55 protein-coding genes and 4 tRNA genes (2 of these 59 cut by a window edge) are annotated in these 55,589 nt (G+C 64.0%); 27 read left to right on the forward strand and 32 right to left on the reverse strand.

Translation table 11 applies throughout. From position 1 onward, the window contains the following. Positions 1-666, forward strand: partial view of an MFS transporter gene (locus tag ACA027_RS14160; protein WP_370678856.1) — the 3' portion only. It extends 573 nt beyond the left edge of the window; 666 of the gene's 1,239 nt are visible here — the last part of the coding sequence; the start codon falls outside the window, past its left edge; its stop codon occupies positions 664-666. Between the two features lie 293 nt (positions 667-959). On the opposite strand, the gene ACA027_RS14165 is transcribed toward ACA027_RS14160, so the two are convergent. Then, a complete protein-coding gene (locus tag ACA027_RS14165) occupies positions 960-1,496 on the reverse strand; it encodes a TetR/AcrR family transcriptional regulator (protein WP_370678857.1) in 537 nt (178 codons plus the stop codon). A gap of 128 nt (positions 1,497-1,624) precedes the next feature. Further along, the gene (locus ACA027_RS14170; protein WP_370678858.1) at positions 1,625-2,125 is read right to left on the reverse strand and encodes a flavodoxin family protein; all 501 of its coding nucleotides are present in this window, start codon (positions 2,123-2,125) and stop codon (positions 1,625-1,627) included. Positions 2,126-2,255: 130 nt separating this feature from the next. Here ACA027_RS14170 and ACA027_RS14175 point away from each other — a divergent pair, with 130 nt between their 5' ends. From ACA027_RS14175 to ACA027_RS14190, 4 genes are all read left to right on the forward strand, one after another. After that, entirely contained in the window at positions 2,256-2,420 is a 165-nt protein-coding gene (locus ACA027_RS14175) for a hypothetical protein (RefSeq protein ID WP_370678859.1), read from the forward strand. A 52-nt stretch (positions 2,421-2,472) separates the two neighbouring features. After that, positions 2,473-3,975, forward strand: a complete 1,503-nt coding sequence (cls, locus tag ACA027_RS14180; protein WP_370678860.1) for a cardiolipin synthase — start codon at positions 2,473-2,475, stop codon at positions 3,973-3,975. Between the two features lie 147 nt (positions 3,976-4,122). After that, positions 4,123-4,566, forward strand: coding sequence for a cyanase (cynS, locus tag ACA027_RS14185; protein ID WP_370678861.1), 444 nt, complete (start codon positions 4,123-4,125; stop codon positions 4,564-4,566). 65 nt (positions 4,567-4,631) lie between these two features. Further along, positions 4,632-5,045, forward strand: a complete 414-nt coding sequence (locus ACA027_RS14190) for an SRPBCC domain-containing protein (protein WP_370678862.1) — start codon at positions 4,632-4,634, stop codon at positions 5,043-5,045. Between the two features lie 53 nt (positions 5,046-5,098). Here the strand turns inward: ACA027_RS14190 and ACA027_RS14195 are convergent, their stop codons facing one another. Next, a complete protein-coding gene (locus tag ACA027_RS14195) occupies positions 5,099-6,811 on the reverse strand; it encodes a tannase/feruloyl esterase family alpha/beta hydrolase (protein ID WP_370678863.1) in 1,713 nt (570 codons plus the stop codon). A gap of 180 nt (positions 6,812-6,991) precedes the next feature. Here ACA027_RS14195 and ACA027_RS14200 point away from each other — a divergent pair, with 180 nt between their 5' ends. The 7 genes from ACA027_RS14200 (at position 6,992) to ACA027_RS14230 (ending at position 11,983) form a co-directional block, all read left to right on the forward strand. Next, positions 6,992-7,384 carry a VOC family protein gene (locus ACA027_RS14200; RefSeq protein ID WP_370678864.1) on the forward strand — a complete coding sequence of 131 codons (393 nt, stop codon included), beginning with the start codon at positions 6,992-6,994 and terminating at the stop codon, positions 7,382-7,384. A gap of 8 nt (positions 7,385-7,392) precedes the next feature. Then, positions 7,393-7,854 (forward strand): isoprenylcysteine carboxylmethyltransferase family protein, encoded by a 462-nt coding sequence (locus ACA027_RS14205; protein WP_370678865.1) that lies wholly within the window; start codon positions 7,393-7,395, stop codon positions 7,852-7,854. A gap of 16 nt (positions 7,855-7,870) precedes the next feature. Next, a complete protein-coding gene (locus ACA027_RS14210) occupies positions 7,871-8,485 on the forward strand; it encodes a hypothetical protein (protein ID WP_370678866.1) in 615 nt (204 codons plus the stop codon). A 75-nt stretch (positions 8,486-8,560) separates the two neighbouring features. Continuing rightward, positions 8,561-9,091 carry a hypothetical protein gene (locus ACA027_RS14215; RefSeq protein ID WP_370678867.1) on the forward strand — a complete coding sequence of 177 codons (531 nt, stop codon included), beginning with the start codon at positions 8,561-8,563 and terminating at the stop codon, positions 9,089-9,091. Between the two features lie 7 nt (positions 9,092-9,098). Beyond that, positions 9,099-9,683 (forward strand): GNAT family N-acetyltransferase, encoded by a 585-nt coding sequence (locus tag ACA027_RS14220; RefSeq protein ID WP_370678868.1) that lies wholly within the window; start codon positions 9,099-9,101, stop codon positions 9,681-9,683. Between the two features lie 83 nt (positions 9,684-9,766). Then, entirely contained in the window at positions 9,767-10,696 is a 930-nt protein-coding gene (gene murI, locus ACA027_RS14225) for a glutamate racemase (protein ID WP_370678869.1), read from the forward strand. A 165-nt stretch (positions 10,697-10,861) separates the two neighbouring features. After that, positions 10,862-11,983 carry a GGDEF domain-containing protein gene (locus ACA027_RS14230; RefSeq protein ID WP_370678870.1) on the forward strand — a complete coding sequence of 374 codons (1,122 nt, stop codon included), beginning with the start codon at positions 10,862-10,864 and terminating at the stop codon, positions 11,981-11,983. Between the two features lie 55 nt (positions 11,984-12,038). On the opposite strand, the gene ACA027_RS14235 is transcribed toward ACA027_RS14230, so the two are convergent. The 8 genes from ACA027_RS14235 to ACA027_RS14270 all read right to left on the reverse strand — a co-directional run bounded on the left by ACA027_RS14235 (position 12,039) and on the right by ACA027_RS14270 (position 21,809). Further along, complete coding sequence (locus ACA027_RS14235; protein WP_370678871.1) at positions 12,039-12,575, reverse strand: M48 family metallopeptidase; 537 nt, start codon at positions 12,573-12,575, stop codon at positions 12,039-12,041. Between the two features lie 104 nt (positions 12,576-12,679). Then, complete coding sequence (locus tag ACA027_RS14240) at positions 12,680-13,309, reverse strand: DUF6806 family protein (protein WP_370678872.1); 630 nt, start codon at positions 13,307-13,309, stop codon at positions 12,680-12,682. Between the two features lie 510 nt (positions 13,310-13,819). Beyond that, positions 13,820-14,932, reverse strand: coding sequence for a D-alanyl-D-alanine endopeptidase (pbpG, locus tag ACA027_RS14245; protein ID WP_370678873.1), 1,113 nt, complete (start codon positions 14,930-14,932; stop codon positions 13,820-13,822). Positions 14,933-15,215: 283 nt separating this feature from the next. Next, positions 15,216-16,889, reverse strand: coding sequence for a 2-isopropylmalate synthase (gene leuA, locus ACA027_RS14250; RefSeq protein ID WP_370678874.1), 1,674 nt, complete (start codon positions 16,887-16,889; stop codon positions 15,216-15,218). Between the two features lie 227 nt (positions 16,890-17,116). Then, the gene (pssA, locus tag ACA027_RS14255; protein WP_370678875.1) at positions 17,117-17,992 is read right to left on the reverse strand and encodes a CDP-diacylglycerol--serine O-phosphatidyltransferase; all 876 of its coding nucleotides are present in this window, start codon (positions 17,990-17,992) and stop codon (positions 17,117-17,119) included. Between the two features lie 234 nt (positions 17,993-18,226). Further along, complete coding sequence (gene ilvC / locus ACA027_RS14260; protein WP_370678876.1) at positions 18,227-19,243, reverse strand: ketol-acid reductoisomerase; 1,017 nt, start codon at positions 19,241-19,243, stop codon at positions 18,227-18,229. A 114-nt stretch (positions 19,244-19,357) separates the two neighbouring features. Then, the gene (ilvN, locus tag ACA027_RS14265; protein ID WP_370678877.1) at positions 19,358-19,849 is read right to left on the reverse strand and encodes an acetolactate synthase small subunit; all 492 of its coding nucleotides are present in this window, start codon (positions 19,847-19,849) and stop codon (positions 19,358-19,360) included. Positions 19,850-20,024: 175 nt separating this feature from the next. Then, complete coding sequence (locus ACA027_RS14270) at positions 20,025-21,809, reverse strand: acetolactate synthase 3 catalytic subunit (protein WP_370678878.1); 1,785 nt, start codon at positions 21,807-21,809, stop codon at positions 20,025-20,027. A gap of 267 nt (positions 21,810-22,076) precedes the next feature. Between ACA027_RS14270 and ACA027_RS14275 the strand changes: the two genes are divergently transcribed. The 6 genes from ACA027_RS14275 (at position 22,077) to ACA027_RS14300 (ending at position 25,695) form a co-directional block, all read left to right on the forward strand. After that, a complete protein-coding gene (locus ACA027_RS14275) occupies positions 22,077-22,646 on the forward strand; it encodes an RNA polymerase sigma factor (RefSeq protein ID WP_370678879.1) in 570 nt (189 codons plus the stop codon). Next, entirely contained in the window at positions 22,643-23,119 is a 477-nt protein-coding gene (locus ACA027_RS14280; RefSeq protein WP_370678880.1) for a DUF3619 family protein, read from the forward strand. Before ACA027_RS14275 ends, ACA027_RS14280 begins: the two co-directional genes overlap by 4 nt. A gap of 20 nt (positions 23,120-23,139) precedes the next feature. Beyond that, positions 23,140-24,003, forward strand: coding sequence for a DUF3106 domain-containing protein (locus ACA027_RS14285; protein WP_370678881.1), 864 nt, complete (start codon positions 23,140-23,142; stop codon positions 24,001-24,003). A gap of 217 nt (positions 24,004-24,220) precedes the next feature. Continuing rightward, the gene (locus ACA027_RS14290; RefSeq protein WP_370682590.1) at positions 24,221-24,670 is read left to right on the forward strand and encodes an RDD family protein; all 450 of its coding nucleotides are present in this window, start codon (positions 24,221-24,223) and stop codon (positions 24,668-24,670) included. A gap of 11 nt (positions 24,671-24,681) precedes the next feature. Continuing rightward, complete coding sequence (locus ACA027_RS14295; RefSeq protein WP_370678882.1) at positions 24,682-25,071, forward strand: diacylglycerol kinase; 390 nt, start codon at positions 24,682-24,684, stop codon at positions 25,069-25,071. A gap of 21 nt (positions 25,072-25,092) precedes the next feature. Further along, the gene (locus ACA027_RS14300; protein ID WP_370678883.1) at positions 25,093-25,695 is read left to right on the forward strand and encodes a TIGR00730 family Rossman fold protein; all 603 of its coding nucleotides are present in this window, start codon (positions 25,093-25,095) and stop codon (positions 25,693-25,695) included. A 195-nt stretch (positions 25,696-25,890) separates the two neighbouring features. On the opposite strand, the gene ACA027_RS14305 is transcribed toward ACA027_RS14300, so the two are convergent. Both ACA027_RS14305 and ACA027_RS14310 read right to left on the reverse strand, forming a co-directional pair. Continuing rightward, the gene (locus ACA027_RS14305; protein WP_370678884.1) at positions 25,891-26,229 is read right to left on the reverse strand and encodes a P-II family nitrogen regulator; all 339 of its coding nucleotides are present in this window, start codon (positions 26,227-26,229) and stop codon (positions 25,891-25,893) included. A 45-nt stretch (positions 26,230-26,274) separates the two neighbouring features. After that, positions 26,275-27,927, reverse strand: coding sequence for an NAD+ synthase (locus ACA027_RS14310; RefSeq protein WP_370678885.1), 1,653 nt, complete (start codon positions 27,925-27,927; stop codon positions 26,275-26,277). A 65-nt stretch (positions 27,928-27,992) separates the two neighbouring features. Between ACA027_RS14310 and ACA027_RS14315 the strand changes: the two genes are divergently transcribed. Next, positions 27,993-29,600, forward strand: a complete 1,608-nt coding sequence (locus ACA027_RS14315; RefSeq protein WP_370678886.1) for a GNAT family N-acetyltransferase — start codon at positions 27,993-27,995, stop codon at positions 29,598-29,600. A gap of 108 nt (positions 29,601-29,708) precedes the next feature. On the opposite strand, the gene ACA027_RS14320 is transcribed toward ACA027_RS14315, so the two are convergent. The 4 genes from ACA027_RS14320 to ACA027_RS14335 all read right to left on the reverse strand — a co-directional run bounded on the left by ACA027_RS14320 (position 29,709) and on the right by ACA027_RS14335 (position 33,594). Further along, complete coding sequence (locus ACA027_RS14320; protein ID WP_370678887.1) at positions 29,709-30,194, reverse strand: chemotaxis protein CheW; 486 nt, start codon at positions 30,192-30,194, stop codon at positions 29,709-29,711. A gap of 225 nt (positions 30,195-30,419) precedes the next feature. Further along, a complete protein-coding gene (locus ACA027_RS14325) occupies positions 30,420-32,153 on the reverse strand; it encodes a methyl-accepting chemotaxis protein (protein ID WP_370678888.1) in 1,734 nt (577 codons plus the stop codon). Positions 32,154-32,368: 215 nt separating this feature from the next. Beyond that, on the reverse strand, positions 32,369-32,896 hold the full coding sequence (gene ppa / locus ACA027_RS14330) for an inorganic diphosphatase (protein ID WP_370678889.1): 528 nt from the start codon (positions 32,894-32,896) through the stop codon (positions 32,369-32,371). A 167-nt stretch (positions 32,897-33,063) separates the two neighbouring features. Continuing rightward, positions 33,064-33,594 carry a DUF962 domain-containing protein gene (locus ACA027_RS14335; RefSeq protein ID WP_370678890.1) on the reverse strand — a complete coding sequence of 177 codons (531 nt, stop codon included), beginning with the start codon at positions 33,592-33,594 and terminating at the stop codon, positions 33,064-33,066. A 259-nt stretch (positions 33,595-33,853) separates the two neighbouring features. Between ACA027_RS14335 and ACA027_RS14340 the strand changes: the two genes are divergently transcribed. Then, positions 33,854-35,287 carry an aldehyde dehydrogenase family protein gene (locus ACA027_RS14340; RefSeq protein ID WP_370682591.1) on the forward strand — a complete coding sequence of 478 codons (1,434 nt, stop codon included), beginning with the start codon at positions 33,854-33,856 and terminating at the stop codon, positions 35,285-35,287. Positions 35,288-35,459: 172 nt separating this feature from the next. After that, positions 35,460-36,014, forward strand: coding sequence for a DUF2889 domain-containing protein (locus tag ACA027_RS14345; RefSeq protein WP_370678891.1), 555 nt, complete (start codon positions 35,460-35,462; stop codon positions 36,012-36,014). 282 nt (positions 36,015-36,296) lie between these two features. Here the strand turns inward: ACA027_RS14345 and ACA027_RS14350 are convergent, their stop codons facing one another. The 3 genes from ACA027_RS14350 to ACA027_RS14360 form a co-directional block, all read right to left on the reverse strand. Then, the gene (locus ACA027_RS14350; protein WP_370678893.1) at positions 36,297-36,530 is read right to left on the reverse strand and encodes a VF530 family DNA-binding protein; all 234 of its coding nucleotides are present in this window, start codon (positions 36,528-36,530) and stop codon (positions 36,297-36,299) included. Positions 36,531-36,606: 76 nt separating this feature from the next. After that, the gene (locus ACA027_RS14355) at positions 36,607-37,665 is read right to left on the reverse strand and encodes an MBL fold metallo-hydrolase (protein ID WP_370678894.1); all 1,059 of its coding nucleotides are present in this window, start codon (positions 37,663-37,665) and stop codon (positions 36,607-36,609) included. A 222-nt stretch (positions 37,666-37,887) separates the two neighbouring features. After that, on the reverse strand, positions 37,888-38,769 hold the full coding sequence (locus ACA027_RS14360) for a LysR family transcriptional regulator (protein WP_370678895.1): 882 nt from the start codon (positions 38,767-38,769) through the stop codon (positions 37,888-37,890). 139 nt (positions 38,770-38,908) lie between these two features. On the opposite strand from ACA027_RS14360, the gene ACA027_RS14365 reads away from it, so the two are divergent. From ACA027_RS14365 to ACA027_RS14375, 3 genes are all read left to right on the forward strand, one after another. Next, complete coding sequence (locus tag ACA027_RS14365) at positions 38,909-40,432, forward strand: MFS transporter (protein ID WP_370678896.1); 1,524 nt, start codon at positions 38,909-38,911, stop codon at positions 40,430-40,432. A gap of 11 nt (positions 40,433-40,443) precedes the next feature. Further along, positions 40,444-40,971, forward strand: a complete 528-nt coding sequence (gene speG, locus ACA027_RS14370; RefSeq protein ID WP_370678897.1) for a spermidine N1-acetyltransferase — start codon at positions 40,444-40,446, stop codon at positions 40,969-40,971. 64 nt (positions 40,972-41,035) lie between these two features. Beyond that, the gene (locus ACA027_RS14375; RefSeq protein ID WP_370678898.1) at positions 41,036-41,362 is read left to right on the forward strand and encodes a tetratricopeptide repeat protein; all 327 of its coding nucleotides are present in this window, start codon (positions 41,036-41,038) and stop codon (positions 41,360-41,362) included. Between the two features lie 42 nt (positions 41,363-41,404). Here ACA027_RS14375 and ACA027_RS14380 read toward each other — a convergent pair whose 3' ends face one another. The 3 genes from ACA027_RS14380 to ACA027_RS14390 all read right to left on the reverse strand — a co-directional run bounded on the left by ACA027_RS14380 (position 41,405) and on the right by ACA027_RS14390 (position 44,694). Further along, positions 41,405-42,730: a (Fe-S)-binding protein gene (locus ACA027_RS14380; protein ID WP_370678899.1), complete on the reverse strand. Its 1,326-nt coding sequence runs from the start codon at positions 42,728-42,730 to the stop codon at positions 41,405-41,407. A 152-nt stretch (positions 42,731-42,882) separates the two neighbouring features. After that, positions 42,883-43,680 (reverse strand): IclR family transcriptional regulator, encoded by a 798-nt coding sequence (locus ACA027_RS14385; RefSeq protein WP_370678900.1) that lies wholly within the window; start codon positions 43,678-43,680, stop codon positions 42,883-42,885. Positions 43,681-43,707: 27 nt separating this feature from the next. Further along, the gene (locus ACA027_RS14390) at positions 43,708-44,694 is read right to left on the reverse strand and encodes a Bug family tripartite tricarboxylate transporter substrate binding protein (RefSeq protein ID WP_370678901.1); all 987 of its coding nucleotides are present in this window, start codon (positions 44,692-44,694) and stop codon (positions 43,708-43,710) included. A 141-nt stretch (positions 44,695-44,835) separates the two neighbouring features. Between ACA027_RS14390 and ACA027_RS14395 the strand changes: the two genes are divergently transcribed. Both ACA027_RS14395 and ACA027_RS14400 read left to right on the forward strand, forming a co-directional pair. After that, complete coding sequence (locus tag ACA027_RS14395) at positions 44,836-46,194, forward strand: amidase (protein ID WP_370678902.1); 1,359 nt, start codon at positions 44,836-44,838, stop codon at positions 46,192-46,194. A gap of 408 nt (positions 46,195-46,602) precedes the next feature. Next, positions 46,603-47,589 (forward strand): NAD(P)H-quinone oxidoreductase, encoded by a 987-nt coding sequence (locus ACA027_RS14400; RefSeq protein ID WP_370682592.1) that lies wholly within the window; start codon positions 46,603-46,605, stop codon positions 47,587-47,589. Between the two features lie 6 nt (positions 47,590-47,595). Here ACA027_RS14400 and ACA027_RS14405 read toward each other — a convergent pair whose 3' ends face one another. After that, a complete protein-coding gene (locus ACA027_RS14405) occupies positions 47,596-48,510 on the reverse strand; it encodes a LysR family transcriptional regulator (protein ID WP_370678903.1) in 915 nt (304 codons plus the stop codon). A 259-nt stretch (positions 48,511-48,769) separates the two neighbouring features. Here ACA027_RS14405 and ACA027_RS14410 point away from each other — a divergent pair, with 259 nt between their 5' ends. Then, positions 48,770-49,720: a 2Fe-2S iron-sulfur cluster-binding protein gene (locus tag ACA027_RS14410; protein ID WP_370682593.1), complete on the forward strand. Its 951-nt coding sequence runs from the start codon at positions 48,770-48,772 to the stop codon at positions 49,718-49,720. A gap of 128 nt (positions 49,721-49,848) precedes the next feature. Here the strand turns inward: ACA027_RS14410 and ACA027_RS14415 are convergent. The 8 genes from ACA027_RS14415 to ACA027_RS14450 all read right to left on the reverse strand — a co-directional run. After that, a tRNA-Val gene (locus ACA027_RS14415) sits at positions 49,849-49,923 on the reverse strand. A 37-nt stretch (positions 49,924-49,960) separates the two neighbouring features. Continuing rightward, positions 49,961-50,035: transfer RNA gene (locus tag ACA027_RS14420), tRNA-Val, on the reverse strand. Positions 50,036-50,072: 37 nt separating this feature from the next. Then, positions 50,073-50,147: transfer RNA gene (locus ACA027_RS14425), tRNA-Val, on the reverse strand. A gap of 37 nt (positions 50,148-50,184) precedes the next feature. After that, positions 50,185-50,259, reverse strand: a tRNA-Val gene (locus ACA027_RS14430). A gap of 195 nt (positions 50,260-50,454) precedes the next feature. Continuing rightward, on the reverse strand, positions 50,455-52,071 hold the full coding sequence (locus ACA027_RS14435) for a DHA2 family efflux MFS transporter permease subunit (protein ID WP_370678904.1): 1,617 nt from the start codon (positions 52,069-52,071) through the stop codon (positions 50,455-50,457). Between the two features lie 33 nt (positions 52,072-52,104). Beyond that, positions 52,105-53,436, reverse strand: a complete 1,332-nt coding sequence (locus ACA027_RS14440; RefSeq protein ID WP_370678905.1) for an efflux RND transporter periplasmic adaptor subunit — start codon at positions 53,434-53,436, stop codon at positions 52,105-52,107. Positions 53,437-53,536: 100 nt separating this feature from the next. Beyond that, positions 53,537-55,003 (reverse strand): efflux transporter outer membrane subunit, encoded by a 1,467-nt coding sequence (locus ACA027_RS14445; protein WP_370678906.1) that lies wholly within the window; start codon positions 55,001-55,003, stop codon positions 53,537-53,539. 60 nt (positions 55,004-55,063) lie between these two features. Beyond that, positions 55,064-55,589 carry the 3' portion of a MarR family winged helix-turn-helix transcriptional regulator gene (locus ACA027_RS14450; RefSeq protein ID WP_370678907.1) on the reverse strand. 14 nt of this gene lie beyond the right edge of the window, so 526 of the gene's 540 nt are visible here — the last part of the coding sequence; the start codon falls outside the window, past its right edge — the gene reads right to left on this strand; it ends in the stop codon at positions 55,064-55,066.

Consider the following 55,589-nt stretch of genomic DNA (forward strand, 5'->3'; position numbering starts at 1 on the left):
GCGCCGTTGCTGCGCCAGATTCACAACACCAGCGCGCGGGCTGCACAAGCGGCTGCAAACGAGGCCGAAGCGGCCGCCGGCTCGGGCTCCATGTTCCAGGCCTTCAAGCAGCGCGGCGTGCTGCTGATTGGCCTGTTTGCGCTGGGCCTGGCACTGGCCGAGGGCGCGGCCCATGACTGGCTGCCGCTGCTGATGGTGGACGGCTACGGCTTTGCCCCCGCGCAGGGAACGCTGATCTACATGCTGTTCACCCTGGGCATGGCCGTGGGCCGCTTTTCCGGCCAGGCCTTGCTGCGCCGCGTGGAGCGCCACACGCTGATGCGTGCCAGTGCCTGCGCCGCAGCCTGCGGCCTGGCGCTGGTGATTGTGGCCCAGCACCCGCTGCTGGGCGCCCTGGCCGTGGTGCTGTGGGGCCTGGGCGCGGCCCTGGGTTTTCCGCTGGCCTTGTCGGTGGCGGCCGAAGGCGGCGGCGCCAGCGCCCAGCGCGTCAGCGCCGTGGCCACGCTGGGTTATGTGGCCATTCTGGTGGGCCCGCCGCTGCTGGGCTTTCTGGGCGAACAGCATGGCCTGCGTCTGGCCATGCTGCCGGTGTTGACCATGGTGGCCATTGCCTGGGCCGTGGCTTATACGCTGCGCCCGCGGGGTCTGCAGCTGCGAGAGGTGTAGGTCAGCTCCCCCTGAGCCGCTGCGCGTCTTCACCTCTCTCACGCTACGCGTGGGAGGGGACGGCACCGGCGCCTACCAAGGGTACAGGCGGCCCTTGCGCGGTGCCCCTGGCTGCGCTGCGCCGGTTTTGTTCGTCTCGGGTCTTTAGCGCCTGGTGCTTGTTCGGCCATACCCGTGGGTACGAGGTGCCTATTCTTTCTCTGGCGCTATGCGCGGTAGGGATGGCAGCAGCGCGGTGAAGCGCCCCTTGTCCGGCGTCCTGACAAGGAGGAGCGCAGGGAAAGCTCCGCGGCTCAATTGCCCCGGGTCTGCAGCCCGGCCTGGGCCTGCACGGTGCGCAGAATCTGCGCCCTGGGCAAGGGCTGGGCGCCCAGCACCTGGTGGATGGTCAGGCCCTCGATCAAGGCATCCATTACCCGGGCCGTGTCGGCGTCAAAGCACAGCTGCAAAGCGATCTGGCTTTGCGCCATCCATTGGTGCATCACGCCGCGGTAGGCCTCGCTGCGCGCGGCCATGGCGTAGAGCTCGAACGACAGCAGCAAATGCGCGGTGGTGGGCCAGACCTCACCGCAAATCAAATCCACCACCGCCTCGCAGGCCTGCTCGGGGCCATTGGCTGCTTGCATACGGGCATGAAAGCCCTGGCTGATGGTGTCGGCAAACTGGCGAAACGCGGCCAGCAGCAGATCGTCAATGCTGGGGAAGTGGTAGGTCAGCGTGCCCGGGGACAGCTGGGCCTGCGCAGCAATCTTGCGGTAGGTGGCGCCCTGCACCCCACTTTCGGCAATCACGTGGAAAGCGGCATCAATGGCTTGCTGGCGGGTGTCCATGGGCGGTGGCAATCAAGAAACGGGTGACCAGGCCATGGTACTGCAAGCCATAACGGCTGTTGACGCAGGCACCAATTACGTTGGCAGCTATCAATTTAAGAATGCCTGCAACAGTACTGAAGAAGGGCTCAGAACACGCCCAGCGCCAGCCCGGTGGCCAGCGCCTCGCCCAGAGCATGGCTGGCGGCCAGGTCGGCAGCGGCGATCTGCTTGGGGGCCAGAATGGCCTCGGGCGTCTGGGCATGGGTGCAGACGATCAGGGGCTCGGCCACGGCTTTGAGCCGCCAGCCCGTAGCGATGCGCGCTATCTGCCGCGCGGCGTTGCTGCCATCGCTGCCGGCACAGACCAGGCTGGCATAGGGCCGGCCCTGAATGCGGTCCAGCACGCCGTAGTAGCTGCGGTCAAAAAAATCCTTCATCAGCCCGCTGATGGCGGCCAGGTTCTCGGGCGTGGCAAACAGATAGCCATCGGCATCCAACAGGTCCTGCGCACCGGCGGCGCTGGCATGCAACAGGCGCACGGTCACCCCGCCCTCGGCCTGCGCGCCCGCGCAGGCGGCCTCGGCCAGCTGACGTGTGCCGCCGGTGTGGCTGTGGTAGACGATGAGCAGGGTCTTGGCGTGGTCCATGCCTGCAGCATACGCGCGGCGAATGGCTATGGCCGACAAGTCTTTGCTACACACAAACGGCGTTCTCTGACAGACAGGCGGCCCTGCCTATGTTGCAATGCAAGAACTCCATTCAACCTGGGGTTTTGCCATGCGACGTACTACCCGAAATCCATGCCACCACCCGGTGCTGGCCTTTGTGGTCACCGCCATCTTGGCGCTGCTTGCCGCCTCCTCCCTGCTGGGGGTGGACATGGTGGCCAAGTCGGCGGATTCCATGAGTGCGCTGGACACCAGCGCCCTGCTCCCCCGCTAGCCCTGCACAGCCTGTCCCGCCCGCAGCGCAGCATTTCGGTATGCTGCCGGCCATGACCTGGCTGCTGCTTGCTCTGCACATACTCCTGATTTCCGCCTTCGGGCTGCGCATTTTGCTGCGCGATGACCTGCGCCCCGATGTCCGCATGGGCTGGCTGCTGGTGATGGTGCTGCTGCCCTATGCCAGCTGCCTGCTGTATTACCTGTTTGGCGAAGCGGCTTTGGGCCGTGGGCGCGGTCGCAAGCGTCTGAACACCCATGCCTATTTGCTGGCCCATGCCCCGGCCAGCCAGTTGCAGCAGCTGCAGCTGGGCAACACACCCCAGGCCGCGGCCGCCAGCGTGGGCGCAGCCCAGCAGGCCATTGCCCCGCCCTGGCAATGCGCCTTTGCCTATGCGGCCTCGGTCAACGGGTTTGTGCCCCAGGCCGGCCACCATGCCGAGCTGCTGGCCGATGGCAGCCAGGCCCGCGCCCGCATGCTGCAGGACATGGATGCGGCGCAGCAGGAAATCCTGGTGCTCTACTACATCTGGCTGCCAGACGAGACCGGCACCGCCATGGCCCAGGCCCTGGTACGCGCGGCCCAGCGCGGTGTACGCTGCCGCGCCATGGTGGACGGACTGGGCTCGCGCAGCCTGCTGCGTTCGCCGCTGTGGCAGCAAATGGCCGCTGCCGGCGTGGAGCTGGCCGTGGCCCTGCCCATACACCGCCCGCTGCGCGTGATGCTGACCAGCCGCATCGACCTGCGCAACCACCGCAAGATCACCATCATCGACCGCCACACCACCTACTGCGGCAGCCAGAACTGTGCGGACGAGGCCTTTCACATCAAGCCGCGCTACGCCCCCTGGGTGGACATCATGCTGCGCATGCAAGGCCCGCTGGTGCTGCAGCTGCAGTGGGTGTTTGCCAGTGACTGGGGGCAAAGCGGTGCCAAGCCCTTTGTGCCTCAAACTCCTGCACCCCAGCCCCAAGCGCCGGAAGATGGTGCGCCCGCCCCAGCGGAGGGCTTTGTCGCCGTGGCCATTGCCGATGGCCCCACGGAGCGCCCCCGCTCCACTCCCCAACTGGTGGCCATGCTGCTGGCCAGTGCCCAGCGGGAGGTGGTGATCTCCACGCCTTACTTTGTGCCCGATGCCACCGTGCTCGAATCCCTGTGCGCCACGGCCTGGCGCGGCGTGCAGGTCACCCTGATCCTGCCGGCCCGCAATGACTCCTGGGTTGTGGGTGCCGCCAGCCGCAGCAGCTACCGCCGCCTGCTGCAGGCCGGTGTGCAGCTGTACGAATACCGCCCCGGCCTGCTGCATGCCAAGACGCTGTGCGTGGATGGCGAGCTCAGCCTGCTGGGCTCCACCAATCTGGACCTGCGCAGCTTTGACCTGAACTTTGAAAACAATGTGCTGCTGCAGGACCACGCGCTGACCCAGGCCATACGCGCCAGGCAGCAGGACTACATCCACGCATCCCATGCCGTGACGGCCGCACAGGTCCATGCCTGGCCCTGGTGGCAGCGCATCTGGCACAACCTGCTGGCCATGCTCAGCCCGGTGCTGTAGAGCGCCCAGGCCCTCTGCCAATGGGCTGGCTCGCCCTCTTACTTTGGGTCAACGGTCTGCGCGCGCCCTCCACCTAAGATGCAGGCAAGGCCTCCACGGCCCAACGCCTGCCAACACCTGTTTTGCACCTGAGGAAAGGACTGCCCCATGAACCGCAACGACGTCACCGAGAAAATCATCACCACCAAGGTCAGCAAGGGCCTGAAATGGGAAGACGTGGCCAAGGCCGTGGGCCTGAGCAAGGAATGGGTCACGGCCGGCTGCCTGGGGCAGATGACGTTTGACGCCCGACAGGCCGCCATCGTGGCCGGTATCTTCGACCTCAGCGAAGAAGAGGCGAAGTGGCTGCAGGTGGTGCCCTACAAGGGCTCGCTGCCGACCTCTGTGCCCACCGACCCGCTGATCTATCGCTGGTATGAGGTGGTCAACGTCTACGGCAGCACCATCAAGGAGCTGATCCACGAGGAGTTTGGCGACGGCATCATGAGCGCCATCGACTTCAGCATGGACATAGAGCGCGAACCCCATGCCAACGGCGACCGGGTGCGCGTGGTGCTCTCGGGTAAATTCCTGCCGTACAAGGCCTATTGAGTTCCAGCCTGCGCCGGGGGCATATGCCCCAGGTACAGGCCTTCTTGCTTGCACAGGAGATGTTTATGCAGATCACGATAGCCACCACCATCAAGGCTCCGTTGGATGCCGTCTGGCATGCCTGGAACACTCCTGCAGACATCCTGCAGTGGAACACCGCATCGGATGATTGGCACACCGTGCGCTCTGAGGTTGATCTGCGCGAGGGCGGCCATTTCTCCTCCCGCATGGAGGCCAAGGACGGCAGCATGGGCTTTGACTTTGCCGGCAGCTACACCCGGATTGTGCCGGGCCAGCTGATTGCCAGCGACTTCGGTGGCCGCAAGCTGCTGGTGGAGTTTGAGGACACGCCCCACGGCGTGACCGTGCGCGAGACTTTTGATGCCGAGTCCTCGCACCCCATAGAACAGCAGCGCGCCGGCTGGCAAAGCATTCTCGACCGCTTTGCCCGGCATGTGGAGCAGCAACACAAGGCCTGAGGCCAAGGCCGGGGCTGCTGTGCCGCCCCCTTACTCCCTAGTGTCCTAGCGCCTTACTCCACCACACACTGAAAGCTGGCGGCGGCCCTCACATCACCGCTGCCCCGGTAGCGTGGCCAGGCCGGGTATTCACACAGCGGCCGGCTGCGCCCGGGTTGGCCCAGGGTGTCTTCCACCACCGGGCTTTGCGGTGCCGCGCCCTGGGTGACCCACAGGTCCAACGCGGCCAGGCTGTCCCAGGCCGCGTTGTAGATGGCGCTGACGGCATGGCCATAGCCGGGGACCTCGTAATAGCGGGCAAAGTCGCGCACTGCGGCCACGCCCATGGTCTGCACCAGGCGCTCGTAGTAATCGCGTGTGGCGCGGTGGCTGACCAGCACATCGGCCGTGCCATGGGCCATCAGCAGCTTGCCGCCGCGTGCGCGAAAGGCCGACAGGTCGGTACGGTTCACATCCTGCAGCCGGGTCAGAGCATCGATGCGCGCCTGCCAGGCACCTGGTTTTTGCGGGTCCAGGCCCAGGCTGTCGAACTGCGCATCGCGCGTGACGAAGTGGCGCACCCACTGGTCCCAGAACACGCTGTGGTAGGGCGCCTCCAGCGGCATGGGGCTGCGAGGCTGGCCCGTTCCCAGCGCCAGCAGCGTGATGGTGGGTGCTTGCAGCGTGCCACGCGCCAGCCCCAGGTCCGAGCCCCAGACGTTGAAGCCGGGGTACTGCGTCTCCCCGCTGCCCAGCGGGCGCTGGAAACGGATGGGGCTGTCCATCACCTTCAGTGCGGTGATCTGTGCATCCGATAGGCATTGCTCGCCACCGGCCACACCGCCTTCGCAGCGCAGCGGCTTGCCATCCACCAAAGCGGTGGCGGGGTCGAACACACGATTGCAGGCTGTGGTGTTGGAGACCACACCGTCCTCCACCCCATCCAGGTGGTCACAAGTTTGTAGCGCGCTACGCAGCAACTGTGCGCGCTGGGGCTGGGTGGGATAGGCTCCGGGCTGGGCCAGGGCGCGGGTGATGCGGCCAAACTGCAGGTCCAGCGCAGCGGCATTCCAGGCCGGGTACCAGGCGATCACACCATCAAAGTCCCGGGGCCAGCGCTGGGCAACGGCCAGGGCCTCGCGCCCGCCGGTGGAGCCACCGACAAAATACCAGCGCTGGGGCAGCTTGCCGTAATGCCAGGCCATCAGCTGGGCGGCCACATCACGGGTTTTCTTCAGCGCGTCGCCGCTGAAATTGCGCACCGCCTCATCGCTCACCCCAAAGCTGCCATCGCGGCTGGTGCTGGGCCCGGCCTGGTGGCCCGAATCGCTGGAGAAGGTGGCATAGCCCTGGGCCAGGGGCACCGGCGTGCGTGCCGGGCCGGCAGCGTAGTTGCCGGTCATGCTGGGGATGGTGCCGTTATAGCCACCGCCGCCGCCCATCAAGGCCTTGCCATTCCACTGCAGCGGCAGGTTGTACTGGGCTTTGATGGCGGGTGCGGCCCCATCCACCGGGCGAATGTCCACCAGCAGCTTGCAGTAGGCCCCCAGCGCTGCCACACCCTCACCACCGGCGGCCACCACCTGGGCCTGGGTCACCACCGCTCCCTGTGTGGGCAAGCCAATCTGAGCGGCCGCCACCTGCAGGCCTTGCAGCTGGGCACAGGCCAGCGGCTGGGCCGGCAACTGCGGCGGCGCGGTACCGCAGCCTGCCAAACTGCCCAACAGCGCAATGACCGCACCACCTGCCACCCCATATGGCAACACCCGAATCTGCCTGCACACCATGGCATCCCTCCCCGGTTGTGTAAAAACGCCCATTATTTGGGCCTGTGCAGCGGCCTACCCTCGGCCCGCCGCTGCACTGCGGGATAGTCAGGACATGGTTTTCCTGAGGTGTCATGCCCTACCATGCGCAGCATGCAGCGCCCGAGGCGCTGTCTTTTCTCCACCCTCACAAGGACTCCTATGCACCTGGGCTACACCATCATCTACGTACCCGACGTGGCCGCCACACTGGACTTTTGGCAGCGTGCCTTCGGCCTGCGCCAGCGCTTTTTGCATGACTCCGGCACCTATGGCGAGCTGGACACCGGTGCCACCACCCTGGCCTTTGCCGACCATGCGCTGGGCGACAGCAATTTCCCCGGCGGTCATGTGGCGGCCCATGCCTCGCCCCAGCCACTGGGCTTTGAGATTGCCCTGGTCACCGCCGATGTGGCCAGCGCCCACGCACAGGCCCTGGCCCAGGGCGCGGCAGAGCTGGCCGCACCCAGCACCAAACCCTGGGGCCAGACCGTGTCTTATCTGCGCTGCCCGGATGGCACGCTGGTGGAGCTGTGCACACCCATGGGAGGCTGACCCGGGTCATGTCCACACTCGAACACAAGATTCCGCCCCCTGTCGTGGCCCTGCTGTGTGCAGCCCTGGCCTATGGCCTGGCTGATGGACTGCCGCAGGCCACACTGGAGGGGCTGCTGCGCCTGCCGCTGGCGGTGGTGCTGGCCTTGTGCGGTCTGGGTTGTGATATGGCCGGCCTCTGGGCTTTTCGCCGCCACCGCACCACGGTCAACCCGCTGACGCCGGGCAAGGCCAGCGCCGTGGTGCAAGACGGCATTTACCGCTTCACCCGCAACCCCATGTATGTGGGCATGGCCCTGCTGCTGACGGCCTGGGTGGCATGGCTGGGTGCGCCGCTGGGCCTGCTGGCCCTGGCATTGTTTGCGGCCTATATCACGCGCTTTCAGATCCTGCCCGAGGAGCGTGCACTGCAGGCCAAGTTTGGCGCGGACTACGCTGCCTACTGCGCCCGTGTGCGCCGATGGCTGTGAACCGACACGTCCACCCATGAACGCCCTGTGTGCCCCGGATGCCTCGCGCCAGCAGCGCTGGCTGGCCTGTGGTTTTTTGCTGCTGATGCTGGGCGCGCTGGCACCTATTCTGGTGCGCAGCTTTGTGCCCGCCACTGGCTGGCAGCGCATGGCCCTGGTGCTGTCGCTGGTCTTGGCCGCAGCAACCGGCCTGCTGCTGCGCCGCTGGCATCGCCTGGGCCTGTGGCGGCCGGGCGGCCCCTGGCTGCACTACAGCCCACGCAAGCGCTGCTTGATGCTGCCGCTGTGCGTGGCCTTCACCGTCTTTATCCTGTGGCTGAACCTGGCCCTGACCCTGCCCATGGCCTATACGCGCTGGCTGGGCCAGGAGGTACAGCAAAGCACCACCGCCCACAAAAAGCGCGGCAGCAGCCGGCGCGCATGCAGCCACCAGCTGCGGCTGACCCATGTCGACTACTGGCTGTTCGAGTTCTGTGTGGACCGCAGCGACTTTGATGCCTTGCCCGATGGCCCGCTGCCTGTGGACCTGCAAGGCCGGCGCAGCATGCTGGGCACCTGGGTGCGCGCCGTGCAGCTGCAACGCGGAGACAATACAGACCCTGACCCTCTCCAGCGCCCACCCCCACCTTGACACGTTAGGCGCTGCAGTGCCTGCCTGCATTTTCGGGATCTGGCTGGATCGCCCTCTTTCGTTTTCTCCTTGCCCATGACTGTTTTTCTGCTTCCCTTGATGGCCCTCGCCGCTTGCGCCTTCTCACTCAGCGCCGCCCTGCACCTGTGTGTGCTGACAGGCCGGGCCCCCACCTGGCTGCCCCTGCCCTTGGAGAACTACAGCGGTGCGCTGACCATGGGTATCTTCGTCGTCTGGTTTCCTGCCGTACTGCTGGCACAGCGCATGCATCCGACAGGGAGTGGGACGTTTTCCTGGCGTGCCCTGCTGGCCGGCTGCCCGCCCTGGATGCGCTACGCGGCCGGCGGCCTGTTCATCTACGCCTTTGTCAATTTCTTCCTGAGCGTGCAGCGTGTGGCCGACGACCCTTTGAGTGCACTGCGCCCCATCACCGGGCATGCCATGCTGTTTTACGGCGTCGCCTTTTGCATTTTCTTTTCCGCCTGGCGACGCCCACGCATATTGGCGCAATTGGAGTGCCCGTTGGGCCACCGCCTGCGCCACGGTGACCGCTTCTGCCCGGAATGCGGCGCCAGCGTAACGCCTGCAACACCCGGTCAAGACTGAGAGCGCCATGATGTTCCCCCACCTTCCCCACAGCTTGCTCACTCCCCGGCTGCGCCTGCGCCCCTGGCAGCCAGCAGACTGGCCAGCCTTTGCTGCACTGAATGCCGATGCCGAGGTGATGCGCTACTTTCCCGAGCCGCTGACCACCGCACAAAGCGACGCACTGGCCGATGAGATCCAGCGACGCATCGCACGCCAGGGCTGGGGTTTCTGGGCCGTAGAACACCTGGAAAGCCGGCAGTTCATCGGCATGATCGGCTTGAACACGCCCACCCCTGCCCTGCCGTTTTCCACGCGCAGCCAGCCCTGTGTGGAAGTGGGCTGGCGCTTGGCGCGCCCCTGGTGGGGCCAAGGCCTGGCCAGCGAAGGCGCACGCGCGGCGCTGGACTTTGCCTTTCAGGTGCTGCAACTGCCCGAAGTGGTGAGCTTTACCGCCCTGCCCAATCTGCCCTCGGCTGCCGTCATGCAGCGCCTGGGCATGCAGCGTGACCCCGCCACTTTCGAGCACCCCGCCCTGCCCGCCAACCACCCGCTGCGCCGCCATGTGCTGTATCGCCTGGCGGCCCCGGAGCCCTCCGCCCTGAAAGCCTGAGAGCGTGTTCTGTGGCCCCAGTTGCGCCCGGCCACTGCAGCCCGGTGCATACTGGGCCGTTTTAAAAGCCTGCCCCCCGCGCCATGCCTGCCTCACTTTCCGCATCTCCTGTTCTGCCTCCCAGCTTTCAGGCCCCCATCGGGGTGTTTGACAGCGGCATTGGCGGCCTGAGCGTGCTGCAGGCCTTGCGCCACGAACTGCCGCATGAGCGCTTTGTCTACCTGGCCGACAGCGGCAATGCTCCTTATGGCGAGCGCGGCGATGCCTTTGTCATCGCGCGCACCCGCGCCATTGCCCGGCATCTGGTGCAGGCCCATGGCATCAAGGCCCTGGTGATTGCCTGCAACACCGCCACGGCAGCAGCCGTGGAGCTGCTGCGTGCCGAGCTGCCCGATCTGCCCTTGATTGGGGTGGAGCCCGCACTCAAGCCCGCCTCGCTGTCCAGCCAGACCCGGCATGTGGGCGTGATCGCCACGCGGGGCACGGTCAGCAGCCAGCGCTTTGCCCGCCTGGTGGGCGAGCATGGCGGCCGCGCGCAGTTTCATGTGCAGGCCTGCGATGGACTGGCCCGCGCCATTGAACTGGGTACCGAAGCGCCGCTGCCTGCAGACCCAACCGCTACCGAAACCAGAGCGCTCTGCACTCTCTACACGGGCTTGTTAGGCAGTTTTGGCGTCAAAACCGGGCAGATGGACACCCTGGTGCTGGGCTGCACCCACTACATCTTCGCCAAGGATGATTTGCGCAGCCTGCTGGGGCCGGAGGTGCAGCTGATCGACACCGGCGCGCCCGTGGCCCGGCAAACCCGCCGCCTGCTGGCCGCTGCGGGCCACCTGGCCCCGGAACCCGCCGCCACACCGGAGCATGCCGTGGCCGGCCCGACGCAGCTGCAGCTGATGACCACAGGCAGCCTGGCCGCCTTGCAATCTGCGGCCCAACGTTGGCTGCAACTGCCCGCAACGTGCTGCCAGCAGGCGGACATGCCGCAGCAGCCCGCGGCCGCCCACAGCTAGCAGCGCTGCTGCGTCGCCCACGCAGCACACTGCAGGCATGGCACCGCTGCGCCGGCACAGCCAGCGCCTTGCGCCCGCCATCCTCCTGACCCGATGGCCGGCCGCTGCACCCCAGCCCTGCTGTCTAGACTTTGCGGTTGCACGCACTCCCTGCAGCTCCGAACCGTGGCGCACACCCATCCCCTGCACTATTGGCTGTATGGCCAGACCGACTTTGCTCCCAACGAAGAAGTGCAGGCCTTTCAGCACCGGCTTCTGGTGACCATTGCGCTGATTGCTGCAGTCAGCAACGTGGTGCGGATTCTCATCTACTGCCTGACGGCCTGGGGGCAGCCTTATCTACACGCAGTCACCACCAGCTGGCTGGGCTTTATGCTGCTGAATCTGGCGCAGTGGGGCTGGATGCGAAAGCATCCACGCCAGCTGTTGGCCACAGGGCTGTGTACGGTCTTTCTCTACGCTTCCAACCTGTTTGTCACCGCATGGTGGCTGCCTCCTGACCCGCTGCTATCCATATGGCTGGCCTTGCTGGTGTTTGGCAGCTTCATCATGCTGGGTCACTTCTGGGGCTGGTGTTGTCTGGGCCTGGCAGTGGGCGGAGGCTTTTGGCTGCTCCATCTTCACGACTTCTCTGCCTACCCCAATACCCTGACGACCTTGTGCCTTGCCATGATCGCCAATGCCATCGCTGGCCATATCTATGTCGGCCGCTTCTACAAGCTCTACCACCGATTGGAACAACACCAGCAGGAGCTGCGACACCTGGCCAGCCATGACCCGCTGACCCACACCCTCAATGCACGCGCCTATTACGAGCAGTCCAATGCCCAGCTGCAGCTGTGCCAGCGCCTGGGCTTGCCGGTATCCGTGCTGTTTGTGGATCTGGACCACTTCAAAAGTATCAATGACAACCACGGCCATGCCATGGGAGACCATGTGCTGCACCAATCCAGCCAGGTGCTGCAGCACTGCTTGCGCGACAGCGATCTGCTGGGCCGGGTTGGCGGGGAAGAGTTCTCCATTTTTCTGCCCAACACCACGCTGGACAGCGCTTACAACGTGGCCGAGCACATACGCGCCGCACTGGAAAAGCAAGCCATTGTTTTCCTCGGCCAGTCACTGCGCGTGACCGCCAGCATTGGCGTGAGCTGCAGCCCGGCCCACTGCGATCCGCCTCCCGCCATGGAGCGCCTGCAGCAGCGCGCCGATCAGGCCATGTACAACGCCAAGCATGCAGGGCGCAACCGCGTGGCCTGCGAGGAGCTGATGGCGGTGCAGGTTGTTTAAAAAACACTCGGAGCACCCGCTTTTCCATGGCGCAAAGCCAAGAGGGACAGCGGCGCTAGATCGATTCACCCCACAAACGCGCACCACCGGCTTCCACATGGCTCAGGTACAGACGCACCTCGAACTCGTACTGGTGGTAGTCGGGCTCCATGTGCGTGCACAGGGCGTAGAACGCCTTGTCGTGCTCCAGCTCGCGCAGATGGGCCAGTTCATGCACGGTAATCATGCGCAAAAAAGCCTCGGGGGCCTGCCGAAACAGCGCGGCAATGCGGATCTCATGCCGGGTATTGAGCCGACTGCCCTGAACCACGCTGCGGCGGGTGTGCGTGCCCAAAGCATTGCGCACCACATGCAGCTTGTTGTCGTAAACCACCTTATGCAAGGTGCCTGCCTTGCGCAGAAAACTGGATTTGAGCGCATCCACATAACCGAACAGCGCCTTGTCCGTGCGCAAGGCATGGGGGGTGGGGTGGCGCTTCAGCAGCCAGTCACGCGCGCCCTGGGGCTGGGCCAGCAGGCTGTGCACCTGGTCCTGCAGCGCAGCAGGATAGGCCGCCAGATAGGGCAGCGCGAGCGGGGGAGATACAGACATGGGCGCGGGTATGAGACGCGGGTAAGGGCCGGATTACAACCCAGGCCAGGAATGCAAGGCAGAGCCTCCCGGCATGGGAAGCCTGCCCGGAGCCTGCTGCCAGCTCAATGCAGGTGACGCGGCCGGCGGCCGTTGCCGCCATGGCCACCTGCTGCACCGCCGGGGCCGCGCGGGAACTTGCCCAGCTCCAGCGAGCTGACCAGGCTGTCAAAGCGCTGGGTGAAGAGCTTGTCGATCTCGGTGACCACGCCGCTGAGCTCGGAGGCATCGAAGTGGCGTTCCATCATATTGATCACATCCTGGACCAGCAGGTCGCGCTGCACCTGCATGATGGCCGCCGGAGTGGGGCCCACGAACAGCATCACAAAGTCGTCGCGCGACTGGGCTTCGGGGCCCTCTTCCTCTTCGTCGAACTCGGCGTCGTAGAACGTCACCTCGATGGAAGCGCCCTGTTCGGCCAGCTCGTTCAGGCCCATGCACATATCGTCCAGCGCCTGGCGGAAGTCATCGTCACCCGAGACGGTCCAGCACATCTGCAGCACATGCTCCTTGGCGTTGTACTGGATGCCAGGCTCCTCCTCATAGGCGCTGGCAGCACCGTCGGCCAGCGAGCGTGCTCCGGCATAGGCCCACAGCGGCTTGAGCGCTTCTTGCAGCTGCTCAAAGGTCACATCCGCGCGCAGCACTACCTGGCCGTGGACGTGGATTTCAAAAGGGGCGTTGTAGCTTGGCATGTTCTGTCCGTTTATTCCTCGACCTCGGGCCGAGGCAGCCGTGCGGGCAAAGGCGCTTATTCTCATCTGATGTGGCGCCGGCACAGCAATCAAAACCGCATTTTCGCATGTATGCCCCTGCGGCAGCGACACCTTTGCCCAGCACCCACACCCGCCAGACCGGTTCCGCTCCTCGCCCCCATGCAAAAAGGGACCTTCCGGTCCCTTTTCCTGGCTTGCCTGCCGAGGCAGGCGACATGTCTTAGAACGTGTTCAATGTCTCTACGCAGGCGCGTTGGAACGCAATCGGGATGAGTTCGAAGCGGTGGGGCGCAGCTTGCACCCGTGTGCAAGCAAGCTTCAGCGCGAAGAAATCGCCCGATTTCGCTCCAACCCTGCGGGCCAGTGCCTTTGCGGGCGGTCTACTGTGTTGCGAATCCTCGCAATAGCACGGCTATTGCTGCGGTGTCGCGCCTTGTATCCCATCCCCCAAAGACGCTGGCGCGCCGCGAGGAGACTTTGAACACGTTCTTAGCCCTTGATGCGGCTGGCGATGGGGCTCGAGGGAACCTTGCCCTCCACCCAATGGCGCACACGCTCTGCATCGGCCAGGCGGCTGAATTTCCCGGCCGAATCCAGAAACACGATGATCAGCTTGCGGCCCGCCACATGGGCCTGCATCACCAGGCAACGGCCGGCTTCCGAGATGTAGCCGGTCTTTTGCAGGCCGATGTCCCAGTTGTCGCTCTTCACCAGGCGGTTGGTGTTGTTGAACTGCATCATGCGGTTGCCCACCGCCACCTCCATATTGGGCGAGGTGGACAGCTCGCGCAGCAGGGGGTCGGCATGGGTCACATTCACCAGGATGGCCAGGTCATGTGCGCTGGACTGGTTGCTGCTGGACAGGCCTGTGGGCTCCACATAACGGGTGTCCGCCATGCCCAGCAACTTGGCCTTGGCATTCATCTGTCCCACAAACGCGCCCAGGCCACCGGGATAGGTCCGACCCAAGGCATGGGCTGCGCGGTTTTCACTGGACATCAGGGCCAGATGCATCATTTCGCCGCGGGTCAGCGTGGTGCCCACACGCAGGCGTGAGCTGCTGTGCTTTTCGGTGTCCACATCATCCTGGGTGATGGTGATCTGCTCGTCCATGGGCAGCTTGGCCTCGGAAATCAACAGCCCCGTCATCAGCTTGGTCAGCGACGCAATGGGCAGCACGGCGTGGTCGTTCTTGCTGAGCAGCACTTCCTTGGTGTCCTGGTCCATCACCAGGGCCACGCTGGACTGCAGGTCCAGCGGGTCATTCACCTGGTGCAGCCCTGCCATCTGCCCGAATGAAGGACGTGCCACAACCATTCCGGCGGCTGCAGCGGTGGCTACGGTCGCCTTGCGTGCATTGCCGCCGCGTTTAGGCGCCGCCTTGGCCACCACGGCTTTTTTGCGCTCGGCCTTGACCTCCACGCGTTTGCGTGGTTCGGCCTTGGCTGGGGTCTTGGCCGAAGACTTGCTCGCCGTGGCACTGACTTGTTTTTTGGCGGGCTGCTTGCCGGGTGCCGCCTGCGCGCTCAGGGCGCAGGCCAGGGTGAAAAATGCCAGCGCTTGGGCGATACGGCGAGGTGCAGGTCGGCGGAGGGAGTGCATGCGAATGCTCCGGCAGCAAAAAAATGGGAGGCATGCGGGATTAAAAAACAATCGAATCAATGACTTACAAAGACATCCGCATGCCGATTCTTAAATTATATTCTTGGCACAAATTTTTGCACATGCTTCTTCAAAAAAACTGAAGCATTCACTTCGCTTTCCGTCTGGGCGGAGCAGCAAAAAGCCCTGCCTTTTCAGAGAAAGACAGGGCTTGCTACTCGCGAGTCGCCCACAGAGAGAGCCAACCCCTACATCAAAGATGCAGGGGTTGCGGGTTCTGCGCTCAGACTGCCACCGCTTGCTCGGCAGCCTGTGGCGTGCGGCGCAGGCCCGACAAAATGGCCCGCATGGAGGCCGAGACGATGTTGGCATCCTTGCCCACACCGTGCACCACTTCCGCCTCATCCACCCGCACTTCCACATAGGCAATGGCCTGTGCGTTGGCACCCTCACCCACGGCATGCTCGCTGTAGTTCAGCACCCTCACGGTGCGGCCTACGGCACTGCTCAGGGCCTGCACAAAGGCATCGATGGGACCGGTGCCCTGGCCTTCCAGCTCCAGGCGCTGGCCTTGCCAGTCCATGGTCGCGGACAGCGTGACCACGCCCTCGTCTTCCTGCAGACGGTATTGCGGAGTACGGAACTCACCCAGGCCATATTCACGCTGGAACAGAGCCCACAGGTCGGCAGCCGTGAGCTCCTTGCCGGACGCATCCATTTCGCGCTGCACGGCCTGGCTGAACTCGATTTGCAAGCGGCGGGGCAGTTGCAAGCCATATTCGCTTTCGAGCAGATAGGCGATACCGCCCTTGCCCGATTGGCTGTTCACGCGGATCACCGCTTCGTAGCTGCGACCCAGGTCCTTGGGATCGATGGGCAGGTAAGGCATATCCCAGATATCGCCATCTTGGTAAGCGGCGAAGGCCTTCTTGATGGCGTCCTGGTGGGAGCCGGAGAAGGAGGTATAGACCAGGTCACCCACATACGGGTGGCGTGGGTGCACGGGCAGCTGGTTGCAATATTCCACCGTGCTGCGGATGTCGTCGATGTTGGAGAAATCCAGGCCAGGGTTCACACCCTGGATGTACATATTCAGCGCCACGTTCACCACATCCAGGTTGCCGGTGCGCTCACCGTTGCCGAACAAGCAGCCTTCCAGGCGGTCGGCGCCGGCCATGAGGGCCAGCTCGGCAGTGGCAGTGCCGGTGCCACGGTCGTTGTGGGGGTGCACCGACAGCACCACACTGTCACGGCGCGCGATGTGGCGGTGCGTCCACTCCACCATGTCGGCAAAGATATTGGGCGTGGAATGCTCCACCGTGGTGGGCAGGTTGATGATGCACTTGTTCTGGGGCGTGGGCTGCCACACGGCGGTGACGGCATCGATCACGCGCTTGGAGAATTCCAGCTCGGTGTCCGAATACATTTCGGGCGAGTATTGGAAGGTCCACTGGGTTTGCGGGTAGGTGGCCGCGATGTCCTTGAACATCTGGGCATTGGTGGTGGCCAGTTCGACGATTTCGTCTTCGCTCATGTTCAGCACCACGCGGCGCATCACCGGCGCCGTGGCATTGTAGAGGTGAACGATGGCGCGGGGCACGCCTTCCAGGGCTTCAAACGTGCGGCGCACCAGGTGTTCACGCGCCTGGGTCAGCACCTGCACCGTGACATCGTCGGGGATGCGGTTTTCTTCGATGAGCTTGCGCATGAAGTCGAATTCCACCTGCGATGCGGAGGGGAAACCGACTTCGATTTCCTTGAAACCGATGGCCACCAGTTGCTCGAACATGCGGATCTTGCGTTCGATGTCCATGGGCTCGATCAAAGCCTGGTTGCCATCGCGCAGGTCCACGCTGCACCAGACAGGGGGCTTGGAAATCACCGCATCGGGCCAGGTGCGATCTGTGAGGCGCACCGGAGCGAAGGGGCGGTATTTGGTAGCGGGATTCTGCAACATCGGAGAGATCTTTCTTTAGTGAATCAAGAAAAGTGGCCTGCCCCCAGCGACCCCACAAAACAAAACGGCCCGTCGCTGGTGCTGACGGGCCGTGGAAGTAGGGTGTTGACGCGCGCGCTACTGGCTCTGCCCGTTGGACATGGAGATTAGTAGGGCTAGCGACAGGTTTTGCATGCGGATCACTTTAGCACAGGTTTGGCGTTACGCTGTATTTTTTGCGCAGCGCATCAATCATCATGGTGCAGACCGCGCTCATCGGGCTCGTCTTTGGACGTTGCCACGATGCTCACCTGGTGGCCCTTGGAACGACGCCAGCCATAGATGATGTAGCCCGAAATCGAGTAACCCACAAAGATCAAAAACAGCATGGTGGCCGGCTCAATGCTCACCACACCGATCAACAGCGCGGCAGCCACCAGGAACACAAAGGGCACGCTGCGGCGCCCGCCGAAGTCCTTGAAGCTGTAGTAGGGAATATTGGTGACCATGGTCAGACCGGCAAACAAGGTGACGGCGAACATGATCCACGACAGATCGGCACGGTCCGTGGGATAGCCTCCAAACCAGGAGATCACCTCACCAAAAATCGGCACATCGCGGTGCGAGACCAGCAGCGCACTGGTCAACCATATGAAGCCGGCCACCAGGGCGGCCGCCGCAGGCGAAGGCATGCCCTGGAAGTAGCGCTTATCCACCACGCCGGTGTTGACGTTGAAACGCGCCAGGCGCAAAGCCGCACAGGCGCAATACACAAAGGCCGCAATCCAGCCCCAGCGACCCAACGGACGCAGCGCCCATTCATAGGCAATCAAGGCCGGCGCAGCACCAAAGGACACCATGTCGGACAGCGAATCCATTTGCTCGCCGAAGGCACTTTGGGTGTGCGTCATGCGCGCCACGCGGCCATCCAGACTGTCGAGCACCATGGCGCAGAACACGCCCACCGCAGCCAGCTCGAACTGGTTGTTCATGGCCATGACGATGGCGTAAAAGCCACCAAACAGCGCGGCCAGCGTGAACAGGTTGGGCAGGACATAAATGCCCTTGCGCAGCTTGCGCGGCATGCCCGTCCTGGTGTCGCCAGATCCATTCTCGTTTTGCATCAAACTCACCTCCTAAGCTACAGCTGCTTGCACAGAGAGCTATCAAAACCGTAGTATTTCAGGCGCTGACCCATGGCCGCACCCCATGGCCTGCAGTGTACCCGTGCTGCAACAGTCGGCTGCGCACCAATGGCTGTCACACCCGGTGCGTACGAAAAAAGCCACCCTTTCGGGTGGCTTTGGGCGTTGCGTGGCAGCGGGCAGCGGCAGGGCCGCCGCACCGCCACTGGGGCATCAGTTCTTGGACTGATCCACCAGCTTGTTCTTAGCGATCCAAGGCATCATGGAACGCAGCTGGCCACCGACCTTTTCGATAGCGTGGTCGGCGTTCTGGCGACGGCGGGCCGTCATCGATGGGTAGTTCAAGCGACCTTCGCTGATGAACATCTTGGCGTATTCACCGCTTTGGATGCGCTTCAGGGCATTGCGCATGGCCTTGCGCGATTCTTCGTTGATGACTTCGGGGCCGGTCACGTACTCACCATACTCAGCGTTGTTCGAGATGGAGTAGTTCATGTTGGCGATGCCGCCTTCATACATCAGGTCCACGATGAGCTTGAGCTCATGCAGGCACTCGAAATAGGCCATTTCTGGGGCGTAACCGGCTTCGGTCAGGGTTTCGAAGCCCATCTTCACCAGCTCCACCGCGCCGCCACACAGCACGGCCTGCTCGCCGAACAGGTCGGTCTCGGTTTCTTCCTTGAAGTCGGTTTCGATGATGCCGCCCTTGCCGCCGCCATTGGCCATGGCATAGGACAGTGCCACATCACGGGCCTTGCCGGACTTGTCTTGGTAGATGGCGATCAGGGAAGGCACACCGCCGCCCTTGAGGTACTCGGAGCGCACGGTGTGGCCGGGGCCCTTGGGGGCAATCATGATCACGTCCAGGTCAGCGCGGGGGATGACTTGGTTGTAGTGCACGTTGAAGCCGTGGGCAAAGGCCAGGGTGGCGCCTTGCTTGATGTTGGGCGCGACGTTGTTGTTGTACACCTCGGGGATGTTCTCGTCGGGCAGCAAAATCATGACCACGTCAGCGGCCTTCACGGCGTCGTTGACTTCCATGACCTTCAGGCCGGCCTTGCCGACCTTGTCCCAGGAGGCACCGCCCTTGCGCAGACCGACGACCACGTTCACGCCGGATTCGTTCAGGTTTTGTGCGTGGGCATGGCCTTGGCTGCCGTAGCCGATGATGGCCACGGTCTTGCCCTTGATCAGGCTCAGGTCACAGTCTTTGTCGTAGAAAACTTTCATGGTTGGCTCCAGTTGCTTGTTGGTGTGGGTGTTGGTTCAAAACAGGGGGATTGTGGATGACGGTGCGGATTGCACCGTCATGGCTGCATCAGCAGCACTCCACAGGCATGGGGTTTAGACGCGCAAGATGCGCTCGCCGCGGCCAATACCGCTGGCGCCGGTGCGCACAGTTTCCAAGATGGCGCTGCGGTCAATGGCTTGCAAGAAGGCATCGTTCTTGGACTGGTCACCGGTCAGCTCCACGGTGTAGCTTTTCTCGGTGACGTCGATGATGCGGCCACGGAAGATGTCGGCCATGCGCTTCATCTCTTCGCGCTCCTTGCCCACGGCACGCACCTTGACCATCATCAGCTCGCGCTCGGTGTAGGCACCTTCGGTGAGGTCCACCACCTTGACCACTTCGATCAGGCGGTTCAGGTGCTTGGTGATCTGCTCGATCACGTCGTCCGAACCGGTGGTCAGAATGGTCATGCGCGACAGCGATGGGTCCTCGGTGGGCGCCACGGTCAGCGATTCGATGTTGTAGCCGCGGGCCGAGAACAGGCCGACCACACGCGACAGGGCTCCGGGCTCGTTTTCGAGCAGCACGGCAATAATGTGTTTCATCTGCAGATTCCTCTTTTTGCTGCCCTCCCCCGGCGCCGGTAAGCGGCGGGCTTGGCAGACAATAGATTCGTCAATTTAGGAGCGCTTACCGCAGGCACAGCCTGGATTTGCGCGTTCAAACACTCGGAAACCAGCGGTATAGAAGCTATGACCGCTATGGTTTCCAAAGCGTGGCTTACAGGTCGTCGGCGCCCAGCAGCATCTCGGTGATGCCCTTGCCCGCCTGGACCATGGGGAAGACGTTTTCCGTGGGATCGGTGCGGAAGTCCAGGAACACGGTCTTGCCCTCTTCGCGCACGATGCGACGGGCTTCGCGCAGCGCGCCCTCCACCTGTGCCGGGTCTTCGATCAGCATGCCGCGGTGGCCATAGGCCTCGGCCAGCTTGACGAAGTCGGGCAGCGAATCCATATAGCTGTGGCTGTAGCGGCCGGAGTATTCAATCTCCTGCCACTGGCGCACCATGCCCAGGAAGCGGTTGTTCAACGCGCAGATCACCACCGGCGTGTTGTACTGGAAGCAGGTCGCCAGCTCCTGGATGTTCATCTGGATGGAGCCCTCACCGGTGATGCAGAACACCTCGGCGTCGGGCTTGGCCAGCTTGATGCCCATGGCGTAAGGCAGGCCCACGCCCATGGTACCCAGGCCGCCGGAGTTGATCCAGCGACGCGGCTCGTCAAAGCGGTAGTACTGCGCGGCCCACATCTGGTGCTGACCCACGTCGGACGTGATGTAGCAATCCGCGTCCTTGGTCATCTTCCACAGCGTTTCCACCACAAACTGCGGCTTGATCACGCTGCCATCACCATGGCTGTAGTTCAGGCACTCGCGGCTGCGCCAGCTTTCGATGGTCTCCCACCACTGGCCCAACGCGGCCGCATCGGGCTTGGCCGCAGCCTCGCGGATCATGCTGATCAGCTCGCCCAGCACATCCTTCACATCGCCCACGATGGGAACATCCACCTTCACCCGCTTGGAGATGGAGGATGGATCGATGTCGATGTGGATGATCTTGCGCTCCACCGACATGAAATGCTTGGGGTTGCCAATCACACGGTCGTCAAAGCGCGCACCCACGGCCAGCAGCACATCGCAGTTCTGCATGGCGTTGTTGGCTTCGATGGTGCCGTGCATGCCCAGCATGCCCAGGAATTTCTTGTCGCTGGCCGGGTAAGCACCCAGGCCCAGCAAGGTATGCGTGACCGGGTAGCCCAGCAGGTCCACCAGGGTGCGCAGCTCGTTGCAGGCATTGCCCAGCAACACACCACCACCGGTGTAGATATAGGGGCGCTTGGCGGCCAGCAACAACTGCAGCGCCTTGCGGATCTGGCCGGAGTGACCCTTCTTCACCGGGTTGTAGGAGCGCATTTCCACGCTCTGCGGGTAGCCGGCGTAGGCGGCCTTCTTGAAGGACACGTCCTTGGGAATATCCACCACCACAGGCCCCGGGCGACCGGTGCGGGCGATGTGGAAAGCCTTCTTCATCGTGGCCGCGATATCGCGCACATCCTTGACCAGGAAGTTGTGCTTGACCACCGGGCGCGTGATGCCCACGGTGTCGCATTCTTGGAAGGCGTCGGTGCCGATGTAGTTGGTGGAGGTCTGGCCGCTGATCACAACCAGGGGAATGGAGTCGGTATAGGCCGTCGCAATGCCGGTGACGGCATTCGTCAGACCGGGGCCGGAGGTGACCAGGGCCACGCCGACTTCACCCGTGGCACGGGCAAAACCATCTGCCGCATGCACAGCCGCCTGTTCGTGGCGCACCAGCACATGCTGAATCGAATCTTGTTTGTAGAGCGCGTCGTAGATATACAACACCGCACCGCCGGGATAGCCCCACAGATGCTTGACGCCTTCGGCCTGCAAGGCCTTGACCAGAATTTCGGCACCCATCAATTCCTGGGTGCCCGTCTGCGTGGAAGCAGCAGCTGCAGACAGCTCGGCCTTGGAGATTTCCATGATCAACCTTTGTGAATTTCTCTAACGAAAAACCTTGGGTGCCCCTGGCCGCCTCCTTGTGGGAGTGGTTCAGGACTTAGGGCCAAGGACATGGGCGAAATGAGTAAACGCCGGACCGTGACCTGTTTGCCTTTTTGAAATGCAGCGCACATTATCGCACTGCAACAAGCGTTTGTGCCAACTGCGGCAGGAATTCGTAGGCAAATGCGATAATCATGTCTTTCCTCCCGGCTGCCAGGCAGCCTGCGACCTCTCTCCCGCCCTGTTTTGGCCACCGAATCCGAACTGTCCCAATTTCTCAAAGACGTGGAAAAGCGCGCTTTTAAGCGTGCGATCTTCCACGTTCGCGACGAGGACGCCGCACTGGACATCGTGCAAGACAGCATGATCAAGCTGTCCCAGCACTACGGAGACAAGCCGGCCAACGAGCTGCCCATGCTGTTCCAGCGCATCTTGTCGAACTGCACGCTGGACTGGTTCCGCCGCCAAAAGACACGCAACGCCCTGTTCACCAACATCGGCGACCTGGAGCAGCGCGACGGCGAAGACGACGGCTACAACTGGCTGGAAACCCATGCCAACAGCAGTGGCGGAGAAACCGTACAAAGTGCCGAAGACACGACACAGCGCGCACAGATTTTGCAAAGCATAGAAAAAGAGATACAAGAATTGCCAGCACGTCAACGCGAGGCTTTCCTGCTGCGTTATTGGGAGGAGATGGATGTCGCTGAAACCGCTGCGGCCATGGGCTGCTCCGAAGGCAGTGTAAAAACACATTGTTTCCGCGCCATCCAAACCCTCAGTAAGGCTCTGAAGGCCAAAGGAATCGAGCTATGAATACCGCCTCTTACCTGGAAAGCGCTGTCGACCAATTCGGCAGCAAGATCGCTGCGCGCCTGACCGCTGGCGAGGCGGACTTGCCTTATGTGGTCACCGAGCGCCTGCGCGCCTCCCGCGAGCAGGCCCTGGCCGTGCGCAAGCGCGACGCCCTACTGCTCGTCCAACCGCTGCAAGAAGCATCCCTGCACACCATCCAGATCGGCGCCGACGGCTCCGCCACAATGGGCACAGCCCCTGCGGGCATGGGCTGGGGCCTGCCCCAGTGGCTGCGCACCGCCCTCACCGCCCTACCCATCGCAGCCATGGTGGCCGGCATTGCCTTTATCGGCGTGCAGCAAGACAGCAGCACCACCACCGAAGTGGCCGAGCTCGACACCGAACTGCTGACCGACGCCCTGCCGCCTGACGCCTACAGCGACCCAGGCTTTATCCAATACCTGCAAAGCCAGCCCGGTACCGCTGCGCACTGAACACGACCCCCACCGACTGCATGCACACCAGAGCACCGAGCGCCGCCACTTCCCCCTCCCTGCGTGCTGCCACCACCGTGGCGGTAGCTGTGCTGTTGGGCCTGGCGATCGGCGGTGGCTGGGCAGTGTCGCAGGCGCGCATGGCGCCCAGCGCCGTTCCGGCCGATCTCTCGGTCCCCGGCCCGGCGGGCACTCCTCACAGCTCGCTGGCGGCCAGCACCCACCAGGAGCTGCAGCGCTCCAACTCCGGCCCGCAATGGCGTGAGCTGTCCAAGCCGCAGCAACGGGTGCTGGAACCTCTCCAGGAGCGCTGGAGCAATATGGCCGAGCTCACCAAGCGTCGCTGGATGAGCTTGGCCGATGGCTTTGACCAACTCCAGCCCGAAGACCAGGAAAAACTGCACCGCCGCATGCAGACCTGGGCCAGCCTCAGCGCCCAGCAGCGCAACCAGGCCCGCTTGAACTTTTTCGCCAGCCGCCAGCTGTCCTCCGAGGAGCTGCAGGCCAAATGGGATGCCTACCAGGCCTTGAGCGACGAGGAAAAACGTCGCCTGGCGGCCAAGGCAGCGCCCAAGAGCCATGGCGCGGCCACCGCGCTGCGCGTGCCGGCCAAGCGCAAGCTGGCCACCATTCCGGCCGCCAACGCACCATCTGCCAACGTGGCCAATCCACCCAAGATTCCGCCGCATCCGCCGGCAGCCCTGCCACATCCCTTCCCCGATGCGCCCGTGCAGACCGCTCCCGTCGTGACACCGCAAGCAGCGCCAGTGATCAACCTGCCGCCTTTGGGCGACAATGCCCCCGTGCAACAGACTGAAACACCGCAAAGCGGGGCGGTCTATTCACCACACCCGGACTTCCCCCCCATTCATTCCCCACAGTAAGCGTGGTTCACGCGCCCCGCAAACCACCGGTTTGCACTTGAAACGAGGCCTTTGCCCCCAGCAGTACACGCAGTACGGCCAGGCAAAGCAGCCACAGATCGCGGGCCTTGTCGACAGCGCTGTGCACTGCGGTTTTTTGTTCCCGCCCCTTGTGAACGCACTGCCTCCATCTTCTTCCGCCATTTCCAGCCTGTCCGCTCCCAGCCTACGCCGCCGCATGGCCTGCTGGCTGTATGAAGGCTTGCTGCTGTTCGCCCTGCTGTTCATTGCCGTGCTGGCACAAGGGGTGCTGGCCTTGCTCCTTCCCGTCCTGCAAAGCGCGCAGGCACTGCAAGTGCTGCTGTTTTTGGTGTTCGGCGCCTATTTCACCTGGTTCTGGAGCCGATCGGGCCAGACCCTGGCCATGAAGACCTGGCATCTGCGCGTGGTCGATACCCATGGCCGCCCCCTCACCCGGGTGCGTGCGCTGGCACGCTATGCGCTGTGCTGGCTGTGGTTTCTGCCGCCACTGGCTGCAGCAGCACCGTTTCACCTGCCTGCAGCAGAAAACACGGTCATTGTGCTTGGCTGGGTGGCCGTATGGGCCCTGCTGAGCCGCTTCCACCCCCAGCGCCAGTTCCTGCACGATGTGCTGGCAGGTACCCGCCTGATCAGCACCCGCCCCTGAGCTTTTCTGCCATGTCCCCCCCACCTTTTCAGAACCTGCAAAAACAACGCACCGGTCTGCGCCGCATGTGGCATGCGCTGACCTTCTCCCGCGATGGCCTGTGCGCAGCCTGGCAGGAGAAGGCCTTCCGCACCGAAGCCAGCCTCTGCCTGCTGCTGTTGCCCCTGGGCCTGTGGCTGGGCCAAAGCTGGCTGGAGCGCATATTCCTGGTGGCCACGCTGGTGCTGGTGCTGGTGACGGAGCTGCTCAACAGCGCCGTGGAGGCTGCCATCGACCGCTATGGCCCCGAGTGGCATGCCCTGTCCAAGGCCGCCAAGGACATGGGCAGCGCCGCCGTGCTGCTGACCTTGGTGCTCTGTGTCTGCGCCTTTGCGGCAGCGGCCTACGCCCGCTTTGCCTGACCATCCCCACCAAATCTCTCCATGACTGCAACCGCCTCCCCCCATTTCTCCATCTGCGTGTACTGCGGCTCCCGCCCCGGCGCCGACGCCAGCTATGCCGACGCGGCCCGGGCCGTGGGCCAGTGGATTGGCTCCCATGGCGGCCAGCTGGTCTACGGCGGCGGGCGCACCGGCCTGATGGGCATCGTGGCCGAAGCCACGCGCCAGGCCGGTGGGCGCGTGGTCGGCATCATCCCCCAGGCCCTGGTGGACAAGGAACTGGCCAACAGCGCTTGCGATGAGCTGCACATCGTGGCCAATATGCATGAGCGCAAGGCCATGATGGCCGAACGCAGCCACGCCTTCCTGGCCTTGCCCGGCGGCATTGGCACCTTCGAGGAACTGTTCGAAGTCTGGACCTGGCGTCAGCTGGGCTACCACGACAAGCCCATAGGCTTGCTGAATGTGGCCGGCTATTACGACACCATGCTGCAGTTTCTGCAGCAAACCGTGGACCATGGCTTCATGGGTGACTGGCAGATGGAGTTGATACGCCACGACCACCAGGTGGAGCCGCTGCTGCAGTCCATGGTGCAGGCCGCTGGCCTGGCCCCGGAAAGCCAGGACCTGCGCGGAAAAATCTAGGCGCTTGTTTGCAGGATTTTCTGCGAAGCCTGCCGACCTCCTTGGCGCACTTTTCGGTGCACCCATGCAACGCTCGCTGACCGGTACAGGCCCTCTCCTGCCGGCAGCAAAAATCTGCCCCTCGCAGCTTCCGTGCTGAGCCCCACAAAAAAAGCAGCCTATATGGCTGCTTTTCTTTGCACGGTCTGCACGCCCTCAGATGGCAGCGTTGTCCAGATCACCGGTGCGTATGCGCACCACACGCTCCACCGGCGAGACAAAGATCTTGCCGTCACCAATCTTGCCGGTGCGTGCCGCGGCCACCACGGCGTCCACGCAGCGGTCCACATCTTCCGAAGCCACCACCACCTCGATCTTCACCTTGGGCAGAAAATCCACCACGTACTCGGCACCGCGGTAGAGCTCGGTATGGCCTTTTTGGCGGCCAAAGCCCTTGACCTCCGTCACAGTCAGGCCCGTCACGCCGCATTCGGCCAGTGCCTCGCGCACTTCCTCCAGCTTGAACGGCTTGATGATGGCGGTGATCATTTTCATGGTGTGTACTCCAGACAAAATTTCAATTCAAAAGCCGTTCTGCCCTCAGGCACGGAAGGCATTGGTGATGGGATAGCGCCAGTCCTTGCCAAAGCTGCGCGGCGAGACCCTGATGCCCACCGGCGCCTGGCGGCGCTTGTATTCGTTGATGCGGATCAGCCGCGTCACCCGGTCCACGTCTGCAGCCGGGTAGCCATCGGCCATCAGCGCCTCCATGGATTCGTCATTTTCCATGTAGCGCACGATGATGGCATCCAGCACCTCATAAGACGGCAGACTGTCCTGGTCCTTCTGGTCCGGGCGCAGCTCGGCACTGGGCGGGCGGGTAATGATGCGCTCGGGAATGGGATTGGCGCCCGTGCCATAGGGGTCGTTGGCATTGCGCCAGCGTGCCAGGTCGAACACCCGGGTCTTGAGCACATCCTTGATGACGGCAAAGCCGCCGGCCATGTCGCCATACAACGTGCAGTAGCCCGTGGCCATCTCGCTCTTGTTCCCCGTGGTCAACACCACGCTGCCATGTTTGTTGGACAAGGCCATCAGCAAGGTGCCGCGAATGCGGGCCTGCAGATTCTCTTCGGTGGTGTCTTCGGCCAGGCCGGCAAAGTCGGTGGCCAGCGCAGCCTGAAAGGCCTCAAACTGCGGGGCAATGGAAATTTCGTCATAGCGCACGCCCAGACGCTCGGCCATGTCGCGCGCATCGATCCAGCTGATATCGGCCGTGTAGGGCGAAGGCATCATCACCGTGCGAATCTTGTCGGCGCCCAGCGCGTCCACGGCAATCGCCAGCACCAAAGCCGAATCGATCCCCCCCGACAGGCCCAGCAGCGCGCCGGGAAAACGGTTTTTGCCCACATAGTCGCGCACGCCCAGCACCAGGGCATCCCACAGCGCGGCATCCGGCGTCTGCAGCAGGCTGACCTCACCCGCCAGCAGCACCCCACCCTGCACCCGCGTGGCACGCACGGCGGCCAGGCTTTCGCGGAATGAGGGTGCACGCATGACCACATCGCCCCGCCCGCTCACGGCCACGCTGCCACCGTCAAACACCAGCTCGTCCTGCCCGCCCACCAGATGGGCATAGACCAGGGGCAGGCCGGTTTCGGCCGCACGCTGCGCCAGCACGCGCTCGCGCTCTTCTTGCTTGTGGTGGTGAAAAGGCGAGGCATTCAGCACCGCCAGCAGCTGCGCGCCCTCGGCCTTGGCGGCCGTGGCCGGCGCACTTTGCCAGGCGTCTTCGCAAATCAGCAGGCCCACGTTCACCCCTGCCACATCCACCACGCAGCTGTGCGCGCCGGCCACAAAGTGGCGCTGTTCGTCGAACACGCTGTAATTGGGCAGGCATTGCTTGTGGTAGCTGCGCTCCACTTGGCCTTGGCGCAACACACTGGCTGTGTTGTAGCGGCGCTGCTCACTCTCCAGCGGCACCACGCAAGGGTGGCCCACCACCAGCGTCAAACCCGGCCAGGCCTGGGTGGCCTGGGCAATGCGCGCCAGTTCGCGGTCGCAGGCTGCCTGGAAAGCGGGGCGCAAATACAGGTCTTCTGCCGCATAGCCGCTCAGTGCCAGCTCCGGGGTGAGCAGCAACTGCGCCCCTTCGGCATAGGCCTGGGTGGCGGCATCAATGATTTTCTGGGCATTGCCGGGCAGGTCGCCCACGACAAAGTTCAGCTGGGCGATGCGGATGGAAAGCGTCATGGAAGGCGATGGGGCCGAGGCGGCCTGCATAAACTGTGCGGAACGAGACCTGACCTACGCCCCGCATGACTGAAAAGACCATTATCACCCGCGTGTTTGCTGCCGTGCAGGAGATTGCTGCAACAGCCTGGGACGCATTGTTGGCACAACAGGCCACGCCCACCCCTTTCATGCGCCATGCCTATCTGGCCGCGCTGCAGCAAAGCGGTAGCGCCACCGCAGACACCGGCTGGGACGCGCGCTTCATCACGCTCTGGCAATCCGGCCCGCAAGGCGAGCAGTTGCTGGCGGCCTGCCCGCTGTATGTCAAAAACCACTCCTGGGGCGAATATGTGTTTGACATGGCCTGGGCCCGTGCCTACGACGCACATGGACTGCCCTACTACCCCAAGGCCGTGGTGGCCGTGCCCTTTACCCCGGTGCCGGGCAGCCGCCTGCTGGCAACCAGCCCGCAATGGCGGGTGCAGCTGGTGCACACCGTGCAAGCCTGGTGCGCAGAACAAGGCCTGTCTTCCGCCCATGTGCTGTTTGGCGATGCCACTGACCACGATGCGCTGCGGCAGGCAGGCTGGATGGCGCGCTCTGGCGTGCAATTCCACTGGAAGAACATGACCCCCACGCTCCCCACTGCGTGTGGTTCGCTGCCCCCCGAGGGGGCCGCATCCGACTTGGGGCGGCCCGGCGGCGGATGGACCCCCACGCTCCCCGCTGCAGGTGGTTCGCTGCCCCCCGAGGGGGCCGCATCCGACTTGGGGCGGCCCGGCGGCGAATGGACCCCCACGCTCCCCGCTGCAGGTGGTTCGCTGCCCCCCGAGGGGGCCGCATCCGACTTGGGGCGACCCGGCGGCGAATGGGCCCCTACCCTCCCCACTGCGTGTGGTTCACTGCCCCCCGAGGGGGCCGCAGGGCGTGATTTGATACCCAACACGGGCAGGCCCTATGTCGATTTCGACGATTTCCTGGCCGGCCTGCAACAGGCCAAGCGCAAGAAAATCCGCCAGGAACGCCAGAAAGTGGCCCAGGCCGGCGTGCAATTCCAGGTCCGCGCCGGGCGCGAGATCAGCGAGCAGGACTGGGATTTTTTCTACGCCTGCTACGCCCAAACCTACCACGAGCATGGCAACCCGCCCTATCTGCAGCGCGACTTCTTCACCCGCATGGCGCGCGATCTGCCCGGCCACTGGGTACTCTTCATTGCCGAGCAGGCGGGCCGGCGCATGGCCTGTAGTTTGATAGCGGCCAGCGCTGATGCCACGCCACTTTCAGCATCAAAAGACACTGAAAACAGTGTCGTACAAGCGCAGACAGCTACTGAATCCGAAGCAACTCCCACAACCATGGCCCAGCCCCTGCGCGGTGCTACCGCCTATGGCCGCTACTGGGGCGCACTGGCACGGGTGGACTGTCTGCATTTCGAGGCCTGCTACTACCAGCCGCTGCAGTGGTGCATACAGCAGGGACTGGCCCGCTTTGAAGGCGGCGCCCAGGGTGAACACAAAATGGCCCGCGCCCTGTTGCCCGAGGCCACGGCCAGCTACCACTGGCTGGCCCACCCGGCCTTTGCCGATGCGGTAGGACGTTTTCTGGAACGTGAGGGCGAAGGCATGGCCCACTATATGCAAGAGCTAGAGCAGCACAGCCCCCTGCGTCAAGCTGCACCACTGATCCGGTAGCGGTGCAGCTTGGCGCATGCAACTGGCGCGCCCCAAGTCAGAGACGGCCAGCAAGGGCCGCCCCGCAGCAAAGGCCGTCGTCCCCTTGAGGGGAAGCCGCGCAGCGGCTCAGGGGGGTGTCACTTCACTCACCGCGCGCAGCAAGCCCATATCGGCAGAGCCCAGCAAGGCGGCGATATCCACCACGATCAGCATGCGCTCATCCAGCTTGGCAATGCCCTTGATGAAAGCGCTGTCGACCTGGGCCTGCAGCTGCGGCGCGGGCTTGAGGGCGTCTGGCGGCAGGCGTACCACATCGGCCACGGCATCCACCACGGCACCCAGCACGGTGGTGCCCACATTCAAAATAATGACCACGGTGAAGGGCGTGTACTCCGCCTGTTCGCAGTTCAGCTTGAGCCGCAAATCCACAATGGGCACGATCACGCCGCGCAGATCAATCACGCCCTTGATATAGGACGGCGCATGCGCAATGCGGGTGGGCTGCTCATAGGAGCGGATTTCCTGCACCCGCAAAATATCGATGCCATATTCCTCTTCCCCCAGCCGGAACGTGAGGCACTCCGAGTAATGGCTGTTGCTGGCTGCGGTCATCTCACTCCTCCCCGGCCCTGTGGCCGCACGGTGATGGCTTGGTGGTGTGCACGGCATGGGCCGTGCGGGTGTTCTGTTGCAGGCTACTGCCTCGGGTTCTGTGGCAGCTTCTGCGGCCTTCCGCCCATCACATACGCTGGGCCGGACGGCTGCTAGAGTGGAACTTGGCCGACAGACGCTGTCAACCACAAAACCCCTGCGGCTGAACGCCTCGTCAGCCCCTGTTCAGAACTGCGACCAGTCGTCCTGCTCCTGCGGCAGCTGCGCCCTTGTGGATGCGGCGGCACCCAAGGCAGCAGCAGGCGCCGGCGAAGGCGAAGGGGCATAGGCATGACGAGGCGCGGCCACCACCTTGCGTGCCAGCGGCCTGGCCACCGCACCATCGGCAGTGCGAAAGCGCGCCACTGCCTGCACCAGGTCACCGGACTGGCGCTGCAGGCTGTCGGCCGCTGCCGCGCTTTGCTCCACCAGGGCCGCGTTTTGCTGGGTGGCCTGGTCCATTTGCGTGATGGCATGGGCCACCTGGGACACGCCCTCGCTTTGCTCGGTGCTGGCAGCGGTGATCTCGCCCACCAGATCGGTCACGCGGCGGATGGCGCCCACCACCTCCGCCATGGTGGTGCCGGCCTGGTCCACCTGGCGCGAGCCCTGCTCCACCTGGTGCACGCTGGCCTCGATCAGCTGCTTGATCTGCTTGGCGGCCTCGGCACTGCGCTGGGCCAGGGTGCGTACCTCGCCAGCCACCACGGCAAAACCCCGGCCCTGCTCACCGGCACGGGCTGCCTCCACGGCGGCATTCAGCGCCAGGATATTGGTCTGAAAGGCAATGCCGTCGATGACACCGATGATGTCGGCAATCTTGTGGCTGCTGTCATTGATGCCGCGCATGGTGGCTACCACCTCGCCCACCACCTCACCGCCATGGGCCGCCACCGTGGAGGCATTCACTGCCAGTTGGTTGGCCTGGCGGGCGCTTTCTGCGTTCTGGCGCACCGTGCCGCCGAGCTGGATCATGGCGGCAGAGGTCTGCTGCAACGCGCTGGCCTGCTCTTCCGTGCGGCTGGAGAGGTCGGCATTGCCCATGGCGATTTCCTCGCTGGCCGTGGCCACCGACTCGGCGTTGTGGCGCACATGCTGCACCACCTCGCCCAGGCTGCTGCGCATCTGGCCCAGGGCCTGGAGCAGCGCCCCCATCTCATCCTTGCCGCCAGCGGGCACGGTCTGGCTCAAATCGCCTTCGGCAATGCGGCGTGCCACATCCACCGCCTGGGCTGCAGGCCGCGTGATGGCGCGTGTGACCAACCAGGCGCACAGCAAGGCCAGTGCCACACTGGCCGCCAGGCCGGCCACCACCCACCACCAGGCGGCGACATAGACCTGCTGGCCTGCATGGCGAGCACGGTCTGCCTCTTCCAGGCTCAAGGCCATGAGCTTGCCCACGGTCTCGGCCATGGCCACAAAGTTTGCCTCGGCCTGGCCGGCATAGAGGTTGGAGACGGTATCGCCCAGCAGCAGGTCGCCGCTGCCCTGGGTGTAGTCCTTGGCCAGCGCCTCTTTCATGAACTGCGCATGGCTTTCCATATAGGTTTTGCGGTGCTGCTGGTAGGACTGCATCAGGGCCTGCTCGTTTGCAGAGCGGCGCAGCGACTCGAACGAGCGCTCGGTTTTCTCAATCCCCTCCAGCACCTTGTCGGCCTGCTGTGCAATCTGTTGCACCTCCGGCACGCTGGTGGCGTTGAGGATGCCGGCCTCCATGCGGCGATAGCGGTTCCACTGCCCGCGCAGATTGCCGGTGTCGGCCACGCTGGGCATGGCGTGGTCGCTGACCACCAGCATGGCGCTGTTCAGGCGCTGCAGCTGCCACAAGGACAAGCCGCCCACCACCAAGGTCAACACCAGCACCAGCGCAAAGCCACCAAACAACTTGGTGCCCACACGCATATCGGACCATTGCAACATTTGCGCTTCTCCCTGTAAGGAATGCCTTTTGGCATTCGCCCGCTCGCAGCGCACCCCACATGCGCCTCCCCACAGCAGGCGGGAGAATGTTACAAAAGAAAACGCGCGTTCTCTTTCGGGAAAGCGCGTTTTTAGAACATGTCGTCAGCTTCGCAGGCCCTGTCCAGAGCCTGCGCTGGTCTGCGGCGTCAGCCAAGGCCAGCAGCCGGGGCGGATCAGCCCTTGTAGGCAGCGATGCCGTCGGTGATTTCCTTGTGGGCCACGTCCACACCCTTCCAGCCCAGCACCTTGACCCACTTGCCCTTTTCCAGGTCCTTGTAGTGCTCGAAGAAATGGGAGATCTGCTGCAGCGTGATCTCGTGGATGTCGCTCAGGTGGTTGATCTTGTCGTAGGAAGGCAGCAGCTTTTGGGTGGGCACAGCCAGCACCTTGCCGTCCACGCCACCTTCGTCTTCCATCTGCAAAATGCCGATGGCGCGGCAGGGCACGACCACACCGGCAGGCAGGGGGAAGGGGGTCATCACCAGCACGTCCACGGGGTCACCGTCGCCAGCCAGGGTCTTGGGCACATAGCCGTAGTTCACGGGGTAGTGCATGGCAGTGCCCATGAAGCGGTCCACGAACAGGCAGCCGGTTTCCTTGTCCACTTCGTACTTCACGGGAGCGGAGTTGGCCGAGATTTCGATGACGACGTTGAAAACTTCAGGCGCCTTGGAGCCGGGGGTCACATTGTTCAAAGACATGGTGGTGATTAGTGAGAAGGTTGCAAACACGCGCCCCCAGCAAAGCCAAGGGCAAACCCAGGTATTTTAGGCGCTCACCCTTGCCAACTTCTTGCAGGCCTGCGGAATATCCGCATCCTCCGCCCTGCTCACCCCTTTTCACCCACGCTCCCCCAGCATCTGCTCCCTCAACGGGCCGGCGCCTGGCGCTGGTGCACCGGGCCGCTGCGGGCCTCCACCGCCTTCTGTACCTCGCGGCGCAGACCCAGGCCAAAGCCCAATTCCGCCATCACAAACAGCGGGCCGATCAGCAGGCCCACGATGTCGTCCATGAAGGCCGGCTTGCGCCCTTCCCACCAGTGGCCCACAAACTGGATCACCCAGCCCACGACAAAAATGCCCAGCCCCCAGCCCAGCCAGACTGCGGTGGACTCCCGGGCCAACGGCGCTGCCAGCGCCAGCATGGCCGCCAGCACCACGGCCATGGCCAGGCCATAGCGCAGGTCCAGCAGCATGTAATAGCAGCAGGCCAGCAGCGCCGCCGCCAGGGCCGGCGAACAGGGCAAGCCACCCAGGGCCGCCAGCTCCCAAGCCGGGCGCGACAGCAAGATCACCACGGCCCACAAAATCAGGGGCACACCCACGAAATGGGTGAGGATGTTGCGCGGGTCGCGGTGGTAGTCGGCGTACTGCGACAGCTGATCTGTCAAGGTTTTCATGGGAGCCTCCCAAAATGGACTTCGCATTGCAGCGAAAAGCACACCCGTGCACTTCGACCCATATTCCCGCGCCCGCTGCCCTTTGTCCACTGGGGGCATCCCGTCCTGCGGCAGGCTTGGGAAACTCCCGATCCCTCTGCTTTTGATAGCTGAATGTGCTTTCTGCATATGCGTTGGCGGGCTATTCATCATGAAAATTTGCACAGCGATGACGGCTGCGAGACTGGCCCGCCCGGTGCAGATCGCCACAATGGCCGGCATGCAATACCACTACATCGCCAATGCATCCGTCCCGTCCACCTCCGGCCGCACGATTGCGGTGGTCGATCCTTCGGACGGCCAGGTGTTTGAAGACATTCAACGCGGCAATGCCGAAGACGTGGACGCCGCCGTCTCTGCCGCGCGCCAGTGCTATGAGACCGTGTGGCGCAAGACCTCGGCCGTGGAACGCGGGCGGATGCTGATGCGCCTGTCCCGGCTGGTGCAAGAGCACGCCATGGAGTTGACGGCCATCGAGCAGCGCGACTGCGGCAAGCCCACCAAGCAGGCCCAGGCCGACACCCAGGCCCTGGCGCGCTACTTCGAGTTCTATGCCGGCGCCTGCGACAAGCTGCACGGCGACACCATTCCCTACCAGGAGGGTTACAGCGTGCTGACCTGGCGCGAGCCCCATGGCGTGACCGGCCATGTCGTGCCCTGGAACTACCCCATGCAGATTTTTGGCCGCTGCGTAGGCGCGGCCCTGGCTGCGGGCAATACCTGCGTGGTCAAACCGGCGGAAGACGCCTGCCTGTCCCTGCTGCGCGTGGCCCAGCTGGCCACGGAAGCCGGCTTTCCCCCCGGCTGCATCAACATCGTCACCGGCTACGGCCATGAGGCCGGAGACGCCCTGGCCCGCCACCCCGACGTCAACCACCTCAGCTTCACCGGCAGCCCCCATGTGGGCACGCTGATCCAGCAGGCCGCGGCCGAGCACCATATGCCTGTGACACTGGAGCTGGGTGGCAAAAGCCCGCAAATCGTGTTCGAGGATGCCGACCTGGACGCGGCCATCCCCACCCTGGTCAACGCCATCGTGCAAAACGCCGGCCAGACCTGCTCGGCCGGCTCGCGCCTGCTGGTGCAACGCAGCATCTACGAACCGCTGCTGGAGCGCCTGGGCCAGGCCTTTGCCGCGCTGCGCGTGGGCCCGGCCGCCATGGACCTGGACGTGGGCCCCTTGATTCGCCAAAGCCAGCAGCAGCGCGTGTGGGATTTTCTGTCCGATGCCCAAGTGGCCGGCATCCCCGTGGTGGCCCAGGGCCAGATCGTGGATGAGGCGCCCGAAACCGGCTTCTACCAGGCCCCCACCCTGCTGCGCGATGTGCCGCCCGAGCACCGGCTGGCCCAGGAAGAAGTCTTTGGCCCGGTGCTGGCCGCCATGGCTTTTGACGATGAGGCCGATGCGATTCGTCTGGCCAATGGCACGCAATTCGGCCTGGTAGCCGGCGTGTGGACGCGCGACGGCGCACGCCAGTTCCGCATGGCGCGGGCGTTGCGCTGCGGCCAGGTCTTCATCAACAACTACGGCGCTGGCGGCGGTGTGGAGCTGCCCTTTGGCGGCGTCAAATCCAGCGGCCATGGCCGTGAAAAAGGCTTTGAGGCCTTGTACGGCTTTACCGTACTCAAGACCGTGGCCTTGCGCCACGGCTGATGCCTAGCCCATGCACAGCGTGGCTGACAAATAGCGGACAGCCCGCCGCCCACTTTCCCGGTAGGATGCAAGCCCCAACCGGCTTGCACGCAGCCCCTGCGCGCTGTAGCCGCTATCAAATTCATAAGGCCTGCCCGCTGTGTACCGGCAGGCCCTCAGCCCCACGCTTCACATGCCACTGTCTGCCCCGGCGGTTGCCCGCCAACCCCAGCATATTCGCCGCACCCATTTCCACAGCTTTGTCCGCGAGGACGGGCTGTGGGACATCGAAGGCGAGCTACTCGACACCAAGGCCGTCGACATTCCCTTTGTGAACCGAGAAGGCATACGCAAGGCCGGCGACCCCATACACCACATGCGAATACGCGTGACCGTGGACACCCAGCTGGTGGTGCAATCCATAGAAGCAGCCATGGACGCCCACCCCCTGGGCGGCTGCCCTGCGGCCCTGGCATCCATGCAAAAAATGGTGGGCTGCAGCATGGCCCGCGGCTGGCGAAAATCCATTGAAGCCAACCTGGGCAGCGTGGCCGGCTGCACCCATATGCGCGAGCTGCTGCAGAGCATGGCCACCGCCGCTTTTCAGAGCATCGTCGGCGCCTTCAGCACCCAACCGAACGAGCCGCCCCGTTACCTGGGCCAGTGCAAGGGCTGGGACTTCAACGGCGCGGGCGTGGCCGAGTTTTTCCCACAGTTTGTGGGGTATAGAAAGCCTGGAACCCCCTGAGCGGCGCGGCCGGCGTAGGCCCTTGCGCGGTGCCCTGGTGTGGGCGCCCAGACTTCATACGCAGCGCCATGCACCACTGGATGCCAGATTAGGACTTGCAGCCGGCCGGAGCGGGCCTGAAAAATTCAGTGGGCACTGAACCCCACCCCACAACGGCCAGACAGCGCTTGCGGCGCGACGCGCGCCTGCAGACAGTATCCCGATACGGCAAGGGCGCGCAACAAAGCATCAAGCGCTGTATGGCCGCCACAAAACAAGACGCGGGCAAAGCCCAAAGCTGATTCAGCCGTGGCGGCGCAGCGTCTGCAGGTACAAGGTCTCCACTTTTTCGCGCGCCCAGGGGGTCTTGCGCAGCAGGCGCAGGCTGGAGGTGATGCTGGGCTCCACGCGAAAGCAGTGCAGCTGGATGCGCCGTGCCATGCCGTCCCAGCCGTAGAAATCGACCAGATCGGTCAGCATGCGCTCCAGCGTGATGCCGTGCAAAGGGTTGCGGGGTTGCTGCTCAGGGCTTGTCATGCCGCGATTGTCGCGCAGCAGCGGGCGGCCAGCTGAGTCAAGGCTTTTGCCGGTGGCCGCCGCATCTGCTTTAGCGTCAAGCTCCTGCCCTTGCCGGCATGAGTGCCTGCCACCAACGCTCGCCCTCATGCGGTGTGTTCAGATCCAGGCGCTCGCCCATCATGGGTGTGGCAACGGCCACGCCCTGCGCCTGACCCAGGGCCAGCACCTGCTCGAAAGGATCCCACCAGGCATGCATGGCCAGGCTGAAGGTGCCGTTGTGTATGGGCAGCAGCCACTTTCCACCCAGGTCTTGGTGGGCCTGCACGGTCTGGGCCGGGTGCATATGCACATAGGGCCAGTGTTCGTTATAGGCACCGGTTTCCATCAGCGTGATATCAAACGCGCCAAAGCGCCGGCCGATCTCGGTAAAGCCATCGAAATAACCACCGTCGCCACTGAAGAAGATGCGCAGCGGCTGGGCACTTTCCAGGTCTTCAATCACCCATGAAGCCCACAGCGTGCGGTTGCCATCGCGCACGCCCCGACCCGAGAAATGCTGGGCCGGCGTGGCCGCGAAGCGCAGGCCATCGACCTCGGCGCTTTGCCACCAGTCGTACTGCTGCACCTTGGCCGCCGGCACACCCCAGGCCTGCAAGCGGTCACCCACGCCCAGGGGGCAGAGAAAGACCTCGGTCTTGGCCGCCAGCGCGCGCACGGCAGCACGATCCAGGTGGTCATAGTGATCATGCGATAGCAGCACGCCACGCAGTGCTGGCAGCTCGTGCAGAGCAATCGGGGGGGTATGAAAACGCTTGGGCCCGAAAAACGGCAGCGGCGAGACGCGCTGGGCAAACACCGGGTCGGTGATCCACCAGCCACCGCGCAGCTTCATCAGCAGCGTGGAATGGCCTATGCGGTAGAGACTGCGCTCGGGCGCTGCATCCAGCTGGGCCCTGGTGAGCGGCTGCACCGGCAGCGCCACATCCGGCTCGGCATGGCGGGGCTTGTTGAAAAAGAAGTTCCACAACACCTTGGCATCGGGCTTGGGGCCCTGGGCCGGCCGGGGGTGGATGTTGCGAAAGCGTCCGCCCGCAAACTGTGGCGACTGCGTGTAATCCGCAATGGGGGCACGAAAAAGGCCGTCAAATTTCATGGCAATCCTGGCGGCACTGCCGCAAGCACTTTGCCTGCGACCTGTGCAATAAGAGCGTATTCAAAGGCCACACGGGGCCCTGGTCTCACTTGGGGGCACACATGGGCGATGACAAGGCATGCGGCCGCGCAGCGGCAGCCTCATCTAAAAACATGAGCTTTCTGTGCTTATGCAGCAAGGCTTTGCACCGGTTTCGATACCAATGCTTACCTACAGCACGGCTCAAGCACCGGCTTCTGGCATCAGCAGCTCGGCCATGCGCTGCTGGATCCACAGCACACAGCCATCCAGCACTGCGCCCTGCAGGCTGAGCATGCGCACGGCCAGCGGCGGTGGTTTGAGGTCGGCGCAGTGCAGCACGGCAATGCGTTCGCGCGCGCCACCGTACTCGATGATGTTGCGCGGCAAGATCGCCCACCCCAGGCCATCGGCCACCATGTCAACGGTGACGTAAAAGCTGTCGCAGCGCCACACGCGGGGGCTGTGCACCCGGTCCGGCACGCCTTCGATGTGCATCACCAGTTGGCGCAGGGCGGCCAGCTCCTGGCGGCTGACCACCTGCTGCCTGGCCAGCGCATGGCCGCGCGCCACGCACAGCATTTGCGGCACACCGGCCACATAGCGCTGGCTGAAGTCACTGCCCACCGGCCCCCAGTCAAAGTGAAAAGCCAGCTGCGCACGCTGGGCCTGCACATCACGCGCCACCTGGGCCGCCGTGCCGTTGAGCACCGTCAGCTCCAGCGCCGGATAGCGCTGGGCCAGCTCACCCAGCAGCTGGCGTATGGGCTGGTAGGGCATGGCCTCGTCCAGCGCCATGGTCAGCGTGGCCGATGGCCCATCCACCAGCGACTGGGCGCGCAGGTTCAGCGCCTGGGCCTGGTCCAGCAGGGCGCGCGCTTCCAGCAGCATCACCTGGCCGGCCGGGGTCAGCCGCACGGCGCGGCCGGAGCGGTCAAAAAGCTCCAGGCCCAGGTCGGCCTCCAGCAGGCCCATGGCCATGCTGATGGCGGACTGCGCACGGCCCAGACGGCGTGCGGCCAGCGTCATCGAGCCGCAGTCGGCCACGGCCACGAATTGGTTGAGGCGTTCCAGTGTCCATTCCATGCATCAATTTTACTGATATCTCCAAACTTTTATAAATCAACGAATTGATGAATCATTCGTGATTCAAAAAGACCGCAAGCCTGCTGGATGGCATGGGTTTCGACCAGCGCTGCCGTCTTTTCATGCAAGGATTTTTCTTATGTCGACCACCCAACGCATGGCTGCGCCCGCCGCAGCCCCAGCCCATCGCTGGCTGGTGCTGGGCATCGTCTCCGTCGCCCTGATGCTCATCGTCATTGACATGACGGTGCTCTACACCGCGCTTCCGCGCCTCACCCACGATCTGGCAGCCACCGCCTCGGCCAAGCTGTGGATCGTCAACATCTACGCCCTCGTCGTATCCGGTCTGCTGCTGGGCATGGGCTCGCTGGGCGACCGCCTGGGCCACAAGCGCCTGTTCATGGCCGGCCTGGTGGTGTTTGGCGCCGCTTCGCTGCTGGCCGCTTTTTCGCCCGACTCCGGTGTGCTGATTGCCGCGCGCACCCTGCTGGGCGTGGGCGCTGCCATGATGATGCCGGCCACGCTGTCGCTGATCCGGCTGAGCTTTAGCGACACCCGCGAGCGGGCACTGGCCATCGGCATCTGGGCCTCGGTGGCCTCGGGTGGTGCGGCCTTTGGCCCCGTGGTCGGCGGCGTGCTGCTGGAGCATTTCTGGTGGGGCTCGGTGTTTCTGGTCAACGTGCCCATCGTGCTGCTGGCCCTGCCACTGGCCTGGCGCTATGTGCCCCACAGCGTGGGTGACCGCAGCCACCCCTGGGACTGGCAGGGCAGCCTGCTGGTCATGGCCGGCCTGGTGGGCTGCACCTATGCCATCAAGGAGGCCGGCAAGGTGGCTCCCGACTGGGCCCTGGCCGCATTGACCCTGGTGGCCGGTACCGCCCTGCTGGGCGTGTTTGTGCGCCGCCAGCGGCGCAGCGCCCACCCACTGCTGGACCTTTCCCTGTTTGGCAACCCCGGCTTCAGCATGGCCGTGCTCACGGCCCTGGTGTCGTCGGCGGCGCTGCTGGGCATGGAGCTGGTGTTCAGCCAGCGGCTGCAACTGGTCGAGGGCTATTCCCCGCTGGAAGCCGGCCTGGCCATCGTGCCGCTGCCACTGGCGGCCTTTGTGGCCGGCCCCATCGCCGGCCGCCTGCTGCACCGCTGGGGCAGCGGCCCGCTGCTGGCCCGTGCCCTGCTGTTGTCCGGCCTGGGCATGGGGGGTTATTGGCTGGTGCACCAGGGCGCCACGCACTGGCAGGCGCTGAGCCTGGCCGTGCTGGGCCTGGGCATTGGCGCGGCGATGACCGCCGCCTCTGCCACGATTTTGATGAGCGCCTCGGCCGAACGCGCCGGCATGGCCGCCTCGGTGGAAGAGGTTTCGTATGAACTGGGTGGTGCCCTGGGCGTGACGCTGATGGGCAGCTTGCTGTCCGCCGTCTATGCTTGGCAGCTGCACCTGCCCACTGACACCACCTTGCCCGCCATGGTGCGTGACAGCCTGGACGAGGCCTTGCTGGCCGCCGAGCAACTGCCACACTCCGTGGCCGAACCCTTGGTGCTTGCGGCACAGACCGCTTTTGACCACGGCTACACCGCCGTGCTGCTGACGGCCACCGCCCTGCTGCTGCTGGCAGCGGTGACCGTGCACCTGCGACTGCGCTCCGGCGCTCCCGCTGCACATTGAAAGGATTGCCCATGACCACCATTCGCCTGCGCCCGCTGGAGCGCGAAGACCTGCGCTTTGTGCACCGGCTGGACAACAACGCCAGCGTCATGCGGTACTGGTTCGAGGAGCCCTTCGAAACCTTTGACGAACTCACAGCCCTGTACAACGACCACATCCACGACCAGGGAGAGCGCCGCTTCATCGTCGAACATGAAGCCATGCCTGCCGGCCTGGTGGAGCTGGTCGAGATCGATCTGGTCCACCGCCGCGCGGAGTTCCAGATCATTGTCGCTCCCGAACACCAGGGCAAAGGCATTGCAGCCCAGGCCACCCGCCTGGGGCTGGACTATGGTTTCAAGGTACTGAACCTGCACAAAATCTATTTGCATGTGGACCAGGAGAACGCCAAGGCCATCCACATCTACACCAAGCTGGGCTTTGTCCCCGAGGGCGAGCTGGTGGACGAGTTCTTCTCCAACGGCGCCTACCGCACCGTGCTGCGCATGTACCAGCTGCAGACACATTACCTGGCACAGCCCCACAACGCACAGGCTTGATGCCACCGCCCCGTCCACCACGGGCCGGGTGCTGGCACCATGGGGCCGAACAGGAGAGAGCACCATGAACCCCATGACCCAACGCCTGCAGGCCCTGCTGGATGCAGGCAAGGAAACCGCCCTGCTGCGCCTGACCCTGGGCAAGGCCGCACTGGACGACGAACAACCTGCCGCCGCCCGTGAACACCTGCTGCGCGCCACGGCGCTGGACCCGCAGTACTCCGTGGCCTGGAAGCTGCTGGGCAAGGCCGAGCTGGCCCTGAACCAACCCCAGGCCGCACGCCAAGCCTGGGAGAGCGGCCTGGCCAGCGCCCAGGCCAAGGGAGACGCCCAGGTGGAAAAAGAGTTGGGGATTTTTTTGAAGCGGCTGGACAAGCAGGCAGCGACTTGAACGCCCACTTGCTGCCGGGTGCGCCCTCTCCCCTCAGCGGCCTCACTCCTCAGGTGCGAAGCTGCACAGACCGCCGCGCCACTCGGCCATGGCAAATATTTCAGGCAACACCTTAGCAAGCTCGTCCGGGTCCATGTCGATGCCATTGGCCTCCAGCAACGGCTGGGCCTCGTTGACCATTTCCCGGTAATCAGTGCGCCCGCGGAACTGCTCCAGCGTGTCTTCATACGGTTCCATACCGAGTGCGCGCACCAACAAGTCCGCATAGTTCAGCACCTTGAAACCATGGGCCGCACCATCGGATGCCAGCTGACGGTGGCAGGCATGGTAGAGCGAGACCAGAGCATCCACATCGTCCTGTTTGCAGCGCGCAATCGTCTGGGCTCGCACATGTTCCTTGAGTGCCGGTGCGCGCTCAGCGCTGGAGACTCCACACATATAGCCCGGCTCCTCGATTTCTTCCACGATGGTCAGGCCGGGAATGGACCGCATCAGCCGCATCACGTTTTGCCCCACCTCATGCATGCCATGGTGGGTATGCACCACCACGCGCAGGTTCACCGCTGTCGTGAACAGCCTGTGCAGCTCATGCTCACGCTCGATCAGGTATTGGGTAATGTGGTCAAAATCAAAGCTGACGGAACGGAAATCCTTGATGGTCTCAGACAAATGGATGTTGCACGAAGGACACCAGTTCAGCACCTTCTTCGGCTTGAAGCTGCCAAAGCGGTGCAGCGTTTGCTCGCTGACCTTGCCTCCACGCTGCAAATCACCCTCCCACTTGCTGTAGATAACTCCACAGCATGATGCCGGCCCCCCCATGACTTCGTAGTTCACGCCCAGCGCGTCCAGCACCATCATGGCGTTGAACAACAGCTGTGGTGTTCGCACCGGATTGCAGCCGGTGAAAAACACCACATCCACATCCCTGGGTTTTTTCAGCTTGAGCAGGCGTGCCGCGTCTTCTGGCACCAGTTGCATGGCCACCAGAATGCGAATGGCACGGGCCATCTTCTGGAACATATGCGGTGTGGGCTGGGTACGCGCCGAGATCTCCGCATTCGCCAGCATGAGCATGCGGCGCGGATTGATCTCGACCGGACATGCGGGAATGCATTGGTCGCATCCGTTGCACTGATAAGCCCAGAGCGCCGAATCGGTGCGCATGGGCCGGCTACGGTCCTGCATAAAGTCGAGCACACCCGTGACCACCTCCGCGGGATGCGCGGCGGACAAAGTGGCGTCGAAAGGCACCACCGGACAGACCTCCACGCACTTGCCACAGCGCGTGCAGTTGGAGAGCAGAGCCTCCCAGGAATTGGCGTAGAAGGAGACGAGGGATTGCGGGGTCGTTGATTGGGTTTCCATGATGCTTCTCGGATAAGCATGCGCACCGCCTCCATGCGAGCGGGCGCAGTTGCAGCGCACGGTTGCGAATTCTGTGCAGGTGCTGCGGAATTGGGGAAATGACTTGAGTCCTGCGGGGAATCGCTAGCACTGTCCCGCGGGCTCTGGAGCATCTACAGCCTGGACTCGATGGTGTGCACTGCCGACTCCAGCAACGGCACAATTTCCTTGCTGCGCGGAGGCCGCATGCGCTGCACGCCCGAGGCGATGCTGAGCGCGGCAAAGGCCACGCCATCCACCGGATTACGTATGGGCAGCGCAAACCCACCGACGTTGTCGATGTAGTCACTGGCAGTGAACGCAAAACGGTCTCTGGCCGTACGCTTGACCATCAGGCGGATGCGCTCGGCCGCAAGCAGACCGGTTTCGCGATAGCGCATACCGTTGGCGCGCATGATGGCCTCCCGCTCGGACTCTGGCAGTGCCCCCAGAATGGCGATGCTGCTCAACCCCACTCCCAGTGGACGGCGCGAGCCTATATCCACGGGCATGGCCTCCACAGCATATGCCCCCGACTGTCTGTCCAGGCACACGGTGTCCAAGCCGCTGCGCATCACCAGAAATACGCATTCGCCGGTCTTTTCTGCAAGCTGGCTCACAGTGCCGGCGCACAGCTCGCGCAAGCCCAGACGCGGAAACGCGCGCAGCCCCATCTCATACGCAAACGGCCCAAGAAAGTAACGCCGCACGCCCGGCGCATGCACCACCAGCCCTTCGTCCGCCAGCGCACCCAGCAGCCGGTAGGCCGTGGCCCGGGTCAGCTCGCAGCGCTCAGCCAGCTCCCCCGCGCCCGCGCCCTGTTCTCCCACCCGGGCAAGCTCGCGCAAGAGCTGTACGGTACGACGAAAGCTCTGTGTTCCTGCCGAAGGACCTTTTTGCAAGAGCAGCATAGGATTGGGGTGATAAGACATCAGCGCACCACCATTGTCACTGGCTCGTCACGGTTTCTGCTTAAGACCTAGTTTTTGGATCAGAGATCCCCATTGCAGGGACTCACGCTTAAGCCGCTCAGACACCTGCGCAGGACCTTGCACCGCCACCACTGCCCCCAGTTCGGCAAAGCGCTGCTGCATCTCCTTGGTGCTGACCACCTGCTCCACATGCGTGCGCAATTGCTCGATGACGGGCTTGGGCGTCGCCGCGGGCGCATAGACCCCGAACCAGTTGACGGCTTCGTAGCCGCTCACACCGGCCTCGGCCACAGTGGGGACATGGGGCAACTCGGCCACACGGTTGCGCGAGGTCACCGCCAGGGCCTTGACCCGACCAGCTTTGACCATGGGCAAGATGGTGGGCAATACTTCCAACGTGAAATTCACTTGACCACCCACCAAGTCCTGGACTGCAGGCCCGCTGCCCTTGTAGGGCACATGAACAGGCCGGCCTCCGGTGCGCGAAAGCAGCAGTTCCATGGCCAAATGCGGCAAGGTACCATCGCCCGCCGAGGCATAGGACAGCTTGGACCCCTCCTTATTCACCAGAGCGATGAACTCGCTCAGATTGTTCACTGGCAGCGAGGGATTGACGGCCAGTACCAGGGGGGATTCTGCAAACTGGATCACAGGGGCAAAGTTGTCAACCTGCACACGCGACTTTTCCAAAGTGTGGGGCACGATGGTGAACACGCTGGGCACCGTGGTCAGCAGCGTATAGCCATCGGCGGGCGAACGCGCCACCTGCTCCGCGCCGATCATGCCTGCTGCCCCTCCCTTGTTCTCCACAATAAAGGGCTGGCCCATGGAATCCGAAAGACGCTGTGCCAGCACACGACCAAGGATGTCGACTGGACCTCCTGGAGAGTAGCCCACGATGATGCGCACGGGCTTGTTGGGATAGGTTTGCGCCGTAGCGGCCTGCATGGAAACAGCCAGAGGTAGCGCCAGGCACAGCCGGGCAGAGAGCTTGAAAAACGTGGAGCGAAGCATGAAAAATTTCCTGTGTTTGAAAGCGAGCGCAGTCTTTCACAGCCGCCGTTGTGTGCAAAGCGGCGACTGAAACTGTCCACATCCTGAGACGACCATGCTGCGTGCTACCGTGTGCGCCTTTTTCCATCTCCCCACCCCGCCATGCACACCATCACCGACCTTCTGCGCCAGCTTGACAAGCGCCAGACCAGCGCCATCGCGCTCTTGGAAGCCTCTCAACAGCAGGCACAGCACAGTGCCGACTTGAACGCTCTGGCGCATGTGGATTGGGATGCCGCCATGGCCACGGCCAGTGCCTGCGATGCAGCCATGAGCGCAGGAAAACCACGCGGCGCGTTGCACGGTATTCCGCTGTCAATCAAGGATTTGTACCCTGTTCGTGGCATGCCCACGCGTGCCGGAACCCGTGCCACCCTGCCCACGGATGCGCAGCCGCAAGCCACGAACGAGGCCTTGCTGGTCTCACGCCTGCGCGCCGCCGGAGCAGTCCTCTTCGCGAAGGCCAATATGCACGAAATCGCACTGGGCTCCACCGGGGAGAATGTCTGGACCGGCGACGTGAAAAACCCCTTCCACTCGCTGCACCAAGCTGGCGGTTCCTCCAGTGGATCGGGCGTGGCCGTAGCCTGCGGCATGGGTTTGGCCAGCGTCGGCAGCGACACCGGTGGCTCGGTGCGCATTCCGGCCAACTTCAGCGGTGTAACCGGCTTCAAGCCCACCCATGGCGCCATCCCACTCGATGGTGCCCTGCCTCTTTCCTGGACATGTGACCATGCAGGCCCGCTCGCGCACAGTGTGCAAGACTGTGCCCTGCTGTTCGAAGTGATGGCCGCACGCAGCCTGAGCACCGTGCGCATCGCCCGCACACCACGCTTTGCCATTCCCGCAACATGGCTGCGCGGTCGTCTGTCGACTCAGGTTCGCGAACAGTTTGAGCACACCTGCGCCCGACTCGCAGCGCTGGGTGCCCAACTGTTCGAGGTCGCCACGCCCCGCCTGTCCCAGGCATCACAGTGCTTTACCGACATCGTCCAAGCCGAAGCGGCCTGGGTGCATCGCGATGCGCTGGCCCAGAACGACGCCGGCTTCTCCGAGCTCGTCACCCCCTCGCTTGCGCGCGGCCGGACGTTGAGCGCCAGCACCTATATCGATGCCTTGCAGACGCGGGCCGCCATAGCGGAGGAGCTCGATGCAGTGCTCGCCGGCTGCGATGCTCTGCTGCTGCCCACGGCCTGCGTGCTGCCCCCGCTGCGGGGACAAACCGAGGTGCAGGTCGAAAGCGGCAGCATGACGGTCCGCGAGGCCGTTCTCGGCCAGACACTGCCGTTCTCGCTGGTGGGCGTGCCAGCCCTGACGATTCCCACGGGCTTGGTCGACGGCCTTCCCGTCAGCCTGCAGGTGGTGGCCGCACGTGGCGCGGACGACGCGCTGTTGCAGCTGGGCCAGTGGCTGCAGGCCCAGGTGGGGCAGCGCCTGGCACCGCCGTCAGCCATGGCCTAAGCGCGTGTTTACGATCTCCTCGCGGCACGCCAGCGTCTTTGCGGGATGGGATGCAAGGCGCGACACCACAGCAATAGCCGCGCTATTGCGAGGATTCGCAACACAGTAGACCCCCGCAAAGACACCGGCCCGAAGGGTTTGAGCGAAATCGGGCTATTTTCTAGCGCTGAATCTTGCTTGCACTCCGGTGCAAGTTGCGCCCCATCGACTTGAACGCATCCCGATTGCGCTCCAGCGCGCCCACCATAGCGCGGCGCGTCTCACCATGTGGATGTTTTGCGCCCGGCGTTGACGCTGTGCCGAGGCCTGCGGCCTACTCCGCGCCAAGCCACTGAGGCACAAGCCTGGGTGGCGTTGTCATTGAATGGATAGCACTTCAAGGAGAGTTAAATGCCCACGCCTACCACCATGCGCCGCATCTGCCACGGCGACGGCGGCCCACCCGACGTGATGCAGCTGCACAACAGCCCCATCCCAGCGATACAGTCCCACGAGGTTCTGATACGCGTAGCCTATGCCGGCGTGAACCGACCCGATGTGCTGCAACGAAGCGGCTCCTACCCCCCTCCCGCAGATGCTTCCCCCGGCCTGGGCCTCGAAGTCTCCGGCACCATCGTGCAAGTAGGCTGCGAAGTGCAGGATTGGCAGGTCGGTGATGCCGTCTGTGCACTCACCAATGGCGGAGGCTATGCGCAATATGTGGCGGCCCCTGCGGGCCAGGTGCTGCCCGTGCCGCCGGGCGTCTCGATGCTAGAGGCTGCGGCGCTGCCGGAGAACTACATCACCGTGTGGAGCAATATGGTCGAACGCGGGCGGCTCACGCAAAACGAACGCTTTCTGGTGCATGGCGGCTCGTCCGGCATCGGCCTGACCGCTATTCAGATTGCCAAGGCCCTGGGTGCCACCGTCTACACCACTGTGGGCAATGCGCAAAAGGCCAACGCCTGCGAGCGTGCGGGCGCAGATGCTGCCATCAACTACCGCGAACAGGACTTTGTGCAGGTCCTACTCGAACTCACCCGAGGCCAGGGCGTCAACCTGATCCTCGACATGGTGGGCGGCGACTATATAGCGCGCAATATCGCCAGCCTGGCGCTCGAAGGCAGGTTGGTGCAGATTGCCTTTTTGCAGGGCTCCAAGGTGGAGGTGGACTGGCTGACACTGATGACGCGCCGCCTCAGCTACACCGGCTCCACGCTGCGCCCGCGTTCGGCCACCGACAAGGCCCGTACCGTCGCCGCGCTGCGGCAAGAGGTGTGGCCACTGCTGTCACAAGGCCAGGTCAGGCCGGTGATCCACCAAGTGTTTGAGCTGGCCGATGTGGCCGAGGCCCACAGGCTGATGGAGTCCTCCTCCCATATCGGCAAGATCATGCTGAGCGTACCCCAGGACTGACGATGTTCAACCGCGCCAAGGTGTGATGCTACCGGATGCCAGCGCTTGCACCAGGGCATCGCGGAACCTCCGAACCACGGGCGAGAGAGAGGCGTTGCGGCGATAAAAAAGCCGCAACCCGCTTTCGAAGGTCGCACCCTCATACGGCAAGGCCACCAGGTCCTTGCCCGCAGGGCCTTGCAGCACCTGCTCGGTCATGATGGTGACGAGGTCGCTTTCGCGGATGAGCGTGGTCAGCAGCGAGGTGGAGACCACAGTTTCGATGGCAATCCTGGGCGTGCCCAGCGCCTGGTCCCGGTAGAACTGCTCGGCAAAACGCCGCATGCCGTGACCCGGTGGAGGCAGCAGCCAGCGCGCTTCGGCCAGCGCCGGCAGCGCCTGCAGGGCCGAGCACAGAGGATGGCCCCGGCGCCCGGCAAAGTGGTAACGCTGACGGCCGAGGTCATCCGAATGCAGCTCGGGCGGCACCGCCTCCTGCGGATAGCAAAAGGCCAGATCGATTTTCCCCTCGATCACCTCTTCGATCAGCAGGCTGGAGACCTGGAGCGTGAGACTGAACGAAACATCGGTCTCATGGTCCGCATATCGAGCCATCAGCGGAGCGAACACAGTCTCCAGTAGCGTGGGCACAGTGCCCACACGAATGCGACCGGAGCTCGCGGAACGTGCCACTGCCATCTCTGCATAGGTCTGCGCCACCGAGTCCCGCACCGCAGCCGCACGCTCGAGCAACACTTGTCCCGCTGGCGTGAGCTCCACACCACGGCCACCACGATTGATCAGCTGAATGTCGAACTCCGCCTCCAACCGCTGGACCAGCTTGGTGACAGCCGACTGCGTCATGCCCGACTTCTGGGCGGCGCGATGCAGATTGCCGGTCTCGGCAAGCGCGGTGAATACACGCAGATCTTCGATTCTCACTTGGCAAATGCTCCGAACAAATGGCTCTCGCTCACTGTACGTGAGATTGCCATCCATACCGACAGCGGATGGCGCCATGCGCACAAGCATTCCTTCACGGAATCGATTTGTGCACTGACTTCCGCTGCTGCCACCAACAATCCGCCCCATGCCACAACAGCGCCTCATTTCAGGAGAAATCACAATGACCACGAGCACGCTCGCCATCCCAAGCAATACAGAAACGGCCTATGCCACAGCCTCGGGCCGGCACACGGTCATGGTGGACACCATCCACACCATCTGCCCCGGTGTGATCAGCATCGAGCTGAGCCCCACGTCCCCGCAACAGCTCTTACCCCCCTTTGCGGCTGGTGCACACATCGATCTACACCTGCCCAACGGCCTGGTGCGCAGCTACTCGCTGCACAACGCCCCCGGCACTGCCAACCGCTACGCCATCGGAGTGCTCCATGACAGCGCCAGCCGCGGCGGCTCGCGCTGGATTCACGAGCAACTACACGCTGGCGATCAAATCACCATCTCCGCTCCGCGCAACCACTTCGCCCTTAACGAAGCCCAGGAGCAAACCTCCGTCTTTGTCGCCGGAGGCATCGGCGTGACCCCCATTCTCTCCATGTTGCGCAGGTTGATGCAGCTGGGAAAAACTGCACATGTTATTTACTGCGCCCGCAGCCGCAGCAGCGCTCCTTTTCTGGACGATCTTTCGCGACTGGCCAGCGCCAGCCTGACACTGCACACACATTTCGATGACGAGGCCGGCGGCCCACCGAATCTCCAGACCTTGCTGGCAACCCACCGCAAAGACGCACACTTCTACTGCTGCGGCCCTGCTCCCATGCTCAACAGCTTCGAGGCCAGTTGCACGGCGCTAGGTCTGACCCATGTGCATCTGGAACGCTTCAAGGCCGAGGCCTGCACAGCGCCTCCAGCAGCGCTCAACGGTCTGTGCACAGTGGAGTTACGCAAAAGCGGTCTGACCTTGGAGCTGCCTAAGAACCAGCCAACCCTGCAGGCACTGCTGGATGCCGGAGTGGATATCGAGTTCAGCTGCGAGGAAGGTGTCTGCGGTGCCTGCGAGACACGCATCCTCGAAGGTGAGGCGGAACACCGCGACAGCGTGCTGAGTGGGGCGCAAAAAGCGGCGCAAAAATCGATGATGGTCTGTGTATCGCGCTGCCGCTCGGATCGCATGGTGCTGGACTTGTGATCCTACCCCAGGCATGGGTGCAAGCTTTGGCCTGCGCCATGCCAGCCACCGCCCTGAATGCAAAGGTTGTAGAAACTCCAGAAAACAAAAAACCCTCTTGAACCAAAGATTCAAGAGGGTTTTGCTATTGGTGGGTGATACATGGATCGAACATGTGACCCCTGCCGTGTGAAGGCAGTGCTCTACCGCTGAGCTAATCACCCAAACCACCCTGGCAAAACCAGGACAGCTTAGAAAAACTGGTGGGTGATACATGGATCGAACATGTGACCCCTGCCGTGTGAAGGCAGTGCTCTACCGCTGAGCTAATCACCCAAACCACCCTGGCAAAACCAGGACAGCTTAGAAAAACTGGTGGGTGATACATGGATCGAACATGTGACCCCTGCCGTGTGAAGGCAGTGCTCTACCGCTGAGCTAATCACCCAAACTACCCTGGCAGAACCAGGACAGCCTAGAAAAACTGGTGGGTGATACATGGATCGAACATGTGACCCCTGCCGTGTGAAGGCAGTGCTCTACCGCTGAGCTAATCACCCTTTCCAACCTTCTCAATACAAAGCATTGCACTGATCCGGCGAAGCTGAAATTCTAGCATTAACTTTCACCCCTTTTGGGAAAACCCGGTTTTTTGCTGTCATACCGTCGGAACGACAGTCCCCTCTGCGGCGAAAAAGCCTGCCGTATGCACGGCAGGCTTTGGTGTCGAGGCGCAGTAGCTGGGCCCTGCCTGCTCAATGTGCCCCGCCGACGTCAGCCGCACCCGCATATCCTGCGGGGCGTTTGGTCAGCCAGATCAACACGATCAGCGCCAGGAACAGCATGGACGAAGCCCAGAAGATATCGTCCGCCGCCAAGGTAAAGGCCTGCTGGTCAATCAAGCGGTTGATCTGCAGCAGCGCCTGTTCCTGGCTCAGGCCTACGGCCTGCAGCTGGTTCAGCGTGATGGCAAATGTCCCCTGCCCTTGGACCAGGGTTTCGGTCAGATGGGCATGGTGCATGGCCGCCCGGTTTTCCCACAGCGTGGTGGCAATCGAGGTGCCCATGGCACCGGCCGTGATGCGCACAAAATTCGACAGGCCAGCCGCCGCCGGAATGCGGTCCGGCGTCAGGCCGCTCAAGGTGATGGTGGTCAGCGGAATGAAGAAGAAGGCCATGGCCGCGCCCTGGATCAGCGTGGGCACCAGGATGTGAAGAAAGTCGGTCTCCACCGTGAAGTGCGAGCGCATCCACAGCACCAGGGCAAACACGATGAAGGCCCCGGTGGCCATCCAGCGCGGGTCCCAACTCCCCACTTTCTTGCCCACCAATGGCGTCAGCACAATGGCCAAAATACCCACCGGTGCCAGCGCCATGCCGGCCGAAGTCGACGTATAGCCCAGCCATTGCTGCAGCCACAGCGGCAGCAGCACCACATTGCCAAAGAACACGCCATAGGCAATGGACAGCGCCAGCGTGCCGGCGGCAAAGTTGCGGCGCATGAACAGGCGCAGCTCCACCACGGGGTGGGCATCGGTCAGCTCCCAGACGATGAACACCGCCACGCTGACCAGAGCCACCACGGCCATGGTGATGATTTCGCCGGACTCGAACCAGTCCAGCTCCTTGCCCTTGTCCAGCATCAGCTGCAGCGCCCCCACCCACAGCACCAGCAGCGTCAGCCCTATGGTGTCGATGGGCAGCTTGCGCGTGGCAGTTTCACGCTGGCGGTAAATGCTCCAGGTCAGCAGCGCCGACAACAGCCCCACCGGCACATTGATATAGAAGATCCACGGCCAGGAGATGTTGTCGGTGATCCAGCCGCCCAAGAGCGGCCCCATCACCGGCGCCACCAGCGTGGTCACCCCCCATAGCGCCAGCGCCGTGCCGGCCCGTGACGTGGGGTAGCTGGACAGCAGCAGGGTTTGCGACAGCGGGATCATGGGCCCGGCCACCAGCCCCTGCAGCACGCGGAACAGAATCAGGGTTTCCAGCGAATCGGCAAAGCCACACAGCCACGAGGTCAGCACAAACAGCAGCACGCTCATGGTGAACAGCCGCACCGCGCCAAAGCGCTGTGTGAGCCAGCCCGTCAGCGGCACCGAGATGGCATTCGCCACGCCAAAGCTGGTGATCACCCAGGTGCCTTGGCTGGGACTGACGCCCACATCGCCCGAGATGGCCGGAATGGCCACGTTGGCGATGGACGAGTCCAGCACATTCATGAAGGTCGCCAGCGACAGCGCCAGCGTTCCCAGCACCAGCTGCGCGCCCTTGAGGGGCTCGGGCCGGGCGGGTATGGCGGCCGGTGGAGAGGAAGGGATCGGTGGCGCGGGCTGGTCGCCCGCTGCCGCCGTGGTCGAAGAAGTCATACGCCATGCGCTCCAGATTGAAGGCCGCGGGGCTTACGGTGCAGCCTTGGCGGCCACGGGCGCAACAGCGGCCGACGACTCTGGCGCGGGCACCGATGCGGGTGCTGCGGCTTGCTGAGGCGCTGGTTCAGGCAGCTGCGTCAAGGCCGGAACGGTCTGGCCGGCCACGATGCGGGCAATGCGCGCCTCGGCCTGGGGCATGGCCATGTCATACACCGCGGTCTGGGCCACGGGTTCGGTGCGCGGCGTCTGCGCCAATGCGCTGCCACTCTGGTCGCGCACTTCCACCTGCGCATCCATGGACAGGCCTACGCGCAGCGGGTGCTGGGCCAGGTCTTCCGGCGACAGGCTGATGCGCACCGGCACACGTTGCACCACCTTGATCCAGTTGCCGGTGGCGTTTTGCGCCGGCAGCAGCGAAAAAGCCGCGCCCGTGCCTGCGCCCAGGCCCACCACGGTGCCGTGGTAGACGGTTTTGTCGCCATACACATCGGCCTTGAGCTCGGCCTTCTGGCCTATGCGCAACTGGGCCAGCTGGCTTTCCTTGAAGTTAGCGTCCACCCACAGAGCATGCAGGCCCACCACCGTCATCAAGGGCGCGCCTGCGGCCACACGCTGGCCCAGCTGCACGCCACGCTTGGCCACATAGCCTTCCACGGGCGCCAGCAAACGGGTGCGTTGCAGCGCCAGATAGGCCTCGCGCACCTTGGCGGCAGCGGCCAGCACGCTGGGGTGTTCTGCGGCGGTGCTGCCCTGGGTCTGGGCCTCGGCCGCCACCAGCTGGGCCTGGGCGGCGCGCACGGCAGCATCGGCGGCGGTCACTGCATTGCTGGCGGTCTTCAGCACGGTCTGGGCATGGTCAAACTCTTCCTTGCCCACGGCCCCCGTAGCCGTGAGTGGGCGACGGCGCTCCACATCGTCCTTGGCGCGGGCCAGATCGGCCTGCAGGCGCAGCAGATCGGCCTGGCGCTGGGCCACCTGGGCCACCAGCGGGGCGTTGTTGGCATACAGGGTGCGCACCTGGCGTACGGTCTGTGCCAGCTGGGCCTCGGCCTGGGACAGAGCCACCAGCGCGTCGGCCGCGTCCAGCTGCACCAGCAACTGTCCGGGTTTCACATAGTCGGTGTCATCCGCACCGATGCGGATGACGGTGCCCCCCACCTGGGGCGTGATCTGCACCACATTGCCCGCCACATAGGCGTTGTCCGTGGTCTGGTAGTTGCGGGCCACCATCCAGTGCCAGCCCCCCCAGCCCAGGGCAGCCACAGCCACGGCGGCGGCCACGATGATCAGGCCCTTGCGACGGCCCTGGGGGTTGGCGGCAGGTGCGGCCGCAGTGGGAGAAGTTTTGCTCGTATCGGTCATGGTATTTGGCGCTTTGTTATGTCAATCAATGGTTTTGCGCCCGGGGTGGTGCCTCCCAAAAGTGGCCCACCCGGGAAAAGTCTGCGGCGGCAGGGCCGCTTCAGCGTTGGCTCAGCTGCACCTTGGCGGTGTCGTCCTGCCAGCCTCCACCCAGGGCCTGCATCAGCACGATGCGGGTGTCCAGCTCGCGGGCACGCAGGTCCACGGCCAGGCGGCGCTGGGCAATCACCTGGGTTTCGGTGTTCAGCACCACCACCTGGCCCGTCAAGCCGGCCTGGTAGCGCTGCACGGCAAAGTCGTAGGCGCGCTCGGCCTTGGCCAGGGATTCGGCCTGCAGCTGCTGCTGGCGCTGCAGCGATTGCGCCGAGGCAATGCCGTCGCCCGCCTCCTTCACGGCCTGCAGCAGCACGCCGTTGTACTGGGCGATGGAGAGGTCCAGATCGGCCTGGGTGCCGCGCAGCTGGGCACGCAGGCGCTTGCCATCAAAAATCGGCAGGCGCAAGGCTGGCGTCACGCCCAGCTGGCGCGAGCTGCCCTTGAACAGATTGTCAAAACCCAGGGCCGACAGGCCGACAAAAGCCGTGAGGTTGATGTCCGGGTAAAAGTCGGCCTTGGCACTGTCTATACCGCGCGTGGCCGCCTCCACCCGCCAGCGTGCGGCCACCACATCCGGGCGGCGGCCCAGCAGGTCGGCGCCCAGCACCGTGGGCACGGCCTGCAGCTGCAACTGGGCCAACCGGGGCGCCAGCGCCCGCTGGGCATCCGGCGCCTGGGCGCACAGCACGGCGATGGTGCGGCGCACCAGGGTGATTTGCTCGTCCAGCATTTCCACCTGAGTGCGGGCATCGGGCAGACCGGCCTGGGCCTGGGTCAGCTCCACCTGGCTGTCCAGCCCGGCGGCCGTGCGTTGCTGGCTCAGGCGCAGCAGCGACTGGCGCTGGGCCAGCGTGCGCTGGGCTACCTCATGCTGGGCCAGCAAGCGGGCCAGGGCCACATAGTTGCGCGCCACCTGCCCGGCCAACTGGGTGGCAGCGGCAGCGCGGTCGGCCTGGGCCGCACGGGCCTGGCCCAGGGCGGCCTCCAGCTCGGCACCATGCTTGCCGAAGAAGTCCGGCGTCCACGACAGGCCGGCACTCAGATTGGCGTTGTTGTAGGTATTGCCGGCGACAGGCGCGGGGACCAAGCCATTGGCGGTGTAGCGCTGGCGCGTGGCGTCGGCGCTGATGCTGCCGCGCACATCGGTAGCGGTACTGCTGGCCGTGGCCAGAGCCATGGCCTTGTCCAGCCGAGCCTGGCTGGCGGCCAGGCTGGGGCTGTCCTGCAGGGCCTGGGCGATCAACTGGTTCAGCTGGGCATCACCCAACTGGGCCCACCACTGTGCAGCAGGCAGGATGGCGGCATCGGCATCGGCATCGGCACCGGGCGCCGCGCTGTGCAGGCCGAGCTGATCGGGCGTCAGGCTTGCCAGGGGCGCATGGGCCGGGCCTTGTGAGGCACAGCCGGCCAGCGCCAGCGCCACCAGAGCGCCCAGCCAGGGACGAGGAATCAAACGGGGGAATGCTTGCATGGTGAAAAAGGAAAGCAAAAAAGGCAAACAAGAAATGGGGGCATGCCGAGCGGCAGTGCTTTAGCTGCCGGCAGGGGGGTCTGCCACCGCTGCGGGGCGCAGGGCTTCGCCGTTGCGCAACATGCGCTGCAGCATCTGCAGCAGTTGCCGACATTCATCGTGGCTGAAGCCGGCCAGGTGGGCATTGAGCACCCCGGTCAGCACGGCCGGCACCTCGCTGGCCACGGCACGGCCCTGTTCGGTGAGCTCCAGGTGCACGCAGCGCCGGTCGGTGGTGGAGCGCACGCGCCGCAGCAGGCCCTTGGCCTCGATGCGGTCCAGCGCGCGGGTGATGGATGCCGGGTCCATGCCCAGGTCGCGCGCCAGGCTGGTGCTGCTGTTGTTGTCGCTGCACAGCAGCAGCTTGTACAGCGGCAGCCACTGCACATAGGTCAGGTCATGCTGGGCCAGTTGGCCGTCGGCCTGCTGCAGGATGGAGCTGAGCACGCGGCGCATCAGAAAGCCGGCGCTTTCCATGGGCGTGTAGCTGCCGGGGCTGTAGAAGTCCGAAGGTGGCAGCGGCAAGGTCTGGGCAGCGTCTGGAGGG

The sequence above is a fragment of the Comamonas sp. GB3 AK4-5 genome (assembly GCF_041320665.1).
Taxonomy (GTDB): domain Bacteria; phylum Pseudomonadota; class Gammaproteobacteria; order Burkholderiales; family Burkholderiaceae_C; genus Comamonas.

Bases quoted from the DNA above. Each gene is read 5' to 3' on its own strand.
- ACA027_RS14165 (WP_370678857.1), bottom strand. From the start codon at position 1,496: ATGGACACCCGCCAGCAAGCCATTGATGCCGCTTTCCACGTGATTGCC.
- ACA027_RS14170 (WP_370678858.1), bottom strand. From the start codon at position 2,125: ATGGACCACGCCAAGACCCTGCTCATCGTCTACCACAGCCACACCGGC.
- ACA027_RS14175 (WP_370678859.1), top strand. From the start codon at position 2,256: ATGCGACGTACTACCCGAAATCCATGCCACCACCCGGTGCTGGCCTTT.
- cls (WP_370678860.1), top strand. From the start codon at position 2,473: ATGACCTGGCTGCTGCTTGCTCTGCACATACTCCTGATTTCCGCCTTC.
- cynS (WP_370678861.1), top strand. From the start codon at position 4,123: ATGAACCGCAACGACGTCACCGAGAAAATCATCACCACCAAGGTCAGC.
- ACA027_RS14190 (WP_370678862.1), top strand. From the start codon at position 4,632: ATGCAGATCACGATAGCCACCACCATCAAGGCTCCGTTGGATGCCGTC.
- ACA027_RS14195 (WP_370678863.1), bottom strand. From the start codon at position 6,811: ATGGTGTGCAGGCAGATTCGGGTGTTGCCATATGGGGTGGCAGGTGGT.
- ACA027_RS14200 (WP_370678864.1), top strand. From the start codon at position 6,992: ATGCACCTGGGCTACACCATCATCTACGTACCCGACGTGGCCGCCACA.
- ACA027_RS14205 (WP_370678865.1), top strand. From the start codon at position 7,393: ATGTCCACACTCGAACACAAGATTCCGCCCCCTGTCGTGGCCCTGCTG.
- ACA027_RS14210 (WP_370678866.1), top strand. From the start codon at position 7,871: ATGAACGCCCTGTGTGCCCCGGATGCCTCGCGCCAGCAGCGCTGGCTG.
- ACA027_RS14215 (WP_370678867.1), top strand. From the start codon at position 8,561: ATGACTGTTTTTCTGCTTCCCTTGATGGCCCTCGCCGCTTGCGCCTTC.
- ACA027_RS14220 (WP_370678868.1), top strand. From the start codon at position 9,099: ATGATGTTCCCCCACCTTCCCCACAGCTTGCTCACTCCCCGGCTGCGC.
- murI (WP_370678869.1), top strand. From the start codon at position 9,767: ATGCCTGCCTCACTTTCCGCATCTCCTGTTCTGCCTCCCAGCTTTCAG.
- ACA027_RS14235 (WP_370678871.1), bottom strand. From the start codon at position 12,575: ATGTCTGTATCTCCCCCGCTCGCGCTGCCCTATCTGGCGGCCTATCCT.
- ACA027_RS14240 (WP_370678872.1), bottom strand. From the start codon at position 13,309: ATGCCAAGCTACAACGCCCCTTTTGAAATCCACGTCCACGGCCAGGTA.
- pbpG (WP_370678873.1), bottom strand. From the start codon at position 14,932: ATGCACTCCCTCCGCCGACCTGCACCTCGCCGTATCGCCCAAGCGCTG.
- leuA (WP_370678874.1), bottom strand. From the start codon at position 16,889: ATGTTGCAGAATCCCGCTACCAAATACCGCCCCTTCGCTCCGGTGCGC.
- pssA (WP_370678875.1), bottom strand. From the start codon at position 17,992: ATGCAAAACGAGAATGGATCTGGCGACACCAGGACGGGCATGCCGCGC.
- ilvC (WP_370678876.1), bottom strand. From the start codon at position 19,243: ATGAAAGTTTTCTACGACAAAGACTGTGACCTGAGCCTGATCAAGGGC.
- ilvN (WP_370678877.1), bottom strand. From the start codon at position 19,849: ATGAAACACATTATTGCCGTGCTGCTCGAAAACGAGCCCGGAGCCCTG.
- ACA027_RS14270 (WP_370678878.1), bottom strand. From the start codon at position 21,809: ATGGAAATCTCCAAGGCCGAGCTGTCTGCAGCTGCTGCTTCCACGCAG.
- ACA027_RS14280 (WP_370678880.1), top strand. From the start codon at position 22,643: ATGAATACCGCCTCTTACCTGGAAAGCGCTGTCGACCAATTCGGCAGC.
- ACA027_RS14285 (WP_370678881.1), top strand. From the start codon at position 23,140: ATGCACACCAGAGCACCGAGCGCCGCCACTTCCCCCTCCCTGCGTGCT.
- ACA027_RS14290 (WP_370682590.1), top strand. From the start codon at position 24,221: ATGGCCTGCTGGCTGTATGAAGGCTTGCTGCTGTTCGCCCTGCTGTTC.
- ACA027_RS14295 (WP_370678882.1), top strand. From the start codon at position 24,682: ATGTCCCCCCCACCTTTTCAGAACCTGCAAAAACAACGCACCGGTCTG.
- ACA027_RS14300 (WP_370678883.1), top strand. From the start codon at position 25,093: ATGACTGCAACCGCCTCCCCCCATTTCTCCATCTGCGTGTACTGCGGC.
- ACA027_RS14305 (WP_370678884.1), bottom strand. From the start codon at position 26,229: ATGAAAATGATCACCGCCATCATCAAGCCGTTCAAGCTGGAGGAAGTG.
- ACA027_RS14310 (WP_370678885.1), bottom strand. From the start codon at position 27,927: ATGACGCTTTCCATCCGCATCGCCCAGCTGAACTTTGTCGTGGGCGAC.
- ACA027_RS14315 (WP_370678886.1), top strand. From the start codon at position 27,993: ATGACTGAAAAGACCATTATCACCCGCGTGTTTGCTGCCGTGCAGGAG.
- ACA027_RS14320 (WP_370678887.1), bottom strand. From the start codon at position 30,194: ATGACCGCAGCCAGCAACAGCCATTACTCGGAGTGCCTCACGTTCCGG.
- ACA027_RS14325 (WP_370678888.1), bottom strand. From the start codon at position 32,153: ATGTTGCAATGGTCCGATATGCGTGTGGGCACCAAGTTGTTTGGTGGC.
- ppa (WP_370678889.1), bottom strand. From the start codon at position 32,896: ATGTCTTTGAACAATGTGACCCCCGGCTCCAAGGCGCCTGAAGTTTTC.
- ACA027_RS14335 (WP_370678890.1), bottom strand. From the start codon at position 33,594: ATGAAAACCTTGACAGATCAGCTGTCGCAGTACGCCGACTACCACCGC.
- ACA027_RS14340 (WP_370682591.1), top strand. From the start codon at position 33,854: ATGCAATACCACTACATCGCCAATGCATCCGTCCCGTCCACCTCCGGC.
- ACA027_RS14345 (WP_370678891.1), top strand. From the start codon at position 35,460: ATGCCACTGTCTGCCCCGGCGGTTGCCCGCCAACCCCAGCATATTCGC.
- ACA027_RS14350 (WP_370678893.1), bottom strand. From the start codon at position 36,530: ATGACAAGCCCTGAGCAGCAACCCCGCAACCCTTTGCACGGCATCACG.
- ACA027_RS14355 (WP_370678894.1), bottom strand. From the start codon at position 37,665: ATGAAATTTGACGGCCTTTTTCGTGCCCCCATTGCGGATTACACGCAG.
- ACA027_RS14360 (WP_370678895.1), bottom strand. From the start codon at position 38,769: ATGGAATGGACACTGGAACGCCTCAACCAATTCGTGGCCGTGGCCGAC.
- ACA027_RS14365 (WP_370678896.1), top strand. From the start codon at position 38,909: ATGTCGACCACCCAACGCATGGCTGCGCCCGCCGCAGCCCCAGCCCAT.
- speG (WP_370678897.1), top strand. From the start codon at position 40,444: ATGACCACCATTCGCCTGCGCCCGCTGGAGCGCGAAGACCTGCGCTTT.
- ACA027_RS14375 (WP_370678898.1), top strand. From the start codon at position 41,036: ATGAACCCCATGACCCAACGCCTGCAGGCCCTGCTGGATGCAGGCAAG.
- ACA027_RS14380 (WP_370678899.1), bottom strand. From the start codon at position 42,730: ATGGAAACCCAATCAACGACCCCGCAATCCCTCGTCTCCTTCTACGCC.
- ACA027_RS14385 (WP_370678900.1), bottom strand. From the start codon at position 43,680: ATGTCTTATCACCCCAATCCTATGCTGCTCTTGCAAAAAGGTCCTTCG.
- ACA027_RS14390 (WP_370678901.1), bottom strand. From the start codon at position 44,694: ATGCTTCGCTCCACGTTTTTCAAGCTCTCTGCCCGGCTGTGCCTGGCG.
- ACA027_RS14395 (WP_370678902.1), top strand. From the start codon at position 44,836: ATGCACACCATCACCGACCTTCTGCGCCAGCTTGACAAGCGCCAGACC.
- ACA027_RS14400 (WP_370682592.1), top strand. From the start codon at position 46,603: ATGCGCCGCATCTGCCACGGCGACGGCGGCCCACCCGACGTGATGCAG.
- ACA027_RS14410 (WP_370682593.1), top strand. From the start codon at position 48,770: ATGGTGGACACCATCCACACCATCTGCCCCGGTGTGATCAGCATCGAG.
- ACA027_RS14435 (WP_370678904.1), bottom strand. From the start codon at position 52,071: ATGACTTCTTCGACCACGGCGGCAGCGGGCGACCAGCCCGCGCCACCG.
- ACA027_RS14440 (WP_370678905.1), bottom strand. From the start codon at position 53,436: ATGACCGATACGAGCAAAACTTCTCCCACTGCGGCCGCACCTGCCGCC.
- ACA027_RS14445 (WP_370678906.1), bottom strand. From the start codon at position 55,003: ATGCAAGCATTCCCCCGTTTGATTCCTCGTCCCTGGCTGGGCGCTCTG.